Here is a 56,419-nt window from a genome sequence, read left to right as displayed (position 1 = left end):
CGCTGTCGGGTCCGGGTTGCGGATCTGATCCTCCACCGTGGGCATCAGGTGCGGCGCGTCCTCCGCCGGCAGGTCCATCATGCCCAGAAACACCCTGATCGGGAGATGGCGGGCGACATCGGCCTGAAACTCACACTGCCCCTTCGCCCGGAACGCCTCAATCAACTCGATGGCCAAGTCACGCGCAATCTGTTCATACCGGGCAAGCGATTTGGGCATGAAGGCGGGCGCAAGGGCGCGGCGGTACTGGTCCAGTTCCGGCGGATCGACTTCCGCCGGGGCGAAGCGCATGCTTTTGACCACGGGCGGCACCGCCACGATCTCGTTCGAGAAATCCTTGTGGTTGCGGTAGATAGCGTGAATGTCCTCCGCCCGCGTGAATATCCAGTGGCCGCCGTTGCGCGGCGTATAGATAGCGTCCGGCCCGTCATGCAGCGCGTGCCAGCCCAGATGAATGTCGCCATCGACCGGAGCGATTGAAAAGATATCGACATCCCGCACCAATTCCTTGGGAATGTGGGGCGGGATCGTGCCGGACATGGCCGGGGCCGTTTGGGTGGTCATGCTAAATCTCCGTCGAAGTCAGATATGCAAAGGCGCGGATGGGGAGGCGCCGGTTTCGGGGGCGGGCTGATGCGCGTACCGGCCCAGCGTCAGCATCAGGAAGGATGCAAACAGCATCACTGGCGTCAGCATGGACAATATCGGCGCGTACGACCTGGCATGGTCGAACACTGCCCCGGCCAAAAGGGGGGCAAGGCCGGAGCCGAAAGCGAATACGCCGCCAAAAAGCCCATAAATGGCGCCGTAGCTGCGCATCCCGAAATAGCGGCTGGCGATATAGGCGATGAGGTCGACTTCCGCGCCTGCAGTAAAGCCCGCCAGGCCAGCGACCAGAAACCCGTGCCATCCCTCGCCATCAAATCCCAGCAGCAGCCGGCAGGCGGCGGCGGGAGCAAGGAGGAAGGCCGCCGCCACAACCGATCCGGGAAACCTGTCGAGCAGCAAGCCGGAGAGCAACCGGCCGGCGAACATGCTTGGCCCGATCATCGCAGCCATTGCGGCCGCGCGTGCGGGCGTAGCGCCGCGATCGCTCAGCATCGGAACAAGGTGGACGATGAGCGCCGACACGCCACAGGACATGATCGCGACCGAGACGATGATCTGCCAGAATTGCCGGGTCTTGCAGGCCTGAGGAAATGTCAGGCCGGAAAGCTGCGGACGGGACGCGGGCGCGGCATGCGGCCGCCCCTTCTCCAATCGTGGGTCATGAAAATAGCGCCATGCGAGGGGAAAGGCGACAAGGAAGCCGCCAGCCGCGAGCGACCACAGGGCCACGCGCCAACCGAAACCGGCGATGATCGCATGGGCCAGCGGCGGCGCGATCGTGCTTGCCATGGCGGTTCCGCCCATGGTGAGGGCAAGGGCAAGACCGCGGTGCCGGTTGAACGCGCTCGCGACCACCAGCGTCCACACCACAAAGCCTGCGACACCCTGCGCCAGAGCGAGAAAGGCCCATGCGCAATACCAGCTCCACAATGACGAGCCGACGGTCCCCAAAAGGCCGAGCGCGACGCAGTATAACGCAAGCCCGCTCAAGGCGAGCTTGCGTGCGCTCCAGCGATCCGCAAGCGTGCCGAACAGCGGCCCGGCAATCAGCATTCCGAAACTGGTCATCAAAAGGCCGGACGAGATTTCCGCGCGCGACCAGCCAAATTCTTCCTGCAGGGGGAGCATGAACGCCCCAAGAGCGTAATAGTGCAGCGAACACACGCCCACCCCCGCCGCAGCGGCAAGGACGATCCGCCAATGGGCGCGCCACTCGCTCCAGGCGCTATTTTCTGTCGGCTCAGCCTGCGCCATCCCATCCCACTCGCCTACGGCCCGCTTCGGTTGCTGCGTGACGCAGCGCGGGACTCTTGCAGGCAGGATAAGCGGGGAAAGCAGCGGCTCAACCGGATTGCGGCAGGTTCGACAATCTACTGTCAATTCACGCGCGTTTCTCCGTCCTCGGGACCACTGCCAATCCAGCCAAGACTGATGCCGCGCTGCCGACAAAGAGGCTGGCTGCCGCAGCCCTGTCCTCCATCCCGGCCTCTAATGATATTGACTCGCAATATGGGAGAGCCTAGCCCAGCGGCCAAGACGCATGAAGAACCTCAGCCCATACGCCCTCCGCTATCGCCTGTCCGTCGCTTCCCGGGTGGTTGCGGCGGCGTTGGGCGGATACGCCTTGGCTGCCGCGATCTCCATGGCCTTGGCCCGCGCTCTGCCAATGTCGCGGGCGGAGGCAGTGACGACCGCAACAATATTGGGCGTACTGGCCATGCCGGCTGCTGTAATATGGGTGTTCGCGGCCCGCGCCGCCTGGCTGGCGTGGGCGGGAGTCATCGCCGTCACAATGTGTGCTGCGGCCGTCGCCTGGCTGCTTGGCGTTCCGGCCTAGGGAATGACCGCGGCATGAAGCAGGGATTCCGCCAGTCGATGGCATGGCTCCACGGGTGGGCCGGACTGGTCATGGGATGGCTGCTGTTCGCGATTGCCATCACCGGCACCGCGAGCGTTTTCAGACCTGAGATCAGCAACTGGATGCGGCCAGAGATCAGCGCCGCGCCGGACGCGCAAAAGGCGCTGGTAGCGGCCGTTGAATATCTGAAGAAAGCTGCGCCCGACGCACCGGGCTGGTATCTGACGGCTCCAGACGACCGCGCCTATCCGGTCATGGTCGCCTACGCGACCAAGAATGAAAAGGGCGAGGACGATTATGTCCAGAAAGCGCTCGACCCGCTTACCGGCCGGCCGGAGGGTATAAGAGACACGCTGGGCGGGGAATTTTTCTACCGCTTCCACTTTGAATTGCAGATGCCCTATCCATGGGGCCGCTATCTCGCCTCTGCGGCGGCCATGCTGATGCTGGTGGCGCTGATTTCAGGCATCATCACCCATCGCCGCATCTTTGCCGACTTTTTCACGCTGCGGCCCGGCAAGGGCAAGAGGTCCTGGCTGGATGCGCATAATGTCATGGGTGTATTGGCCATGCCATTCCACCTGATGATTACGTTCACAGGGATACTGACGCTGGTCACGCTGACCATGCCCTGGGGGGGAGTGGCGAATTATGGCGACGATATAGCCGCCTTCTACAAGGAGGTCTCGCCCGGCTTCTATTCCCGCCCCCGCGCCGAACGGCCAGCGCCGCTGGGCGATATAGAGGCCATGCTGAACGATGCGCGGCGGCGGATGCACGGCGGCCGGATCGGATATGCCAATATCGATAATCCCGGCGATGCAAACGCGGTGCTGGAAGTGACGCGGAATGACGGAGACCAGATCGCCTATGCGGCGGGTATCCTCGCGTATGACGGGGTGACTGGCCAACTGCTCTCCCAATATGAGGAGACCCGGCCGGCGAGAAAGACATATGATGTGCTTTATGGCCTTCACATCGGCCGTTTTGCGCCGGAGTTCAGCCGCTGGCTCTACTTCCTCTGCGGCCTTGCGCTGGCGGCGACCATCGGCACGGGCATGGTGCTCTGGTCGATCAGCCGCACCCGGAACAAGGGCGCTGGGCATGTCGTCGTCGAGCGGCTGACGACTGGCGCAATCGGCGGAATGCCCCTTGCCGTCGCTGCTACATTCTGGGCGAACCGGCTGCTGCCGGGCGGCATGCCCGGACGGCAGGGACTGGAAGTCGATACATTCTTTGCCGTCTGGGGAAGCGCGATCCTGTTCGGGCTGCTGCGCACCGGCAGAAGGGGTTGGATAGAATTGATGGCGGTCACGGCGGCCGCCTGGCTGCTCCTCCCCGCCGTTTCGGCGCTTACTGCGGGGCGTGGCCTTCTGTCTTTCCCCTGGCGCGGAAACGGACTGTTCGTTGGCTTCGACCTTGTGGCTCTCGCGCTTGGCGCAATCGCCGCCCTCATCTGCATCAAGGTGATGCGCGCGCCGGTCATGAAAGCCGGAAGGGCGTGACAGCCTCCCTCATTTCCCTTTTGCTGGCGCTTGGCGGCTTTGCCGCGCTCAGCCTGTCGATGCAACGGCATGCGCGGCAGGCGGAGGCGCAGGGCTGGCTGCCGCGCAGGCCAGTGCTTCGCTGGATCGGATGGGGCTTTCTCGCATCTTCGTTCATAAGGTGCATCGCCAGACCCGACTGGAGGCCCGCCCTTGTCGAATGGGTGGGCGCTTTGGGTCTTGCGGCGGGCATCGTGGTCCTGATCCTGATCTATCGCCCCCGGATGCTGCCCTTCATACCGAAGGCGGCGATGCTGCTTGCACTGCTGGCGATGGCGGCGGGACGACATTAGGGGCGTCGCGCGCCTTATTCTTCCGGCGCAGACACCTGTTCCCGATCGATCACCCAATGATGATTTTCGACAATGATAGACCGCACCGCGCGGCCCTGCGGGGTCATCGACGGGCGATAGCGGAACCGGTCCTCGACAAGACGGCAGGTCACTGCGTCCAGATCGGCGCTACCGCTGGATTGCGTCACGATGCAGCCGGTCGCCCGCCCGGTCGTTTCCACTGTGTAGCGGACGGATACGGTTCCGCCCACGCCCGCCTCAGCCTCCGCCTTGGGATAGTCGGAATCCTTGATCCGGCCCCTGATCCAGCGCGGCGGGCTATTGCCGCCATCCCCATCGCCAAATCCATCGTCGCCGCTGCCCGTTCCGGTTCCGATCCCGCCGCTGCCCGTTCCCGGACCCCGAATGGCGGCGTTGCCGGCCGATGCATCATTGCCCACTCCGGGGACGGGCGCCGCGATCACGAGCGGCGGGACAAGGACGGGAAGAACCGGCGGAGGCGCTGCTATCTGCGTGGGCCGGGCCTTCAGGTTGGGCGGTGACGCAGCGCCCTCCGGGCGGAGACTTTCATGCTGCGATGCTGGTTTGCGCGGTTCTTTTGGCGGCGGCGCAGGTTCGGGCGGGACGCCGAATATCTTCAATTCCTCACTGATCCGCAGCGGCGCGTCGACCCGAAGGCCAAAAATCAGGGCAAAGCCGAGCGCGGCGTGGAGGATTGCCACGGCAAGGGCAGCGGCAATACGGTCGCGAGTAGCAGGTTGAACATCGATCATTGTCGTCACGCATGGCTGCGCCGCAGCCCGCTCCACGCCTTGTTCAACAAAATGCGGACCGCCTCGTTCCCTTTCGACCGCGAGAAAAGATCGGGAGTGAAACATTCTGCCGCCCCATATGTTTGAACGGCATATCGAAGGAGACCGTCATGAAAAAAGCAGCAATCGCCACACTGATGCTGGCATTGTCCGCACCCGTCGCGCTTCCCAATGCCGCGCTGGCGCAAAGCCACGATGATCGGCGGTGGGACGGCGACAGGGACAGCGACTGGGACCCCGCCCGCCATTATGAGGACGGCCGTTACCGCGAACGCAGACTGCGGGACGACGACCGTGTGTATCGCGGCAGCGACGGCCGCTACTATTGCAAGCGCAACGACGGCACGACCGGCCTTGTCATTGGCGGCGTGGCCGGCGGCGTGCTGGGCAATGTCATCGGCGGCGGCACGCTTGGCACCCTGCTGGGCGCAGGCGGCGGCGCCTTGCTAGGCCGCAGCATCGACCGCGACAAGAAGAAGGTGAAGTGCCGCTGACGCCGCACCTCCCGATGAAAAGCGAACTCCCGCCATGCTCTTTCGAGCAGGCGGGAGCATGACCCGGCCATCGGGGAAAATATCGCGGCTCAGCGCATGCCCAGCGCGGCGAGATATGTGTCGAGGATCGCTTCCTCGACCTGATATTCTTCCTTGTTCTTCTTGCGGATCGAGATGATCTTGCGGATCGCCTTCACGTCGAAACCGCGCGATTTCGCCTCATTCATGACATCCTTGATGTCGTCCGCTATGCCCTTCTTTTCTTCCTCAAGACGCTCCGCGCGTTCGATAAGGAGGCGGAGTTCATCGGCTGCGACTGCGCCGTCGCGGATGCCTTCGGGCGTGCTGGTGTCCATGTCTGTTCCTGTTTCTGCTTCGGTTTGCGGGCGCGACAGTCCCGCAACAATGGTTGCCGGGCGTGAATCGCGTCCGTTGCCGGATATGGTGAATCGGAGGGGGTGCCTCTAATGGTTCGGCGCGTTCTTCGCTACGCTTTCCTTCATCCGGTCGAGCTGTTCCTGGGTCGCCTCGCCCTGATGCTTCGCCTTCCATTCGGCAAAGGGCATGCCGTAGATTATTTGCCGCGCCTCATCCCGGCTCAAACCCCCGTCAGCTTCGACAACCCAGTCGGCCAGACAGTTGCGGCAGAATCCCGCCAGCCCCATCAGGTCGACATTCTGCGCGTCCGTCCGGTGCCGCAAATGTTCCAGCAGCCGGCGGAAGGCGGTTGCGGCGACCGCGTCATTGAGTATTGTGCCCGCCAATTCAAACCTCCATCAAGCAATATCCCTGTCGTGCAGCTCGGATAACGGAAATCAGGCCACCCGGAAATGGGCGGCGAGCAGACTGTCAGGAGTATCCCCAGTGAAGAAATTCCGCCCCCGTTCGCGCAAGGTCCGGATTCTGGCCACGCTCGGCCCGTCCAGCAACAGCGCGGAGATGATCCGCAAGCTCTACCTGGCCGGGGCCGACGCCTTCCGCATCAATATGAGCCATGGCAGCCATGAGGATCATGCCGAGCGGATCGCGATCATCCGCGGGCTGGAAAAGGAATTTGGCCGCCCGACGACGATCCTTGCGGACCTGCAGGGGCCGAAGCTGCGTGTGGGCACCTTTGCGACCGGCATCGCGGTTCTGAAGAATGGGGCGAAATTCATCCTCGACCGGAACGAGGAGCCGGGCGACGAGACGCGCGTCAACCTGCCCCATCCCGAAATCTATCGCGCGCTGGTGCCCGACACCCGCCTGCTCCTTGACGATGGCAAGCTGGTGTTGCGGGTCAAGGCGGTCGACGCCGACCGGATCGAGGCGATTGTCGAGGTCGGCGGCACCCTGTCCAACCGCAAGGGCGTGAACGTCCCCGATGTGGTCGTGCCGATGGCGGCGATGACGGAGAAGGACCGGCGCGACCTGTCCTTCGCTGTCCAGCAGCATTGCGACTGGATCGCGCTGAGCTTCGTCCAGCGGCCGGAGGATCTGGCCGAGGCGCGCAAGCTGATGGGCGGTTATGGCGCGCTGATGGCGAAGATCGAGAAGCCCGCCGCCGTGCAGCGGCTCGACGAGCTGCTGGAGCTGGCCGACGCGGTGATGGTGGCGCGCGGCGACCTGGGCGTCGAATTGCCGCCCTATGCCGTCCCGCCCCTGCAGAAGCAGATCGTCGAAAGCGCGCGGCGGCTGGGCAAGCCCGTGGTCGTCGCCACGCAGATGCTGGAATCGATGATCAAGGCGCCGACGCCTACCCGCGCCGAAGTATCGGACGTCGCCACCGCCATCTATGACGGCGCCGACGCGGTGATGCTGTCGGCGGAAAGCGCGGCGGGCGACTGGCCCGAAGAATCGGTCGCGATGATGAACGCCATCGCCCACAGCGCGGAAAACGACCCCGGCTATTTCCGCCGCCTGCACTTCACAGAGACCAAGCCCGACGCCACCACGTCCGACGCATTGGCGGAGGCGGCGAACAGCATCACGCAGACCGTCACTGCAAGGGCCATCATCTGCTTCACATCGTCGGGCAACAGCATCCGGCGCGTTGCGCGCGAACGGCCCTCCGCGCCGATCATGGCGCTGACCCCCCGGCTGGACACGGCGCGCAAGCTGGGGCTGTTCTGGGGCGTGCACGCCATCCGCACCAAGGACATCGGCAGCTTCGAGGAAATGATCGCCAAGGCCCGCCGCATGGCACTGCGCCATGAGATGGGCAAGGCGGGGGACAAGGTGATCGTGCTGGCGGGCGTCCCGTTCGGCACGCCGGGATCGACCAATGTGATCCATGTGGCGACGATACGCGGCGACGAGTTGAAGGATCGCGATGACTGAGGCGGGATTGGCCGGATTGCCCCTCCTCCCCTGACCGAAGTTGCGGAAGTTGCGGGTTGTGAGCGGTTTTTGCCGGGAAGTCGCATGTAGGTCGCACAAAAGTCGCATGTTGGTCTCAACTGCGTCGCACCTGCGTCTCATGTAGGTCTCACCTACGTCGCACTTGGGTCGCATGTGCGTCTCATCCACGTCGCATCTACGTCTCATGTGCGTCGCATGTAGGTCGCAGATGCGTCGCACCTGAGTCTCACTCGCGTCACACCTCCGTCTCATGTGCGTCCCATATGCGTCGCAGTCGGGGCGCATCTGAAGGGTGTGCGGGGCTATCTCGGCAGTGCAGTGCTCGGCATATGCAGGATGCTGTTCCATGGGCGAAAGCAGAGCATGATTGCCGGGATGTAGGACAGGAATTTGGCTTTGGCCGCTTGTCCCGAAACAACCAGATGCGGCCCCAATCCTCCGTTCGGGCTGAGCCTGTCGAGACGTAGTCGACCGTAGGTCAACCCCTGTGCTTTCTTCGGAAGTGCAGTGCAGCCCTTCGACAAGCTCAGGGCGAACGGGTTGTTACGACCAAAAGTGCAAAGTCCCACTCTGCTATTGGCCGTCATCCAGGGGAAAGCCGGGACCCATATCTCCCCTTTGCCAGCCGTCTGCCGAAGGCGAGATGGGTCCCGGCTTTCGCCGGGATGACGAATAACAGTGCCATTGTTCGACCAATTTTCGCCTTTTAGAGAGCAGTTGCTTGCACCCGGCAGCGGCCATAGAAGACGGGAAAATCCAAAGGATTGGGGATGAAATGTGGACGCTCTGGTTCTTTCCTCTACTAATTGGTCTCGTTGTTGTTGGCATTTTTGGAGGCGCGGCTTGTTATGCGTTAGCCCCTGCCCACCGTAGACCGAGTATCGCCAAGGCTGTTACAGTTCCTTTTGGCTGCATTGGAATTTTGGTCGTTTCGCTAGTTATTCTAGTCAGTATTGCTGGCTGGTTTCGAAAGAATGACACGCAACTTTTCGCGGAACTGTTTGGATTTAAACCCACCACTACCGAAGACCGCATGCTTTTTGATGAATTTGGAAAAGGTTCAGACCGCCAAATCTTCATGCGAGCTGAACCAAGCAGTGAGGATAGAACCAAAATTATGAAGGTTACACGTGCAAGACTCTTTGAGAACGATGCTATGCCATTCGAGGTGGCGGGCGCACAGCATGGTTTTTCTTGGTGGGTATCAAGCAATGAGAACGATTTAAACTATTGTAAAACCACTAGAATTTTGAACGCCGATGGATTTCATGGTTGGAAAGATTTTCGCATTCTTGAATGTTTAGATGCGGGCAACGCTTTTCCTGCGTCCGCAAATGCTGGACTGATTTACGTCGCCGCTTCTGGCCGAAATGAATAAGGCAAACGCGCACCTACGAAAGCTACGCTAAATATGTTGCTATCGCTTGCCAGAACCAGACAGTCCGCTCCCCACCCCTTTTTGTCATCCCCGCGAAGGCGGGGACCCAACGCGCCTTGGGCATGCAAGGCGCAGGAGGGGAGATGGGTTCCCGCTTTCGCGGGAATGACGGGTCATAGGAGAGCTAAAGCAAGTATCCACCTTTCCCGTCATCCCCGCCATCAGCCCCTCCATTCCAGGGAGGGGAGCAGGAATATCGGACAATGATCCAGCTCATCGCCCGATAAACCACGCGCAAACGCATCGAGCGCCCGGTCGGTGCCGACCGGGCGCTCGATGACATAAACCGGCAATCGGTGTTTAGCCCTGGCGGGCCTTGAACCGGCGGTTGGTCTTGTTGATGACGTAGGTGCGGCCGCGGCGACGGATCACGCGGTTATCGCGGTGACGGTCCTTGAGCGACTTCAGCGAGTTGCGGATCTTCATGACGCAGCTTTCAGATGATTCTGTGGTTCGGAAATTTCGAAGTGCCGCCCCTATGGGTGACGGCCGCGAAAGTCAAGGCGGGCATGCGCCTTTCATCCCGCTTTTCGTTCAGGCCCGGTGCAGCAAAATACTGTCTCTAGCGTTTGGAGACGTTATACCTCCGTCAAGGAGCGAGTGGAGACACGCATGATGATGAAGCCAGTATTTGCCACCGTTCCCCTGATGATCGCCCTGTCGGCATGCCAGACCGCGGTCGCGCCGGTCGAGGTGACGCGGTTCCATGCCGCGACCCCGGTTTCCAGCGGCACCGTGGCGATCGAGGAAATGGACGGCAATCCCGATGTCGGGCTGGAATTCGGCACCTATGCGGCGGCGGTCGGCCAGGAACTGCAGCGCATCGGCTTCAACGAGGTGAAAGGCGCGGACAGCCAGTATCGCGCGCTCATTTCCTTCCGCCGCAGCTTCCGTCCCACCGGGCCTGACCAGCGGCGATCCCCGGTCAGCGTCGGCGTGGGCGGCGCGACCGGCAGCTATGGCGGCGGGCTGGGCGTTGGCATCGGCATCAACCTGTCCGGCAAGCCCAAGGATGTGGTGACCACGGAGATGTTCGTGCAGATTCGCAGGCGGTCCGATTCGACGGCCGTATGGGAAGGCCGGGCGATGACACAGGCGCGCGAGGGCACCCCTGCCGCACAGCCGGGCCTGGCCGCCGGTAAGCTCGCAAACGCGCTTTTCAAGGACTATCCGGGCCAGTCGGGGCAGACTATATCGGTCAAATGACCCTATCGATCACAAGCGCCTTCGACAGCGGGAACATCCGCGTTCTTTCCATCACCGACGACCGGGCCGAGCTGGAGATCGTCAAGGATCACCAGAGCGACTTCTATCAATGGTTCCATTTTCGCGTCGCGGGCGCGGCCGGGCGGGAGGTGGAGCTGGTCCTCACCAACTGCGCCGGCTCCGCCTATCCGGACGGCTGGCCGAACTATAAGGCGCGTTACAGCGAGGATCGCGAGAACTGGCTGCAGGCGGACACCAGCTATGCCGACGGCAAACTGACGATCCGCATCGAGCCGGACACCAATGCCGTCTGGGTCGCCTATTTCGCGCCCTATTCGATGGAGCGGCATCATGACCTGATCGCCTGGGCGGCGAGCCAGCCGGGCGTGACGCAGAAGGAACTGGGCAGGACGCTGGACGGCCAGCCGCTCGACCTGCTGACCCTTGGCGAGGGGAAGAAGCAGGTGTGGCTCTACGCGCGCCAGCATCCCGGCGAGAGCATGGCGGAGTGGTGGATGGAAGGCGCGCTGGAGCGGCTGTGCGACCTGGAAGATTCCGTCGCGCGCCTGCTGCGGCAGGAGGCGACTTTCCATGTGGTGCCGAACATGAACCCGGATGGCAGCAGGCGCGGCCACCTGCGCACCAATGCCGCGGGCGTGAATCTGAACCGCGAATGGCATGCGCCGAGCATGGAGAAGAGTCCGGAGGTTTTCCTTGTCCGGGCGGAGATGGACCGCACCGGCGTCGATTTCGCGATGGACGTGCATGGGGACGAAGCGATTCCCGCCGTGTTCGTCGCGGGCTTTGAGGGGATTCCTTCGCTGAAGCAGGATCGGGTCGCGCTCTATAACCGCTATCGTGACACGCTGGCCGCGCGGACGCCGGATTTCCAGACGCGGCTGGGCTATCCGCTGGGCGCGCCGGGCAAGGCGAACCTGTCCATGTCCACGGCCCAGCTTGCCGAGCGCTATGGCGCGGTGTCGATGACGCTGGAAATGCCGTTCAAGGACAATGACGACCTGCCCGATCCCGATTTCGGCTGGTCCCCCGCCCGGTCCATGCAACTGGGCAAGGATTGCATGGCCGTGCTGGCGGAGATCATCGCCGATATCTGAAGGCCCGGTTCCCCGGTCCTGTCAGGCGCAATCTCCGCGCAGCCGGTGGGGCCGCCGCAGTGGCGTAGCCGCAGTGCGGCGCTACGTCACCAGGGGTGGGGATCGCCATCCCACTTGAAGAAGCCGCCGCTGTTTTCCAGTGTCATGGCGTTCACCACGTCGCGAATGCCGGTGGCCGATTCTTCGGCGGTGATCGCTGCATTGGGACCGCCCATGTCCGTCTGAACATGGCCCGGATGCACCACCGCGACGGCGACGCCCCTGTCGCGCAGGTCGACGGCCAGCGACTTCATGACGCGGTTCACGCCCGCCTTCGCCGCGCCGTAGGAATACATGCCGCCCGTCGCCCAGACGGAGGAGCCGATCTGGCTGGTGACGGTCAGTATCTTGCCCTTCGCCTTTTCGATATTGGGCAGCAGCGCCTGCGCGACGCGGAAGGGGCCGATGACCATGACCTCAAAGGATTGACGCCATCCGTCAAAGTCCCGGTCGTCCACACCCTTTTCCATATGAAAAATGCCGGCGACATTCAGCAAGACATCCACCGGCGCGCCGTTCAGCGCCGCCGCCGCGCGATCAACGGACGCGGCGTCGGCGACATCGGCCTCCACAACCTGCACAGTGCCGGCGGACCCAGCGGCCAGATGCTGAAGCTTTTCCGCGCGCGCCGGATCCCGGCACCAGGCCACGACATGGTTTCCCGCGCTGGCGTAGACCTGAACCAGCGCAAGGCCGATGCCCCTGTTCGCTCCGGTAATCACTATAGTCGCCATAATCCTCTCCCCATCAACCGGTCGTCGATAGCTGGTCCTCACGCGCCCGGAATGCAAGGCCCGGCCAGACCGTTGCATTGTTGCACCACTGTCAAACTTCATCGACGGGCTGTTGCGCCGCACCATTGCGGCGGCGGGTTCTTCTGATAAGCATTGCGTCGATCGCGCGGCACAGCGCGGCACAAGCAGGAGGACCTGAGAGAGCCATAATCAGGGGGAACTCATGTCCAGATCATCTTCTCGCGGCGCGCTGCGCCATGCATTGCTCGGCGCGATTTCGCTGGGCGCCGCCATTGCGGGCCTGTCCGGCGCCGCCCACGCCCAGGAAGCCGCCGCAGAGGCCGATGCGGGCGACGCCATCATCGTCACCGCCACCCGGCGCGAGGAACTGGCCAAGGACGTGCCCATCGCGGTCACGGCAATCGGCGGAGAAAAGCTGGACGTCCTCAATTCCAGCGGCCTGGACATCCGGTTCCTGTCCGCCCGCACGCCCAGCCTGCAGATCGAATCCTCATTCGGCCGCACCTTCCCCCGTTTCTACATCCGGGGCCTGGGCAATACCGACTTCGACCCCAACTCGGCGCAGCCGGTATCCGTCGTCTATGACGATGTCGCGCTGGAAAGCCCGATGCTCAAATCCTTCCCGGTGTTCGACCTGGCCAGCGTAGAGGTGCTGCGCGGGCCGCAGGGCACGCTGTTCGGCCGCAACACCCCCGCGGGCGTGGTGAAGCTCAATTCCAAGCGCCCGGATTTCGACAGCTATAGCGGATACGCAAAGGCAAGCTGGGCGACCTATAACAGCGTCAATGCGGAAGCCGCCGTGGGCGGTCCCATCGGCGAGGGTCTTGCATTCCGCCTGTCCGGCCTGTTGCAGCGCCGCGACGACTGGGTGACCAACGACAATGCAGGGAACGGCTTCGCCGACGCGAAGCTGGAGGGCTATCGCGACATGGCGGGCCGGTTCCAGCTCGGCTTCGAATCGGGCGACTTCAAGGCGTTCTTCAATGTGCATGGCCGCGACCTCAACGGGTCGCCCCGCGTGTTCCGCGCGGGCATCTTCCAGGTCGGCAGCAACAAGTTTGTGCCGGGCTTCGACAAGGATCATGTCTCGCTCGACGGCTTCACCAGCCAGTCGCTGACCCAGTGGGGCACCAACCTGCGCATGGAGGTCGCCCTGCCCGGCGTCGGCACCTTCTTCTCCACCACCGGCTATGAGCGGGCGAAGGTGGAGAGCACCGGCGATATCGATGGCGGCGGATGCTATCCCTATACCGGCTGCACCTTCGGCGCGCTGGGCGTCGGCACGTTCGACGTCAATACCGGCGGCATCACCAAGCCTCGCGAGTTCAGCCAGGAGCTGCGCTTCGCGACCGAGGATATGAACGGCGTGCGGCTGCAGGCGGGCGGATATTTCTTCCACCAGGACCTGAGCTACACCGAACTGTCCTATACGCTGGCGGGCACGCTCAACGGCTTCATCATCCACCAGAACAAGAATGACAATTTCGGCCTGTTCGGTTCCGGCGAGATCGATGTCAGCGACGCGCTGACCCTGCGCGGCGGCGTGCGGCTGAGCCGCGACGAGAAGCGCGACCTGATCAGCCTGGACCCGTCCGTCGACAGCGTGAGCGGACAGTTGATCGCCGTCGACCTGCCGATGATCAACAAGGCGACCGCCAGCAACGTGTCCTGGGACGCCAGCGCCACATATAAGCTGACCGATCAGGTGAACGTCTATGCCCGCGTCGCCACCGGCTATCTCGGCCCGGCAATCCAGGACCGCGTGACATTCTTCAGCGTGCCGTCGGTCGCGAAGAAGCAGACCACCATCTCCTATGAGGCGGGCATCAAGGGCGCGTTCACCGACATGCTGAGCTTCGACCTGGCCGGCTATTATTCGCGGACCAAGGACCTGCAGCTCACCGCCGTCGGCGGCGTCGGCAACTCCGCGCGGCTGATCAATGTTGATCATGCGATCGGCTATGGCGTCGAGGCGTCTCTGGAGGCCAAGCCGATCCCGCAACTCGCCCTGACCGCCGGTTTCAGCTATAACTTCACCGAAATCCGCGACCCCAACGCCTTCGTCGCGGTCTGCGGTTCGGGCCTGTGCACGCCGACCGGCAACACCTTCGTCGACAGCGGGACGACCTTCGCCCTGCTCGACGGCAATGACCTGCCGCAAGCGCCGCGCTATGTCGCCAACGTCACCGCCCGCTTCGGCGTGCCGGTGGGCGACAGCGGGGAAGTCTATATCTTCACCGACTGGGCTTATCGCAGCGCGGTGAACTATTTCCTCTACACCGCCGCCGAGTTTCGGGGACGGTCGTTGCTGGAAGGCGGCCTGCGCGCCGGATACCGGATGGACAATGGGCTGGAGGTCGCGGCCTTCGCCCGCAACATCACCAACACGATCCGCGCGGCGAGCGCGATCGACTTCAACAACCTGACCGGCATGATCAACGAACCGCGGATCATTGGCGGGGAAATCAGCGCGAAGTTCTGATTTCGGTTTGGCGGGGCGGCGGATGCTATCTGCCGCCCCCATCACATAACGCTAGGACGGATCGCCATTCAGCCCTGACGGCCTGCAAATGGCGCTTTTCCGTGCTTCCGGTGCTCACGTACGTTTAGTACGCTCCGCGCCGGGTCACGGAAAACCACCATTTTCGGCACGTCATCATCTGAATGTCGATCCATCCTAGTCCTCGCGCAGCAGACTTTCGAAGTCTCTCCCGCCATAGAAGATGCCGATCACAACCACGTCGCTTTCCTCGACCATGAAGGCGATTGTGACCCGGCGGCGCCATGCCAAAGTGCGAAGTCCGGGCCGCACGTCATTGCGTGGCGTCCCGCGCTGGGGAAACTCACCCAATGTGGCGATGTGATCGATGAGGCCGTTCGCAAACCGCGCGGCTATGGCTGAGTCAGCCGCCGCCGCGATATAAGTATATAAGCTATCAAGCTGGTCCCTCGCTTCGGGCGTGAAAACGATGCGATGCGGCATCGGTTCTCTCTGAACTCAAACGTCCCGCTTGCCGATTGACGCGCGAACATCCTCCACGGATATCCCTCGTGAGGGATCAGCGCGATATGCGTCATAAGCAGGGAGCGCCTGCTCCCGCAGCCAATCATCCATAGCCCGCTCACGCGCAGACAGAGCGCGAAGGCCTTCGCGGATGACTTCGCTCTCGCTGGCATATTCGCCCGAAGCAACCTTTGCCCGGACGAGCGAAGCCATCTCATTGGGCAATGTCACGCTGAATTGCTGTGTTGAACGCATGGCTCGATCTCCGGCAATAGGATTTAATCCTACTGGGATGGAAATTCAACGGATGACCGACCGGGAAGCAAAAAGCATCCGGACATAGCAGATGTGAAATGAAACCCTGGTGGAGCCGAGCGGGATCGAACCGCTGACCTCGTCATTGCGAACGACGCGCTCTCCCAACTGAGCTACGGCCCCAGGGGAGGGATGCCTATAGTAGAGGGTTTTGCGCCTTGCAACGGTCTTTTGCGCGGGCGCTTTTCCGGCAAGTTTAACCCATGTAAATCTTTCGGACGCTTCCTCGTTCAAGCGTGGGCGGGGCAAGATATTACCCCTGCGTAACGCCCGGAACAAAGGGTCCCGCCTCTCATTCTTTGGCTGTCGGCGCGACGATCGCGCCGCCCCAATCCAAGCGAGAGAGGACAACATCATGGGATATCAGGATGGACGCCGCTACGGCCGCAACGAACAGGGCGACCGCTACCGTTCGGAGAGCGGCTATCGCTATGACCGGGGGAGATATGGGACAGGCTATGAAGGCCGCCGCCCGCCCAATTATGATTATGAGGAGCGCGGCTTCCTGGATCGCGCAGGCGACGAGGTGCGTAGCTGGTTCGGCGATGAGGAGGCCGAACGCCGCCGGGAATATGATGACTATATGAACCGCCGTTATGGCGACCCGCGCGACCAGAGCAGCCGCACCGGCTTCGCGCCAAGCGCGCGCGGCGGCTATGCGCCGTTCACGGGCCAGGGCAGCGGATTCGCCGACTCCAATTATGGCCGCCGGGAAAGCTATGGCCCGCAGCATGATTTCGGCCAGCATCATGACAGCAATTACCAGGCATGGCGTGAGGAGCGGCTTGCCGAACTGGACCGCGACTATGCCGAATATCAGCAGGAGAACCGCAGCCGGTTCGACAATGAATTCGGCACATGGCGCAGCCGCCGCACCGAGCAGCGGTCCTCGCTGGGCCAGGTGCGCGAGCATATGGAGGTGCTGGGCAGCGACGGATCGCATGTCGGCACGGTCGACAAGATCGCCGGCGACCGCATCATCCTGACCAAGAGCGACAGCGATGCAGGCGGACGGCATCACAGCATTCCGTCGCGCTGGATCGCATCAGTCGACGCCAAGGCGGTGACGCTGGAAAAGACCGCCGATCAGGCGAAGGACCATTGGCGCACCGAGCAGGACAAGCAGGCATTGTTCGGTGACGAGCAGAACCGGCGCGACGCCTATGGCGCGCAAAGTTGGGCAAGCCGCGCCTACACCCGCAATTATTGAGGCGTGACAAGATGAAAGGCCCGGCCGATCGATCGGCCGGGCCTTTTCATGTCAATCCGCCGGCGTGTTGAAACCGAAGGACAGGAAGTCGGGCGTCGGGCCGTTCCATCCCTCATCCGGGCCATCATCGGCTTCCTCGCGGCGATGCTGCCTGCGCGGTTCCGGCGGACGGGAGCGTTCCGGCCGTGGGGCGGGCTTCGGCGCGGCTTCGGCTTTCGGCTCCTCCCGGCGCGCCTTGTCAGGCTTACGGTTGCGTGACGGACGGTCGCGCCGCCGGCCGTCATCTTCGCCTTCGTCCGCGACGGGCGGGGCCGAGGCAGGAGCGCTCTCCACCCTGTTGATCTTGGTGCCGATCAGCTTCTGGATATTGTCGATCGCCTCGGCATCCTCCGCCGTGACGAAGGTGAAGGCCACGCCCTTCGCGCCCGCGCGGCCGGTGCGGCCGATGCGGTGGACATAATCGTCGGGGTGCCAGGGCGCGTCGAAGTTGAACACATGGCTGACGCCCTTGATATCCAGCCCGCGCGCCGCGACGTCGGACGCGACCAGGATATTGACCGCGCCGGTCTTGAAGCGATCCAGTTCGGCAAGCCGGGTGGACTGGTCAATGTCACCGTGGATTTCGCCGGACTTGAACCCCTGCCGCTGCAGGCTCTTGTTCAGTTCCCGCACGGTCGTCTTGCGGTTGCAGAAGATGATCGCCGTCTGCACATCCTCCGCCTCCAGCAGATCGCGCAGCGTGTCGCGCTTCTTGCGGGAATCGACAGGCACCAGCCATTGGGTGATGTTGGTGGAGGCGGTCGCCGGGCGGGCCACCTCGATCGACTTGGGGTTGGACAGGAAGCGGTCCGCCAGCTTCTTGATCGGCGGCGGCATCGTCGCGGAGAAAAGCAGGGTCTGGCGATTGGCGGGCAGCTTCGTGCAGATATTCTCGATATCGGGGATGAAGCCCATGTCGAGCATCCGGTCGGCTTCATCGATGACCAGCAGGTTGCAGCCGTTGAGCATGATGTTGCCACGCTCGAACAGGTCCATCAGGCGGCCGGGGGTGGCGATGAGGACGTCGACGCCCTTTTCCAGCGCCTTCACCTGATCACCCATCGACACGCCGCCGATCAGCAGGGCCATAGAGAGTTTGTGATATTTGCCGTATTTCTCAAAATTCTCGGCGACCTGCGCAGCGAGTTCGCGGGTCGGCTCCAGAATGAGGGAGCGGGGCATGCGCGCGCGGCTGCGGCCGTGGGCGAGGATGTCGATCATCGGCAGGACAAAGCTGGCGGTCTTGCCCGTGCCGGTCTGGGCGATGCCGATAATGTCCTTCATCATCAGCACCGGCGGGATGGCCTGCGCCTGAATGGGAGTCGGCGTGTCGTAGCCGGCCTCTGTGACCGCCCTTAACAATTCATCGGATAGGCCGAGATCGGCAAAGCTCATTCAAATGTCCGGAACAGGAGGCCGTCGCACAGCGCATGGCCACGTAAAGTCGCGCGCCCATTGCGAAACTCTCGCAGGATTGTCAAGCAAATCCGGGAGAAATGTGTGTTTCAGTCCGCCTTTTGCGGAGGCGCATCGCGCCGGATTTTGACGGCGCTCATCACAGAGCCGAAAACCAGCCCCAGCGCGACCCCCATAGCGACGTTACCGGTCGCCGCGCCGATGCCCGCGCCCAGCGCCAGACCAAGACCGACAAAGCTCGTCGATTTTTTCATGCCATCCGCCAGCGCCGCGCGTCACATATAGCATGGACGCTCTGACAGCGCCCGGTCAAGCGACCCCGTGCAGCCACTTCCTGTCGTCGGCGACATTGCCGCGCTGAATGCCGACGAGTTGATCGCGCAGCGCCGTCGTCACCGGGCCGTCGCCGCTGTTGCCGATCGCGAAGCTGCCGCCTGCGTGCCGGACCTCGCCAATGCCGGCGACGACGGCGGCGGTGCCGCACGCGAACGCCTCGCGCAGCTTTCCGCTGCGGGCGTCGGCTTGCCACTGGTCGAAGGAATAGGGTTCCTCGCGCACGTCATGTCCGGCGGCGCGCGCCAGTTCCATGATCGAATTGCGGGTGATGCCCGACAGGATGGTGCCCAGCGGCGGGGTGATGAGGCTGCCGTCATCCATCACGAAGAAGATGTTCATGCCGCCCAGTTCTTCAACCCAGCGATGCTCGGCGGCATCGAGGAACACGACCTGATCGCAGCCATTCTTGATCGCTTCGGCCTGCGCGACCAGGCTGCCCGCATAATTGCCGCCGCATTTCGCGGCGCCCGTGCCGCCAGCGGCCGCGCGCGAATAATGTTCCGACACCCACAGGGTGATCGCCTTGCTGCCGCCCTTGAAATAAGCGCCGACCGGCGACGCGATGACGCAGAAGATATATTCCGATGCGGGCTTCACACCCAGGAACACTTCGGATGCGAACATGAAGGGACGGATGTAAAGACTGCCGCCCTCCCCCGCCGGAATCCAGTCGGCATCGATGCGGACCAGTTCCTCGATCGCCGCGAGGAACAGTTCCTCCGGGATCACCGGCATGGCCATACGCTCTGCGGACTCATTGAACCGCCGGGCATTCTCCTCCGGCCGGAACAGGGTGATCGCGCCGTCCGCCGTGCGATACGCCTTCATCCCTTCAAAGATTTCCTGGGCATAGTGCAGGACCGCGCAGGCCGGATCGAGCTGAAACGGGCCGCGGGCCAGCACCGTCGCGTCATGCCACCCCTTGTCCACCGACCATTTGATCGTGACCATATGATCGGTCGGCACGCGCCCGAAGTCAGGCTTCTCGATCAGCGCAGCCCGTGTTCCGGCAGGCGTGGGAGAGGCGTGCGGGATGGCCGCAAAGGTAAGCGATTCTGTCATAATGATGCTTCTCTTTCAGAGAAATGCGGATATTTCAATTCCGGCATATGCAGAAATTTTTTGCATTCCTCCAGAATCAGTTTGCTGCGCCGGATGCTGCGGGAGGTTCGGAAAATCTAGTAGGCGTTGCGCTGCCAGATCAGGGTGATGGCGGTCCGGAAAAGAATGGCCAGGTCCAGCGAAAGCGACCAGCGATCCATATACTCCAGGTCGCTGGCGACGCGGTTGCGGATGTCGCTTTCATTTTCCGTATTGCCCCGGAACCCCCGCACCTGCGCGAGACCGGTAAGGCCGGGGCGCATGCGGTGCCGCGCGGCATAGCGGTCCACCACCTCCTCATACAGACGGTCGGCGGCCTTTGCGCCATAGGCGTGAGGGCGCGGGCCGACCAGCGACATGGTGCCGTTGAGGACGTTCAGCAATTGCGGCAGTTCGTCGATGCTGAGCTTGCGGATGACCGCGCCGACCTTCGTCACCCGGCTGTCGCCGCGCACGACCAGCCTGTCGGCGTTCCGGTCCTCCGCCGCCTGCCGCATGCTGCGGAACTTCCACATGGTGAAGGGGGTGTTGTTGAGACCGCAGCGAAGCTGACGGAAGAAGATCGGGCCGGGCGATTCCAGCCGGATCAGGAGCGCCACAACCAGCATCAGCGGCGAGAGCAGGATCAGCGCGATCAGCGCGAAGGCGCGATCCATGCAGGTCTTGATGAGCGCGGCGATGCCGTCCGACGGGCGGGTGTAGAGCGCGAGAGCGTTGAGCTGGCCAAGGCGCGCGGACCGGAATGCGCCATGTTCGGCCAGAGCCTCCGGCGGGACCAGAAGCACGTCGACATTCACCGCCTCAAGCTGTTCGACGATCTTCTTGATCTGCCCCTCGGCGCTCCACGGAAGGTTTATCACCACCGCATCGATCCGCCCTTCCCGCGCCTTGACGAGAAGCTGGTCGAGGCCCGAAGCGGCGGTCCGCCCGCGCCCGGCGCGGCTGTCATCATACAGCCCCTCTATGCTGCCCAGCGGATTGGCGATCAAACGGGCGCGCAGTTCCTGAAGATTATCCCCGGCACCGTAAATGGCGATGTGGGTCCGCGCAGCGCCGAAGCGATTGGAGGAGAGCAGCGCCCAGGATATGGTGCGCGACACGCCGATAGCGGCCAGCCCCAGACCGGCCGAGGTCGCGAACCACAGGCGCGACAGATCCTCGCTGGTTTTGGTGGTGAAGGCCAGGATCACCAGCAGCAGCGCGGATTTGATCCAGTTCCCCATGCGGTCGGCGAGCAGGTCGCGCGCAAGCAGCGAATCCGACGCCTGATTAAAGCGGTAGGTGAGCAGCACATAAAGGCCGAGCCAGAAGATGCTGAACATGACGAGCGTCGGCAGGGTGCTGGGATGCCACCGGTCGATCGTGAGCGTCGCCGCCGCCAATGTGGCGGCAAGGGCGAGCATCTCCACAAGCGCGGCGATTTCCCGCGCTGCGCGCGCGCCCATGCGCCGTCCCCGCGGCGCCGTCCGCCGCTCCGGCCCGTCATAGATCATACCGACGCCAGCGGGCAGCGGCTCCGGACCTTCACCCTGGCCCCGCACTTTCATTTCACTCTGCAGCGGCATTGACGGATTACACCATAACGAGTCCGGCGCGCCTGTTCCGCCCGGCCTTCCATAACAAGGCGTTCGCCTTACAGGAAAGGCGAACGGCGGTCGAGAAGGGTCCGCATCGCGGCGTCGCGGGCTTTGCTGTTCAATTTGATACAGGACATACACAATATCCCGCTGGCCAGCGTTCGTCAGTTAAGCTACCCGCGTTGCCGATGATTTCGCGCCTGTACCAATGGACACTCGCCAAGGCGGCGCATCGCCATGCGGAACGCTGGCTGGCGGTCATTTCCTTCATGGAATCCAGCTTCTTCCCGATCCCCCCGCATCCGCTGCTGGGGCTGATGTGCCTCGCCCGGCCGGAAAAGGCGCTGCGGTTCGGCTTCATCTGCACGCTGGCCTCCGTGCTGGGCGGTCTGCTGGGCTATGCGATCGGTCATTTCTTCTTCGCGGCGTTCGGGGAATCGCTGCTGCATGCGCTGGGCCTGTCCAAAAGCTTTCCGGCGGCGCAATGCTATCTGCGCGAATATGGCGCGGAGATCATCCTGATCAAAGGCGCGACGCCGATCCCGTTCAAGCTGATCACCATTACGGCGGGCTTCATCGGCCTGTCGCTGTTCACCTTCATCTGGGCGAGCATCCTGTCCCGCGCGTTCCAGTTCATGCTGGTCGGTTTTCTGTTCTGGAAGTTCGGACGGCCGATCAAGGCGTTCATCGAGAAATATCTGGGCCTGCTGTCGGCGCTGTTCCTGGTGCTGGTCGTCGGCGGCTTCATCGCCGCATCGATGCTGACCAGCGGCCCGGCCAAGACCGACAAGTGCAGCCAAGTGACCGTCAGCACGCCCGCCTGAGAGCGCCCCGCTGGCGTTGATCCTGTTTCCGTTCGTGTTGAGCGAAGGTGATTTGTTCTGCCCAGAGACAGCGTGCTCCTGCGAAAGCAGGAGTCCAGTTCAAACGGTGGGACTGGGCTCCTGCTTTCGCAGGAGCACGCTGTGGCTATGGCTATTCGGGACAATCTCCAGCTCGGCCGATCCCGTTTCTTCATGCGGTGTCCCCAAAGCATAGGTTGAAACTGTAACCGTCTGCGGCGATAGCGGCATCCGTGCTCGCCAGACATCCCCGAACCATCGCTCTGGCCGCAGGGCTTGCCTCCGCCACCGGTTTCGCGCCGCTGCAACTGTGGCCCGTGACGCTGGCCTGCATCGCCCTGCTGATGGCGTTGCTGGCGAGGGCGGCGACGCGCAAAGACGCCTTTCTGCTCGGCTGGTTCTTTGGCCTTGGGCATTTCACCGTCGGCCTCAACTGGATCGCCCACGCCTTCAGCTTCCAGGACGCGATGCCGCACTGGTTCGGCTATGGCGCGGTCGTGCTGCTCTCGCTGTATCTGGCGGTCTATCCCGCGCTGGCGGCGCTCATCACCCATTGGACGGTAAAATCATCCCACAAAGGCGATGAGGAATGCGAGGGTGTCAGCGCTTTTTTCATTCTGATTTTCGCGGCCGCCTGGGTGGCGACGGAATGGCTGCGCGCCACGCTTTTCACGGGGTTTGCGTGGAATCCGATGGGGGTCATCTGGCTGCCCGCAGGCGTCGCCGTCGCCGCGCAATGGATCGGCACCTATGGCCTTTCGGCGCTGGTCATACTGGCGGCCGGAGGCGTGGCGCTGGCAGCGCGGCGGCAGGTGCGTAGCGCGCTGGCCTTCATCCTGCCGGTCGTGGCGATGGGCGTGGCCGGGCTTCTCAACCCCGTCGATGCGCCGCCGCCGTCCGCGCCGCATATCCGCATCGTCCAGCCCAATATCGCGCAGCAGGACAAATATGACGCCGCGTTCGAGGCGGAGAATTTCAGCAAGCTGTCCACCCTGTCGGGCAAGCCCGGTCCGCATGCGCGCCTGCTGTTCTGGCCGGAGGCGGCAATCCCCGCCTATCTGGATATGGAGCCGGAGTGGCGGCAGAAACTCGCCCTGCTGATGGGACCCGACGACCTGCTGATGACGGGCGGCGACAAGATATATTTCAAGGAGGAGGAGAAGGACGGCATCTATGTCGGCCGCACCCTGACCGGCGCGAACAACAGCCTGTGGGTGATGACGGCGAACGGACGCCTGATCGGCCGGTACGACAAGGCGCATCTGGTTCCCTATGGCGAGTATCTGCCGATGCGGACGATCCTGTCGGCGATCGGCCTGTCGCGGCTGGTGCCGGGCGATGTCGATTTCTGGCCCGGCCCCGGTCCGCGCACCCTGCCCCTGCCCGCCGCGCCGGACCGCCCAGCGCTGAAGATGGGCGTGCAGATTTGCTATGAAATCATCTTTTCCGGGCAGGTGGTGGACGGGAAGGACCGTCCCCATTTCCTGTTCAATCCATCCAACGACGCCTGGTTCGGAAGCTGGGGACCGCCGCAGCATCTGGCGCAGGCGCGGCTGCGCGCGATCGAGGAAGGCATTCCGGTGATTCGATCCACGCCGACGGGCATCTCGGCCGTGGTGGACGCCCATGGGCATATCCTGCGCAGCCTGCCCTTCCAGCGGGCGGGGTTCATCGACGCCTTTCTGCCGCCGCCCGCCGCCCGCACCCTCTTTTCCCGCACCGGCAACTGGGCGCCGATGCTGCTGGCGCTGCTGCTCGTCGGCTTGGCCATTGCAACGCGCCGGTCCAGAAGCTAAAGCGCGCACATAAACTTTTCTTTATGTCGGTTCCGCGCGCGCGGCCCGGCGACCCTAAGCCAAGCGGGAGTTCCATGCGCAACCAGTTCCTCTTCACCTCTGAGAGCGTTTCCGAGGGTCATCCCGACAAGGTCGCGGACCAGATTTCCGATTCCATCGTCGACCTGTTCCTGTCGAAAGACCCCGAAGCGCGCATCGCCTGCGAGACGCTGACGACGACACAACTCGTTGTTCTTGCTGGAGAAATTCGCTGCAAGGGCGTGTATGAGAATGGCGCCTGGGCGCCGGGCGCGAAGGAAGAGATCGAAAAGACCGTCCGCGAAACGGTGAAGCGCATCGGTTATGAGCAGGACGGTTTCCACTGGGAGACCTTCCGCTTCGAGAATAATCTGCACGGCCAGTCCGCGCACATCGCGCAGGGCGTCGACGAGAGCGGCAACAAGGACGAAGGCGCAGGCGACCAGGGCATCATGTTCGGTTACGCCAGCGACGAGACGCCGGACCTGATGCCCGCGACCCTCTATTATTCGCACAAGATCCTGGAGCGCATGGCGGCCGACCGCCACGGCAAGGTCGTCGACTTCCTGGAGCCGGACGCCAAGAGCCAGGTCACGCTGGAATATGTCGACGAGAAGCCGGTCCGCGCGACCGCGCTGGTCGTGTCGACCCAGCACGCCAAGGACATGGACAATGACGAAAGCCGCGCGAAGCTGCGCGATTATGTCAAGGGCGTGATGGCCGACGTCCTGCCCGAAGGCTGGCTGCCGGGCGACGAGAGCATCTATGTCAACCCGACCGGCCTGTTCGAGATCGGCGGGCCGGACGGCGACGCGGGCCTGACCGGCCGCAAGATCATCGTCGACACCTATGGCGGCGCATCGCCCCATGGCGGCGGCGCGTTCAGCGGCAAGGACCCGACCAAGGTGGACCGGTCGGCCGCCTACATCACCCGCTATCTGGCGAAGAATATCGTTGCCGCGGGCCTCGCCCGCCGCTGCACGATCCAGTTGTCCTACGCGATCGGCGTGGCCGAGCCGCTGTCGCTCTATGTCGACACGCATGGCACCGGCACCGTCGAGGCGTCGGCGATCGAGGCCGTGCTGCCGACGCTGGTGCGCCTGACGCCGAAGGGCATCCGCACTCATCTGGGCCTCAACAAGCCGATCTATCAAAAGACCGCAGCCTATGGCCATTTCGGCCGCCAGCCGGACGGCGACTTCTTCCCCTGGGAAAAGACCGACCTGGTGGAGAAGCTGAAGGCGGCGCTTTAAGAATCACCGAGTCCGTTCGGGCTGAGCGTGTCGAAGCCATGTCCTTTCTGAAGTGAAGGACAGCCCTTCGACACGCTCAGGGCGAACGGATTGGTGTGGTCACGATAAAGCCGGATAACATTACAAAGAGTTCACTAGGGTCCGGCGGCGGGGCGGCGTAGAGACCTGCTTGTCGGTGTCGGGCCCGGACCCCTGACCTCCCGCACCGACACCCTCCGCCTTCACAACAGGAGAGGCTTCCCATGAAAAAATCGCTTACCGCCCTTCTGGGCGCATTGTCGCTCGCGACGCTTGCCGCAGCGCCCGTACAGGCCGCGCCGTGCAAGGACGCCAAGGGCAAGTTCACAAAGTGCCCGGACAAGAAGCCGGTGAAGAAAGCCCCCTGCAAGGATGCGAAGGGCAAATTCATCAAGTGCCCGAAATAGGTCGTTAGACGCAGTGTGCTCCTGCGAAGGCAGGAGTTCAGTTCTAACGGCGGGACCGGGCTGAAGCGAGGCGCGTGACTCGCATTCAGTGCTTTCGCAGGAGCACGCTGCTCGTGGCTCGTGGCGCACGGCTGGATAGACGGGCGTCGATTTTGCAGGATGTGCGATCCCGCGCCCCCTGATGATCCCCTCTGCCTCGAAATTGCAGCGCATTTGTTCGTTTTCGCAATTTCCGCGCCGCCAGATGATTTCATCTGGCTCGAAATTGCTCTAGGCGCACCGGGTGAAAGACCCAACGACACTCAATCGCCTCTATGGCCGCCAGTCCGGCCACAAGCTGCGCGCCGGGCAGCAGGACCTGGTCGAGCGCCTGCTCCCGCAGATTTCCGTGCCGGAAGATGGCCCGATCACCGCCGCGCGACTGTTTGGCGAGGACCGCCCGCTGCATTTCGAAATCGGCTTCGGCGGCGGCGAGCATATGGCCTATCGCGCCGACATGCTGCCCGACCATGGCTTTATCGGTTGCGAGCCGTTCCTGAACGGCGTGGTGACGGCGCTCACCCATATTCGCGACCAGCACCTGCCCAATGTCCGCCTGCATATGGGCAATGCGCTGGACGTGCTTTCGCGGGTGCCGGACGGGGCGCTGAGCTTCGTCTATCTGCTGCACCCCGACCCCTGGCCCAAGGCGCGGCACGCCAAGCGGCGGATGATGAACAAGGGGCCGGTGGACATGATCGCCGCCAAGCTGAAACCCGGCGGCGAGTTCCGCTTCGGCACCGACCACCCCGTCTACCTGCGGTGGGCGATGATGGTGATGAACGGCCGCCCCGATTTCGAATGGCTGGCGGCGACGCCGCAGGATTTCCTGAAGCGGCCGGGCGGCTGGCCGGAAACGCGCTATGAGGCGAAGGCCCGGCGGCAGGGGCATGAGGTGTGGTATTTCCGCTACCGGCGGCGGGACGCTTCGGTCGCATGAAACGCTGGACGGCCCGCCGCGTTCGCGCGCTTGTCCGTCATGCCGGTCCCACCTCGCTGATCTTCCGCCGCAGGCTGGCGCTGATCGGCGGCGCGACGATTGTGGGGCTGGTCGCACTCGCTTTCGCATGGGCGGCGGATGAGGCCAGCGAAGCCTTTGCCCGCGTCGCGACCGCCAACCGCTATCTGCCGCTGCTGCTGACGCCAGCCGCCTTTGCGGCGATTGTGTGGTTCACGCGGCTGCACGCGCCGCTGGCGGCGGGATCAGGCATCCCGCAGGTGATCGCCGCGATCAAGAAGCCGGAAACCGCCGATCGCGCGCTGGTGAATTTCCGCACCGCGCTGCTGAAGCTGATATTGACCATTGCCGCCCTGCTTGCCGGCGCATCGGTGGGACGCGAAGGCCCCACCGTGCAGATCAGCGCCGCCATACTGGCGCGCGTCCACCGGCTGCTGGCTGTTCCCATGCGCGCATCGGTATTGATCGCCGGCGGAGCTGCGGGCGTCGCCGCCGCCTTCAACACGCCGCTTGCGGGCATCGCCTTCGCCATCGAGGAGCTGGCGGCCGCCTACGAGCAGCGCATGACCCTGCTGGTCATCACCGCCGTCATCGTGTCCGGCATGGTCAGCCTGGGACTCGCCGGCGACTATGTCTATTTCGGTTCCGTCGCGGCGCATCTGACATTTGGCGGCGCGGTCATGATCGCGCTGGTTGCAGGCATATTGGGCGGATTGTCCGGCGGGCTTTTCGCCCGTCTCGCGCTTGGGGCGGCACGGTCCACCAATCGCATAACGGCCTTCGCGCGCCGCCGCCCGGTCTCTTTCGCCGCGCTTTGCGGCCTTGTGGTCGCAGCCATCGGCACCGCGACCCAATTGACATGGGGCACCAGCTATGGCGCGGCGCGGGCGATGATCGGCGGGGGGCATGATACGCCGCTATGGTTCGGACCGGCGAAGTTCGTGTCCACGCTGGCCACATCGGTTTCCGGTTTGCCAGGGGGCATATTCGCCCCGTCGCTGGCGACCGGCGCGGGGTTCGGCAATATTCTGGGCTGGTTCTTTCCGGGCAGTCAGGCGAGCGCCGTCGTCCTGCTGGGCATGGCGGCCTATTTTACCGGGGTGGTGCGCGCGCCGCTGACGGCGGTCATCATCATATCGGAAACCACCGGAAGCCGGGGCTTCATGCTGCCGCTGCTCGGCGCGGCGCTGGTGGCCGACGCCAGCGCGCAACTCATCTGCAAGGAACGGCTATATCATGGCCTTGCCCGCAACTTTGCGGACAAAGCATGATATCCCCTCAGTTCGGCGCCTTGCTCGTATCCACCTTCTCTACCCATTCGGGGTAGAAGCTGGGTTCGCGGTTGGACCAGCCGACGGCGGTGGCGGCCGCTTCGCTGATCGATTGCAGCAGGGCGCGGCGCTTTTCGGGGTGAAGGTGCGGCAGGCTGGCGGCGGCGCAGAAAGCGCCGGGAAGCCAGGGCCGCGCGCCCGCGCCGATCAGCCGCTCATAGAGGAAGCGGTATGCCGAGAAGCTGTTCAGACGATCCTGCCCCAGATCGAAAGCCGATACAGTGACCAGCGGGGCCATGAACGGCTCCACCTGTTCCAGCCCGCTGTCATCGGGGACCATCGTCTTGATTTCGTCGAGCCGGCCGTAAATCCGCGCCTGCGCCCGGATGCTGGCTTCCTCGACAAGATCGCGGGACCAGAGCTTCATCGCGTCGCGGCGATGAAGGCCGATATCGAGGGAGCGGCGGATATACCGCTGCGTGGAAGCGGGGAAGCTGGCAAACTCTCGCATTTCTGCGAGCGTGATCGCTCCGTCCGCTGGTTTGGCGCTGATACCCATCCAATTGCCCTCCCGACTGAAAGTCCAGACAACCGAACATGCGCCCTGTTTGGTTAGCGAAAGCTTAAGCACATGTTCGCCCGACATTCACATCGGACCAGATTTCAACGGACTAGGCAATATAAAAATTTGTGCGGCGCAACATGCCTGTCTGCGCCGCGACAATTTTGTCTCAATGTGGGACTGAAGCGACTCAGAGCCGGGTCATTGCCCGTGGCGCGCCTTCCGGTCCTTCTTGTCCGGATCCTCCTCCGGAAAGCCCGATGACGGCACTGGATCGCCATGATCGCCCGGCTGCGTGGCGCAGGGCGGATCGGAAGCGTCCATGGAATCGGACAGCGCTTCCTCCAGGCTTTCCTCCTGGGTCAGAGGATGATCCTGATCGTCGCTGGGCTTCGCCACTTCGCCGTCGCGCGCCACTTCGCGCGCCGCATCCGGTGGATGTTTTTGCGTTTCCATGATCCGTCTCCTTAAATCCGTCTCTATCAACGGTGGATCGCAGCCGCTGTTCCAACCCGCGCGCCGCAATATCGCGTTAACCCTGCGGATCGACCAACATCGGCGGATTTTCGACCGGCGGGGACGACAGTCCGCGCCTTTCAGGCTATGACAGGAGCATGACGATACCCCTTGAGGAGGGCGAACGCGGCGTTTCCCCGACCGTGGCCCTCTATACCATTCTCGGCTTCTGGCTGTTCTACGCCGTCATCGTCACCCTGCGCGCTTCGGTCATGGGATTTGAATCCCAGGGCGAGATGGCCATCCGCCGCGGCATCGTGACGATCCTGGGCATCATCCTGACATGGGTGCTATACCTGATCATCCGGCAGTTCGACGGCAGCACATTTTCCCGCCGCATCGCCATCGCCTTCATCGCGGCCATACCCTGCGCCATCTCCATCGCGGCGGCGAACTATTATATCTTCAACGTCTATGAGCCGGACGGCTTCATGCCCGCCGCCGAACATTATGCGAAGTCCAAGGGCAATTATGTGCTCCAGGAAATCGCCGAAGACACGATGGGGCGCTATTTCTTCCTTGCCGCCTGGGCCGCGATCTATCTGGCCGTCACCTATGCGGCGGAGGTGAGCCGGGTCGAGCGCCGGGCCGCGCGGCTGGAGCAGGCGGCGCGGCAGGCGGAACTGCGGTCGCTGCGCTATCAGGTCAATCCGCACTTCCTGTTCAACACGCTCAATTCCCTGTCCAGCCTGGTCATGAAGGATCAGAAGGACGAGGCAGAGCAGATGATCATGTCCCTTTCCAACTTCTACCGCACCAGCCTGACCGGTGATCCGCTGGAGGATGTGCCGCTGTCGGAGGAAGTGCATCTGCAGAAGCTGTATCTGGATATCGAGGCGGTGCGCTTCCCGAAACGGTTGCGGACGAACATCTCCATCCCCGACCGGCTGATGAGTTGCTGCGTGCCGGGCCTGATCCTGCAGCCAGTGATTGAAAACGCCATCAAATACGGGGTATCCCGAACCACCCGGCCAGTGACGATCGATATCCTCGCCTGGGAGGAGGAAGGGCTGCTGCACGTGAGCATAGCGGATGATGGCGACACCATACCCCATGAAAGCGCCTATGAAGGCAATGGCATCGGCCTGGTCAATGTGCGCGAACGCCTCGCCGCCCGTTTCGGGGACAAGGGACGGCTGATGTCCGGCCCGATGGAGGGCGGCGGTTTCCTGGTCGAACTGTCCCTGCCAATCATAAGGCGCGGCTGCTGACCGCATGACGACGATCCGCACAATGATCGTCGATGACGAACCGCTCGCGGTGGAACGGTTGCAGATGCTGTGCGCCCGCGAGCCGCGCATCTCGCTGGTCGGCACCGCGACCGATGGCGAGGCGGCGCTGCGCCTTGTCGAAGGGCTGGAGCCGGAACTGCTGCTGCTGGACATCGCCATGCCCCTGCTGGACGGGATCGGCGTGGCGCGGGCGGTGGGCCGCATGGGCATTCGCCCGGCGGTGATCTTCGTGACGGCGTTCGAAGGCTTTGCGGTCGAGGCGTTCGACCTTGCCGCCGTCGATTATCTGTTGAAGCCGGTGGCGCACGACCGGCTGACCCGCGCGGTCGACCGGGTGGAGCAGGCGCTGCGCATCCGGGTGGAAAGCGCGCCCGCCATATCGGACGCTCCATCATCGGAATGGGCGGAGGAATTCTGGGTGCCGCACCGGTCGGAGCTGATCCGTATCGGCACCGACCAGATCGACCGGATAGAGGCGGAGCGCGACTATATGCGGCTCTATGTCGCCGGTCACAGCTATCTGCTGCACCAGACGATCAGTTCGCTGGAGCAGCGGCTCGATCCGACCGAGTTCATCCGGCTGCACCGGTCCCATATCGTGCGGCGGGACCATATCCAGCGGCTGCGCCATGACGGCAGCGGCGTGTGGTTCGCCTGTCTGGAAAAGGGCGACGACATCCGCATCGGCCGCACCTTCCTAGCCAATGTGAAGGCGCTGACCGGACGATAGCCGCAGGCATAGAGTGATTTCGAGTGAAATGGAACATTTCGCGGCTCGGAAATCACGAGATAACAAAAGACTAGACCGAGATTTTGATTCAATCAAAATCGAACAAGGTCTAGGAAAACCCCCGGCGCAGCGCGTCGGGGGTTTTCACAATGCGATCGCCACGGTCAGTTTCCGACGACGATCCGGGTTCCCGCGTCAGCATAACGCGCATTATTTTCCGCCTTTGCGATGGCGATGCCGACCGGCTCCTTCGCGCTGCGAAGCGCGGCGTTGCGGCAGGATACGAACTGATGCAGATCGCGGGTTTCGCAGACCTTGGCGGCGGCGTAGCTGATACGCCGGTTCAGCGTCTCTTTCCCCGACTGGGTGGTCAGGTCCAGATCCGAATAGAGCACGGCCCGCTGGCGGGCGCCGGTCTCTGTCGTGCTGGTCTGGGCAGCGCCGGCGAAGGCGGGGGTCGCCGCCGCGAAGCACAGGGTTGCGGCCAGGGTCGCAGTAAAGCGGGTGGTGAACTTGGGGGCAAACATCACAGGGTCTCCTCTAAATACCGATATGCTATGCTTTGCCCGGCGCGCCCTTGGAGCGGCCGGGGCTGGCGGATGGCGGGGGCTGCCGATCCGTCCTGCCCATCCTGTTTAGGATCATGCCCGCCGCCACGCATTCCGGGATCGACCAGCGCCCGTCATCTTCGGCGGACGACCGCCGGCGTCGACGAACGGCGCAAGAGAGGCGACCAGCGGCGGCAGGACGGAAAATGCCAGCATGCCGTAGCGTCAAAATCGATCGGGAGGCGGGAGGCGTGTGCGAAGAATAAAAAACGCCCCCGGTGCAAGGGATGACCGGGGGCGTATCCTGCGCATGCTGTCGGGCACTTCAGGATCTGGTGCTATGGGCCACAAACCGGGGGCTGGTCCGGGGCGTATTCAGTAACGTCACAGTGCCATTGCCGACCTGTCGTCCTGATGAACGGATCATAATAATGGCGGCCTGAAAGGCGGAACATCTCTCGATCGCCGACACGCACCGTCGTTCAACGACATGTCCATCGACAAACAGCCGACGAGAAACGATCAATGTTGGGGGTATGGCGCGGGGACCAGCGGCACTGCAAGTGGATTAACCATGCAAGGTCCTGACCGTCCTTAGCCAAAATGGCGCGTTGTCCTTAACGCGCCGGATTTTTCGGGGTAGGAATCCCATGTCGTTCGGGTCAGGCGCGCGACTGGGTAAGAGGGCGCATAATGGGCAATTTTTTCAATGGCTTCCTGCAGGCACTGCCTCCACATGGCTATTGCCTTCTCTGGTGGCCGCAGCTCGTCTGGACCCATGTCATCTCCGACGCGCTGATCGCGCTCGCCTATTTTTCCATTCCCCTCGCCCTCATCCAGTTCGTGCGGCGGCGCAAGGATATGGAGTTTGGCGGCATATTCTGGCTGTTCGCGCTGTTCATCACCGCATGCGGCGCGACTCACGTCATGAGCATCTGGAACCTGTGGCATGGCGATTATGGCATAGAGGCGCTGATCAAGGTGGTGACGGCGATCGCGTCGATATTCACCGCGATTCTGCTCTGGCCGCTGCTGCCCAAGCTGCTGGCGATGCCCTCCCCCGGCGAACTGACCCTGGCCAACCGGGAATTGGGCGCGCGCATCGCGGAGCGCGACGATGCACTGGCCGCGCTGAAGCATGAGGTGGCCGAACGGCGGAAGGCCGAAGCCGCTCTGCTGCAGGCGCAGAAGATCGAAGCCATCGGCCAGTTGACCGGCGGCATCGCGCACGACTTCAACAATTTGCTGCAGACCGTGTCGGGCAATATGGAGTTGATCCTGAACAATGTGCAGGACAATCCCCGCGTCTCCCGCTGGGCCGTCAACGCCGCCTCCGCCCTGGATCGCGGCAAGAAGCTGACCGCGCAATTGCTCGCCTTCTCCCGCACGCAGGCGCTGGAGCTGAAGCCGATCGCCCTGCGCCCGGCCATCACCGATACTATCGACATGCTGCACCGGACGCTGGGACCGCAGGTGACGCTGGAGCCGGACCTGGGCGCGGGATATTGGCACGTCATCGCCGACCCGACGCAGCTTGAGCTGTCCATCCTCAATCTGGCGATCAACGCCCGCGACGCCATGCCCGGCGGCGGCATATTGCGCATCATGACCAAGCCGGTGCTGATCATGGGGGATGATGGCGACCTGCCCCCCGGACAATATATCGACATCATCGTCAGCGACAGCGGCACGGGCATGCCCGCGGAAGTGCGCGACCGGGCCTTCGAGCCGTTCTTCACCACCAAGGATCAGGGGCGCGGAACCGGGCTGGGCCTGTCCATGGTGTTCGGCATAGCCCGCCAGTCGGGCGGCACGGTGATCCTGGATTCAGAGGTTGGCCGGGGCACGACGGTCACGATCCGCCTGCGCCGGGCCGAAGTGGCGGACGCCATCGATGCGCCGGGCAGCGGCGGCCAGGAGTTTGAGGATCAGGTCGAGCGGCTGGACGGCATACACGCCCTGCTGGTGGATGACGATGACGAGGTCAGGACGACTTTGCTGGATGTGCTGACGTCCTTAGGAGCGCAAGTGACGGAAGCCAGCAGCGGCGCGCAGGCCATAGACCTTCTGCAAACCGTCGAACCGGATGTGGCGATATTGGACTTCGCCATGCCCGGCATGACCGGGGCGGAAACGGCGGCGCGGATCAGCCTGATCCAGCCGGACCTGCCCATCGTTATCGCCAGCGGCTATGCCGACACGCAGGCGCTGCGGATCGCGCTGGGCGAACGGATCGCGATGCTGCACAAGCCGTTCCGGCACCATGAGCTGACATCCGTGATCCGCGCAGTGTTGATGCCGGAGAGCCGGTAGTACCGAACGCGCAAGTTGCGCCTGATTTCCGTTCGGGCTGAGCCTGTCGAAGCCCTGTCCTTCTTAAAAGTGCAGGGCTTCGACAAGCTCAGCCCGACGGGAGGTGGGCTTAACGTGATCCGCTCTAAACGAGCCTCACTGAACGAGCAGCCACGTCGAACGGTTCGATGCCCTCGACCGTGAAGCGTATCGCCGCCCCGCTGCGGTTTATGCAGATTGCCGGTCCGTCCCGGTAACGCATGACCAGCGCGTCGCCGTCCGGGCGGTTCCAGTCGGCGTCCGTCATCTCGCCGCCGTCCGGGCGCAGCCATTGGACGTCATCGGGGGTCAGGAGGCGCGTCGCCATCAATGTAGGGGTGGCGGCGCGTTGGGCGGCGCATGCGAAGCTGTGCGCTTCGAGCGTCAGGTCGCGCCCCTTCCAGTCGAGCCAGGTGATCGCATTGTCCTGCGCATAGGCGTTGTTATTGCCCTGCTGCGTGCGGCCGAACTCGTCGCCCGCCGTCAGCATGATCGCGCCGCGCGAGGCGAACAGGGTGGAGAGCAGCGCCTTCACATCGCGCTGGCGGGCGGCGATGATGTCCGGCTCGCCGGTCTCGCCCTCGACGCCATTGTTCCAGCTCAGATTCTCGCCATGGCCGTCGCGGTTATTCTCGCCATTGGCCTCATTGTGGCGATGTTCATAGGCAGTGACGTCGGCCAGGCTGAAGCCGTCATGGGCGGCGAGGAAATTGACGGAGCGGGTGTGTGCGCCCTTACCGAATATGTCCGACGATCCGGCCAGGCGGGTCGCCAGCGCGCCAAGCCTGTGCGCATCGCCCCGCCAGAAGCTGCGCAGGTCGTCGCGGTAGCGGTCATTCCATTCGAGGAAGGTGTCGGCAAAGTTGCCGAGCTGATAGCCGCCGGGGCCGATGTCCCAGGGTTCCGCGATCATGATGCGGTCGGCGAGGATCGGGTCGGCGGCCATTTCCGACAGGAGCGGCGCCGCCGGATCGAAACCGCCCGGCAGGCGGCCAAGCGCCGGGGCGAGATCGAAGCGGAAGCCGTCTATCCCGGCATGGCGGACGAAGTGCCGTAATGAGTCGAGGATCAGGCGGCGGGCGACCGGATTATTGCAATCCACGCTGTTGCCGGTGCCGGTATCGTTGATGAGCGCGCCATTGGCCTCGTGCCGGAAATAGCGGCGCGCATCCAGGCCGCGCAGCGACAGGGTGGGACCCAGCGCGTCGCTTTCGCCGTCATGATTATAGACGACGTCCATGATGACGCCGATGCCAGCGTCGTGCAGCGCATCCACCGTCGCCCGCAGTTCGGCAAGGCCGCCGGGCGCGAGGCGCGGATCGAGCGCGAAATAGCTGACCGGATTATAGCCCCAGGCGTTGGTCAGGCCGAGCGGTCCCAGATGGCGCTCGTCGATCCAGGCGTTGATGGGCATCAGTTCGACGGCGCTGACATGCAGCTTTTTCAGATGATCGATGACGACCGGATGGGCGAGCGCCGCTATCGTTCCGCGCTTCTTTGGCGGCACGGCCGGGTGCAGCTTGCTGAAGGCGCGGACCTGAAGCTCGTAGATCAGGCCGCCCGGCGTGAATTTGGGCGGCTGTTGCGGGCGGGCGGGCAGCGCGCGCTTAATGACGCCCTTCGGCATAAGCGAGGCGGTGTCATGGCCATATTCCGCAAGGCGCGGATCATAGATCAACGGCCGGTCTATCGCGGTGGCATAGGGATCGAGCAGCAGCTTCGCCGGGTCGAACCACAGGCCGCTGGCGGGATCATAGGTCCCTTCGGCGCGCAGGCCGTAGCTTGCCCCCGCGCCAATGCCAGCAACGAAGCGGGTGAACAGCCCCTGCCCGTTCCCCTCCATCGGCAGGCGCTCCTCCCGCTCCCCTTCGAACAGGCAGAGCGAGAGCGCATCGGCGGCGGACCAGACGGTGAAGCGGGTGCCGCCTTTTTCGAGCCTAGGTCCAAGGGGCGGCAGGTCGCCGGGGTTCATGCGGCGAGCGACCGGTAGAGCGCGGCATAGCGGGCGGCGCTGCGGTCCCAGGAGAAATTGGCGCGCATGCCCGTCCGCTGCATGATCGTCCATGCGGCGCGGTCGGCATGAAGCTCGATCGTGCGGGTGATGGCGCGGCGAAGCTGATAGGGATTGGGCGGGCCGAACTGGACCCCGGTCGCCGCACCGGACGCAATCGCCGCTTCATTGGCGTCGATCACTGTGTCGGCAAGGCCGCCGACCCGCGCCACCACCGGCACGCAGCCATAGCGCAGGCCATAAAGCTGGGTCAGGCCGCAGGGTTCGAAGCGCGAGGGGATGAGGATAGCGTCGCCGCCCGCCTGCATCAGATGGGCGAGCGTCTCGTCATAGCTGATCTGGACGCCGACCCGCCCCCGGTGCCGATCCGCAGCGGCAAGGAACGCGCCCTCTAGCGGATGATCGCCCGACCCCAGCACGGCAAGCTTGCCGCCCATGCCGACCAGATGGTCGACGGCATCGGCCAGCATATCCATGCCCTTCTGCCAGGTCAGGCGGCTGACGACGACGAACAGCGGCGCGCCGTCCCGCTTCAACCCGAAGCGCTTTTCCACCGCGCGGCGGTTCGCCTTGCGCGCGGCAAGGGAGCGGTGGGAGAAGGCGCGCACAAGGTCCGGGTCCGTCGCCGGGTCCCACAGCGCGGCGTCTATGCCGTTCAATATGCCGTGCAGCCTATCCGCCCGGCCAGTGACGAGCCCGTCGAGGCCCATGCCGTTTTCCGGCTGGCGGATTTCCTCGGCATAGGTCGGGCTGACGGTGGTGATCGCATCGGCGGAGACGAGGCCCGCCTTCAGGAATCCGGTGCCGCCATAATATTCGACGCCATCGACGCCCCATGCCTCTGGCGGCAGGCCGAGCTGTGGGAAGATGTCCTGCCCATAACGGCCCTGAAAGGCGAGATTGTGGATCGTCACGACCTTCGGGATGTTCGCCGCCATGCCGAAGCGCATGTAAGCGGGGGTCATCGCCGCCTGCCAGTCATGGGCGTGGACCAGGTCGGGCCGCCAGGTCTTAAGCGCGCCCGATGCTATGTCGGCGCCGACGCAGGACAAGGCGGCAAAGCGCCGCCAATTGTCGTTCCACTCATTGCCGCGCCAGTCGGCATAGGGGCCACCCTCCCGCGAGAAAAAGGCGGGGCAGTCCAGCACATAGAGGTCGAGATCGCCGACCTTGGCCGACAGGATCGTCGCAGACGCGCCGAACAGCGCATCATAGGCGTGAACCTTCTTCGGCTTCACCAGCCGCGAGAGGACGGACGGGTAACCGGGGACCAGCGTGCGGACCTGCATGCCGTGGGACGTAAGCGCCAGCGGCAGCGCGCCGACGACATCCCCAAGCCCGCCGGTCTTGATGAGCGGATAGATTTCAGACGCGACCGAGAGAATCTTCATGGGCGGATCAGAGGGCCAGGCGGTCGATCATCGGCTGGGTTACGAGGCAGACGCCCCCTTCCGATACGCGAAAACGCTGCGCGTCGAGCAACGGGTCCTCGCCAATGACAAGATCGGGCGGGATATTGACGCCCGCGTCCAGCACGCAGCGATGCACGCGCGCACCGCGCCCAATCTCGCAGCCCGGCATGATCACGCTTTCCGTCACGGACGAGAAGCTGTGGGTGCGCACGTTGGAGAAGAGAAGGCTGCGGTGCAGGGACGAGCCGGACACAATGCATCCGCCCGCGATCAGCGAGGAGGTGGCGGAGCCACGGCGACCATCCTCATTATGCACGAACTTCGCGGGCGAGGTGACCTGCTGATAGGACCAGAGCGGCCAGCTATTGTCATAGATGTCGAGCGGCGGGATCACGTCGGTCAGATCGATATTCGCCTGCCAATAGGCGTCGATCGTGCCGACATCGCGCCAATAGGCTTCGCGCTCGCTTTCGGCGCGCACGCAACTGCTGGTGAAGCGGTGGGCGACCGCCTTGCCGTTCTTGACCAGATAGGGGACGATATCGCCGCCGAAATCGCGATTGCTGCCGATCAGCGCGGCGTCGCGCCGCAACTCGCGCGCCAGCAATTTCGTGTTGAAGACATAGATGCCCATCGACGCCAGCGCCATGTCCGGCTGGCCGGGAATGCCCGGCGGGTCGGCGGGCTTTTCGACGAAGGCGGTGATGGTGTCATTGGCATCGACATGCATGACGCCGAAGCCGGTCGCCTCCATGCGGGGCACCTCAAGGCAACCGACGGTCACGTCCGCGCCGCTGTCCACATGCTGCTGGAGCATGAGTTCATAGTCCATCTTGTAGATATGGTCCCCGGCCAGGATCACCATATATTCGGGCGCATAGGATTCGATGATGTCGAGATTCTGGTAAACCGCGTCCGCCGTCCCCTCATACCACTGGTTTTCGGAGATGCGCTGGCTGGCGGGCAGGATGTCGAAGCTCTCATTGCGTTCGGAACGGAAGAAGTTCCAGCCGCGCTGCAGATGCCGGATCAGCGAATGCGCCTTATATTGCGTCGCGACGCCGATGCGGCGGATGCCGCTGTTGAGCGCATTGGACAAAGCGAAATCAATGATCCGCGCCTTACCGCCGAAATGGACGGCGGGTTTCGCGCGCCGGTCGGTCAGGTCGCTGAGGCGGCTGCCCCGCCCCCCGGCGAGGACATAGGCCATGGCGTCGCGGGCCAGAGGTTGATGTCGCCTGTGTGTATTACTCATGTTTCTCCAGCCCCCGGCCCTGCACGGCCGCCTGCGCTAAACGTCCGGTGTTAACATTATGGTTCCGAGCGGCGGAATGGTGAGCGTCGCCCATCCATCCGGCCCGGCGATGACCCGCCCCGCATTGCCAACGCCGCTGCCGCCATAGTCGGATGCGTCGCTATTCATGATCTCCCGCCATGCGCCCTCCATCGGCAGGCGCAGACCATAGCCATGCCGTGTGACAGGCGTGAAATGGCTGATGACGACCACCGGCGGCGCATCGGGCGCCTTGCGGACCCAGGCGAATACGGAATCGGCGGCGGCGTCGGCCAGCAGCCATTCGAACCCGTCCCCCTCGCAATCGCGGGCGTGGAGCGCGGGCATGCTGCGATAGAGGCGATTGAGGTCGCGTACGACCGCCTGCATGCCGCTGTGCGGGCCATGATCGAGCAGATGCCAGTCGAGCGCCCGCTCCTCGCTCCATTCGGCGCGCTGCGCGAACTCTTGTCCCATGAACAGCAGCTTCTTGCCCGGATAGCCCCACATCATGGCATAATAAGCGCGCAAGGTAGCGAATTTCTGCCAGTCGTCGCCCGCCATCTTGTGCAGCAACGACGCCTTGCCGTGGACAACCTCGTCATGGCTCAAGGGCAGAATGAAATTCTCGCTGAAGGCGTAGAGCAGGCCGAAGGTGATGTCGTTGTGGTGATGCTGGCGGTGGATCGGCTCCCGCTTCAGATATTCCAGCGTGTCGTGCATGAAGCCCATGTTCCACTTGAAGCCGAAGCCAAGGCCGCCCTCATGCGCGGGAAGCGACACGCCGGGCCAGCTCGTCGATTCCTCAGCCATGGTCATCGTGCCGGGGTGGCTTCCGTAGAAAGCCTTGTTCATGGATTGGAGAAATGAGACCGCCTCCAGATTCTCGCGCCCGCCATGTTCGTTGGGCAGCCATTCCCCTTCCTTGCGGGAATAATCGAGGTAGAGCATCGAGGCGACGGCATCGACGCGCAGCGCGTCGACATGATAGCGCTCCGCCCAGAACAGCGCGTTGTTGACCAGGAAGGACGAGACCTCCCGCCGCCCGAAATTGTAGATCGCCGTGTTCCAGTCCGGGTGGAAGCCCTTGCGCGGGTCGGCATGTTCGTAGAGCGCCGTGCCGTCAAACTGGGCGAGGCCATGATCGTCGACCGGGAAATGCGCAGGCACCCAGTCGAGGATGATGCCGATGCCGGCTCGGTGCGCACCCTCCACGAAACGGGCGAAACCCTCCGGCTCGCCGAAGCGCGCAGTGGGAGCGTAGAGGCCGGTCGTCTGATAGCCCCATGACGGATCATAGGGATATTCGCTGATCGGCATGAACTCGATATGGGTGAAGCCCATCTCCACCACATAGGGAATCAGCCGTTCCGCCAGCGCATCCCAGTGCAGGAAATTGCCATCCGGGTCGCGCTGCCACGATCCGGCATGCACTTCGTAAATGGAGATGGGCTGGCGGCGCGGATCGGCCTTCGCCCAATGGTCGCGATGGGCCTGGTCAGTCCATGCATGCGACGGCACGGGCGCAACCACGGATGCGGTCGCAGGGCGCAGCTCCGACCGGAAGGCGAAGGGATCGGCCTTCAGCGGCAGGGTGACGCCATCCGGCCCGATAATCTCATATTTATAGGCCGCACCCGCCCCGACCTGAGGCACGAAGATTTCCCAGATGCCGGTGTCGCGGCGGCAACGCATGACATGGCGGCGGCCGTCCCAGCGATTGAAGTCGCCGACCACCGACACCCGTTTCGCATTGGGCGCCCAGACGGCGAAATGCGTTCCTTCCGCGCCTTCATGCTCCATGACATGTGCGCCCATCTTGTCGAACAGGCGAACATGCGATCCTTCGGCGATATAATAATCGTCCATCGGGCCAAGGACCGGCCCGAAGCTGTAGGGATCAATGAACCAATAGTCGCCGCCGCCGGGATAGACGGCATGATAGCGCAAGGGCTGGCGCTTGCGGATCGAAAGCTTGCCCGCGAACAGGCCGCCGGGGTGAAGCCGTTCCAGCTCCGCCGCCTTCTTCCCTGCGAGCGTATAGGCAGTGACCGCCTCCGCCTCCGGCAGCATGACGCGCGCGACCAGTCCCTTGCCGTCCGGGTGCACACCCAGCAGCGCGAACGGATCATCGTCGAAACCCTGGACCAGCCTTTCGATCCGGTCCGGACTCAGCACCCTCTGCTCATATGCGTCTTATCGACAGCAGTCGTCACACCGGAACCTTCCAGATGTCGGTCGCATATTCGCGAATGGTGCGATCCGACGAGAACCAGCCCATGCGGGCCACATTATAGATTGCCTTCGACGCCCAGGCGTCATGATCGTTCCAGATGGTGTCCACCGAGCGCTGGGCCGAGGCATAGCTGTCAAAGTCCGCAGCAACCATGAACCAGTCATGGTCATAGATGCCGTCGATCAGGCCGCGATAGCGATCCGGGTCGCCGGGCGAGAATACGCCGGAGCGGATCGCGGTCAGCGCCTGGGACAGTTCAGCGGACGCCTCGATCACCTTGCGCGGTTCATAACCCTGCGCACGGCGCATGTTCACCTCGTCCGCGGTGAGGCCGAAGATCACGATATTCTCCGCGCCGACATGATCGCGCATTTCGACATTCGCGCCGTCGAGCGTGCCGATGGTGAGCGCGCCGTTGACCGCGAACTTCATATTGCCGGTGCCCGACGCCTCCATGCCCGCCGTCGAAATCTGTTCCGACAGGTTGGCGGCGGGGATCATGATCTCCGCCATCGAGACATTGTAGTTGGGCACGAACTGCAGCTTCAGCAGACCCTGCACGGCGGGGTCGTGGTTGACCACACGCGCCACATCGTTGGCCAGTTTGATGATGAGTTTGGCATTGTGATAGCTGGGCGCAGCCTTGCCGCCGAACAGCTTGACGCGCGGCACCCAGTCGCGTTCGGGATGCGAACGGATCTGGTCGTAGAGCGACACCGCCTCAATGATGTTGAGGAGCTGGCGCTTATATTCGTGGATGCGCTTGATCTGGATATCGAACAGCGCGAGCGGATCGATGCGGGCGTTCATCCGCTGACGCAGCAGGTTGGAAAGCGCCTCCTTGTTCGCGCGCTTGATGGCGGTGAACTTGTCCTGAAACGCGCTGTCATGGGCGAAGGCGTCCAGCTCCCGCAGCGCTTCGGGATCGTCCATGAACTTGTCGCCAATGGCTTCGCGGATCAGGCCGAACAGCCCCGGATTGCACTGCATCAGCCAGCGGCGGAAAGTGACGCCGTTGGTCTTGTTATTGATCCGGTCGGGGTAGAGCCGGTGGAAATCGGCGAACACCGTCTGCTTCATGAGGTCGGTGTGGAGCGCGGACACGCCGTTGACGCTGTGCGATCCGGCGAAAGCCAGGTTGCCCATGCGCACGCGCCGCTCGCCGCCCTCGTCGATGATCGAGATAGTGCCGATGGCCTGATCGTCGAAACCGCCCTTGCGCCGCGCCTCCGCCAGCAGGCGGCTGTTGATCGCATAGACGATCTGCATATGGCGGGGCAGCAGCCGCTCGAACAGCGGCACCGGCCAGCTCTCCAGCGCTTCGGGAAGGAGCGTGTGGTTGGTGTAGCTGAACGTGCGGCGGGTGATGCTCCACGCCTCGTCGAAATCGAGGCCATGATCGTCGAGCAGCAGACGCATCAACTCCGTCACCGCGACGGCGGGATGGGTATCATTGAGCTGGATCGCTGCCTTGTCCGGCAGAGTGCGGACATCATCGAAATACTGGATGTGCCGGCGGACAATGTCCTGCAGCGAGGCGGAGGAGAAGAAGAATTCCTGCCGCAGACGAAGCTCCTGCCCGGCGGGCGAACTGTCGGCGGGATAGAGAACGCGGGTCAGCGCCTCGGCCCGGTTGCTTTCGCGCAGCGCGCCGAGATGGTCGCCGGCGTTGAAGGCGTCGAGCAGGATCGGGTCGATCGGCTGCGCAGTCCACAGGCGCAGCGTGTTGACGCGCTTGCCCCGCCATCCGGCGATCGGCATGTCATAAGGCGTGGCGATGACCCGCTCCGACGCCTTCCACACCATCTGGTTGGGGCTGGCGTCGGCATCGGCGGCGGGATCGACGAGGCCGCCGAAGCCGACCTCATAGCTCGCCTCGCGCCGCTCAAACTCCCAGGGGTTGCCGTGCGCCAGCCAGGTTTCGGGCAGCTCCACCTGCCAGCCGTCCGAAATCTCCTGCCGGAACATGCCGTTCACATAACGGATGCCGTAACCATAGGCGGGGACGTCCACCGTCGCCATCGATTCCATGAAGCAGGCGGCGAGACGGCCGAGACCGCCATTGCCCAGCGCCGCATCCGGCTCCAGCTCCGCAATCACATCGATGTCGACGCCCAGCGAGGAAAGCGCCTGCGTCATCTCATCCAGCAATTCCATGTTGGATACGGCGTCGCGCATCAGGCGGCCGATCAGAAATTCCAGGCTGAGATAATAGACCCGGCGGCCTTCTTCCTCATAGGTCTTGTGGGTCGATGCGATCCAGGCGTCGATCACGCGGTCGCGGATCGAGAGGATGACGGCGTGCAGCCAGTCATGCGGCTTGGCGGCCTTCGCATCCTTGCCGATGCGATAGGTCAGGCGCTCGACGATTTCGTTGGCGAGGATGCCGGGATCGGACTGACGGGGCGCCGGTTTCGGCAACGGGGTCTGGCTGGTGACGTTCATGGGTAGAGCGATCCCCTTTCGCGCTTGGTTAACGGCAGGATGACACCGGCAGCGGCCGCTGCCAAGGGACATTTTGCGCTGCAGCAATATGACCCTGGACGTTAAAGATATGTTTCGCTGAGCGCCGAATAGATGAGCGCCTTCAACTCCCGGCGGATGGAGAAGGCGAAGGAGGGCATGACCTGCGTCATGAATATGCAGATCAGGTGTTCAACCGGGTCGACAAAGAAGGATGTCGAGAACAGCCCGTCCCAGTAAAATTCCCCCGGCGTGCCGGGCAATCCCGCCTTTGCAGGGTCCATGGTGACGGCGAATCCCAGGCCGAAACCGATGCCCGCATTCTGAGGCTCGCCAAATACGGAATGCGGAAATTGCGACAGATCGCCGCCGCCGGAAAGATGGTTGGCCGTCATCAGCGCAACGGTTTCGGACGAAAGGAGGCGCACGCCGTCCAGCGCGCCGCCGCAAAGCAGCATCCGGCAGAAACGATGATAGTCCGCCGCGCTGGACAACAGGCCCGCGCCGCCGGAATAGAAACGATCCGGCATCCGCCAGCGGGATTTTCCTCCGCGATCGAAAAGGACGGGCGGCTTCCCTGGCTCGGCGGACCAGGCATCGGTGAGCCGGTCCGTGCGGTCATCGGGCAGTTGGAAGAAGCTGTCCGCCATCCCCAGCGGTCCGAATATCCGTTCTGCAAAAAACGCCTCAAGGCTCATGCCCGACAGGCGTTCGACGACGACGCCCAGAACGTCGGTCGCCATCGAATAATTCCATGATGCGCCGGGCGAGAATAGCAGGGGCGGCTCCGCCATCACGGCCATGAACTGGTCCGATGTCCATTGCGGCCGGAAGCTGTCGAGGCCGAGCGTCCGGTATGCCTGGTCCACCGCGCCCCGATGCTGCAGGCCATAGGTCAGGCCCGATGTATGGCGCAGCAGATCGATCATGCGCATCGGCCCGGCGGCGGGCGTCGTCACAAACGGTTCGTCTCCGCCGCCGTCCGCATAGACGCCGGTATCTCTCAGTTCGGGGATCACGTCCTGCACCGGCTGGTCAAGCGTGGTCAGCCCCTGCTCCACCAGCATCATGAAGGCGACGGAAGTCACCGGCTTGGTCATAGAGGCGAGGCGGAACAGCGCGTCGCCGGCAAGCGGCGTCCCATCCTCCCGCGCCGCGCCGATCGATTCCGACAGTACCGTCCGGCCATGGCGCGACACCAGAATCTGCGCGTGGGGAAACAGGCCCGGATCGACGTAGCGGTCGCGCAGGAAAGGCGTGATCTGCGCCAGCCTTGCGGGGTCAAAGCCCATTTCCTTGGCAAGCAAAGTGTCCACGCCGGTCATCGGCAAAGCGTTTAGGCGCACGGCCATGCATTGCCAAGCATGCCTCCCGCCCGCTATGGGGCATGTCCTGCAGCTTTCTGACGAATGACCTCGCACTATGGCATCGGGCCTCGAAGCCGTCTTTCTTGAAAACCGGGCCGCCCTGCTCCGCTTTCTCCGCGCGCGCGGCGCGGGCGACCGGGCGGAGGATGTGTTGCAGGACATGTGGGTGAAGCTGCGCGCCAGGGATGTCGGGCCGGTCGCCGATCCGCTGCCCTACCTTTATCGCGTCGCCAATAATCTGATGCTTGACCAGTACCGGTCGTCGACCCGGCGGGAAAAGCGGGAACAGGATTGGGTGGATGGCGGCACCGGCCAGATCGTCGAGCAGTCCATGGATGCGCCCGCCGACGAACAGATGATCTCCGCACAGCGGCTGGGCGAAGCGGAAGCCGTCCTCCGGGACCTTGGCCCGCGCGTGGAAACGGTGTTCCGCCGGTTCCGGCTGGATGGCGTCGGGCAGAAGCAGATCGCGATCGACCTGGGCGTCAGCTTGACCACGGTGGAGAAGGACCTGCAGAAAGCCTATCGCGCGCTGATCGCCCTCAAGCAGAGGTTCGACGCGGAATGAGCGCCCGGCAGATCATCCTCCGCAAATGCCCGCCGTACGGCTTTTGCCTTGGTGCGGCGTCTCCCTTTGTGGGGACGCAATTTTCATGACCGGGCACAACGCCATGATAGACGAGCAGGCGCTCGACTGGGTTATCCGAACCCGCGATTCGGACTTTGCCGATTGGGGCGGATTCACCGCGTGGCTGGAGGCTGCGCCAGAGCATGTCGCCGCCTATGACAAGCTGGCGAGCGCCGATGCGGACCTGCCCGAAATCCTGCCGCCGGAGCGCAGCCTGCCCGTACCGGCCAATGATCCCGGCGCGCCGCTGTGGAAGCGCTGGCGCTGGGCCGGGGCGGGCGTCATCGCCGCGGCGCTGGTGGGCATCGTCTCGCTCGGCACGCTGGAGCGCGCCGACCCCTATTCGGTCAGCACCGGCGCGGGCGAACGCCGCGAGATTGCGCTGCAGGACGGCACGAAGATCGCGCTGAACGGCAATTCCACCCTGCGCCTCGACCATGCCAATCCCCGTTTCGCCGCGCTGGACAAGGGCGAGGCGATCTTCACCGTCACCCATGACGAGAAGGACCCGTTCCGCGTCACTGTGGGCGGCGTCGTGCTGGAAGATGCGGGCACGATATTCAACGTCACCCGCGACGGCGGCGTGATGCGTGTCGGCGTCGCCGAAGGGGCAGTGATCTACAACCCCGAAAATGAGGCCATCGCCCTGCCCGCTGGCGCATCCCTGCGCATGACGGAGGGCCGGAAAGCGGTGGTCGTCGGCCAGATCGCGCCCGAAGCCGTCACCGGCTGGCAGGCGGGCCGCCTGACATACAGCAATGTGTCGTTGACCGAGGTTGCGGGCGATCTCAGCCGCAATCTGGGCGTTGCGGTGCGCACGGATACAAAGGCGGCCGCATCGCGTTTCACCGGCACCATCCTGCTGGATCGCGATGCGGAACATCTGCTGGCCGGCACAGCGCCGTTGATGGGGGTTGAGGCCGTGCGCCAGGATGGCGGCTGGCTGTTGAAGGGAACCGATGCCACGCGGGATTAAGGGTCTCTGCATCGCCGCGCTGATCGCTGCGGCACCTGCGGAGGCTGCTGAACGGCAGGAGATCAGCATCGCTCCCGGAAGGCTGGGCGACGCGATCATCGCGCTCGGCAAGGCGACGGACAGCAGCATCGGCACATCGGACCCGTGGCTCGCCGACCTGTCCGTGCGCGGGGTCAAGGGTCGCCTGTCGGTCGGCCAGGCCCTTTCCCGCCTGCTTTCCGGCACGGGCGCAAAGGCGGAACGCATCGACGACACGAATTGGCGCATCGTCCGCGCACCCCGCGCGCGCGCCATCGCCAGAGCGCCGGCGGCGCAGAACGCCCCCGCTTTGCCCGCCGAGGAAGGGCCGGGCGAGGACATCATCGTCACAGCCTCCAAGCGCGAAGTGCCCATCGGCCAGTTCGCGGGCACGGTCGAGATCGTCGACACCAGCGCGTTCGGCGGGGCCGATGCGGCGGGCGGGACCAGCGCGCTGATCGCCCGCGTCGCCAGCCTCAGCTCCACCTATGCGGGCGCGGGCCGCAACAAGCTGTTCATTCGCGCCATCGCCGATTCCGGTTTCGCCGGGCCGACCCAGGCGACGACCGGGCAATATCTGGGCGACATGCGCCTGAACTATGCCGCGCCCGACCCCGACCTGCGCCTGTACGACATGGCGGCGGTCGAGGTGCTGGAGGGACCGCAGGGCACGCTGTACGGAGCGGGTTCGCTGGGCGGGATCATCCGCCTGGTCCCCAATGCGCCCAACCTTACCGACTTCGGCGGTCAGGTGGGCGCGGGCCTGTCCCTCACCCAGCATGGAGCGGCGGGCGGCGACGTCAGCGGCACGCTGAACATTCCGCTGGTTGCGGGCAAGCTCGGCCTGCGCGCCGTTGGCTATGCGAACACCGACGGCGGCTATATCGACGATGTTCTGCGCAACAAGAATGACGTCAACCGGACGAATGTGGAAGGCGGCCGGGTGGCGCTGCGCTTCGCGCCGGACGACGACTGGACGATCGACCTCAGCGGCCTTTACCAGCGGATCGAGGGCGACGATGCGCAATATGCCAGCAAGAGCATCGGCCGGCTGAAACGGGAAAGCCCGTTCGCGCAGAATTACGCCTCAAACTATTCGCTCGCCAATGCGCGCATCGAAAAGCGCTGGGACGATATCAGCTTCGTATCGACCACCGGCATCGTCCGGCACCGCCTGGCCGAGCGTTATGACGCGACGCAGGATAACCGGCCGCCCGAATTATATTTCCAGCGCAACCGGACCGAGCTTTTCTCGACCGAGAACCGCCTGTCGCGCGACCTGCATGACGGGCTGGGCTGGCTGATCGGCGTCAGCTATCTCAACAACCGCTCCTCCATCACCCGCACGCTAGGGCCGCCCGGACTGCCGACCCCGTCGACCGGCGTGCGCAACCGGCTGTCGGAATGGACGGGCTTCGCGGAGGCGTCGGTCCAGCCCGTAGAGGCGCTGGTCATGACATTGGGCGGGCGCGTGACGAGCAGCCGGTTGAGCGGGTCCGCGACCGACCTGGCGCCGGAACCTCTATTCTCCTTCGCCGATGTCGCAATGGCGGAGGCGCAGGCGAACCGGCGCGAAACCATCTTCCTGCCCTCCGCATCGCTGCTGACCAACGCGATTCCGGGCATGACCCTGTTCATCCGCTATCAGCAAGGCTTCCGTCCCGGCGGCCTGGCGGTGGATGATTATCATGTCACCCGGTTCCGCAACGACCGCATCGCCACGCTGGAGGCGGGATTGCGGCACGGGACGCCGGGCTATGACCGCATCGCGCTCGCCGCCAGCGTCGCCTATACCGACTGGAACAATATCCAGGCGGACCTGACCGACCGGCGCGGCCTGCCGACGACCACCAATATCGGCGACGGACGCATCTATACGGTGGAGGGCCGGGTCGTGCTGACCCCCGCCACCGGATTCAGCATCGACGCCAGCATGATCTATAATGGCAGCCTGCTCAGCCAGCCCGCCTCCTATCTGCGCACCCTGTCCTATGAGGGGCGGTCGCTTTCCCTGCCCAACGTCGCCAATCTGGGCGGCCGGTTGAGCGCCAATTATCGCGCAATGCTCAACAATGGCGATGTGCTGAGCCTTTCGGGATCGGCCCGCTATGTCGGCAAGTCGCGCCTGGGCGTCGGCCCTATCTTCGGCAGGGAGCAGGGCGATTATGTCGACACGTCGCTGTCGGGCAACTGGACGCGCGGGCCGGTGCGCTTCTCCATCGACGTGACCAACCTGCTGGACCTGTCCGGCAACCGCTTCGCACTTGGCACGCCCTTCGATCTGGAGAGTGACGAATATACGCCGATGCGGCCCCGCACCGTCCGGGCCGGGGTGGAATTTCGGTTCTGACCTGAAATTTTTCCGCGCCGGGATACGGTTCGGAATCCGGTGCGCCGTCTAAGGAAGGAACGGCGGGTCCACGACCCCCAGACCCTCCCCCGGGCCTGCCGATTCAGCCACGGGCGGGACACATATTTCAGTCCCTGAATCCCCGTCCCGCTCGTGGCTCCCCACCTTGCCTTATCCGCCGAGCGCTTCGTCCAGCATCCTTGCGAGGCGCAGGCCGCCCCGCTGCACCTGCAGCCGCACGACCGGCACCAGCGCCGCGATCTGCGCCTCGCTCAGCTTGCCGCGTGCATCCCTGGGCGCTGTGCAGGGATCGCCGCCCCGCGCGGTGGCATAGGCCATGTCGCGGCTGATCTCCCAATTTTCGCGGCTCCAGTCATCGGTCGCGCCGCCCCCCATCGCCGCGCGTTCCTCCGCCGAATAGACGCGGATCAACGACGGCGGCGCGGAGATCGCCCGTTCCGATAGGTAGCCGTCCCAGATGGTGTGCAGGTTCAGCCGGTCATTGGCGACGATGCCATAATCCGCCTTCTGCCGGTTGCCGCCCAGATCGCCATCGTCGGCGGCGTGCAGCGGCTGATGAATATCGCCGACAAAGTGCACGAGGAATGCGAGGGCCATCACCCGCTCCCGCACCGGCAGGGTCCGATCCTTGAGCAAGCGGGCGTTGCGGTCGATCTGCGCCGAGACGCAGTTGCCATCCGGGCAGGCGGCCTTCACGTCGAAGGGCTTGCAGATGCCGACATTCTGATAGTGCCAGCTATAGGCGTAGCTGAACCGGTCCTTCAGCGCCTTGATGCAGTCGGCCCAGACGCTGGCCTGTTCGATGGTCCTGGCGGGGCATGACGGCGTATCCAGCTCGCCAGAATGGCGCAGCAGCGCGGCGATGGCGCGCCGGGTCTGCGGCTTTACATTATCGGCGGCGATAGTCGCGATGGTCTCATGCCCATATTCCCACCAGGCGAGGGCGGGCGTGGGCAAAAAGGCGATAAGGAAAGCGAGGGTGGCGACGATGCGCAAACGCATCATTCGTCCCCGTAGATCGCGACGCGCCGTTCCCCGGAACCGCTGGCTTTTCCCCGGTACATGGCGGGCGTGTTGAATATCCAGGCGCTCTCGCCGGACGGGCCGGTGATGATGACGCCGCCGACCCCGCCCATCGCCTTGATCTCCGCAAACACCGCCTGCCCCGCCTGCTCCAACGTCTCGCCCAGCATGCGGACGCGCGCGCAGATTTCATGCGCCGCGCCCGCCCGGATGAAGAACTCGCCCGCACCAGTGGACGACACCGCGCAGGACCGGTCGTCGGCATAGGTGCCCGCGCCGATGATCGGGGAATCGCCGATGCGCCCCCAACGCTTGCCGGTCAGACCGCCGGTCGAGGTGGCGGCGGCGACATGGCCATGCACGTCCAGCGCCACCGCGCCGACCGTGCCATATTTCATATCGATGTCGAACGCGCCGGACTTGCGCGCCTTCATCTCCTCAAGCTGTCGGCGGCGTTCCGGAATTGCGAACCATTCGGGATCGACCTGCTCCAGTTGCTGCTCGACGGAAAAGCCGTCTGCGCCTTCGCGGCTCAGCAACACATGCGGGCTTTTCTCCATGACCGCCCGCGCCAGACTGACCGGGTTGCGGGTGCGCGTTACGCCGGTCACAGCGCCCGCATCGCGCGTTGCGCCATCCATGACGGCGGCATCCAGTTCGATCGCGCCTTCGAAGGTAAAGACCGATCCGCGCCCCGCATTGAACGCCGGATCATCCTCCAGCACGCGCACCGCCGCCTCTACCGCATCGAGCGCGCTGCCGCCCGCGGCCAAAATGGCTTCGCCCGCGTCGAGAGCGTTCGACAGCCCGGCGCGGGCGGCCGCATCATCCTGCGCGCTCAGGTTGGTGCGGCTCATGGAGCCCGCGCCGCCGTGAATCACAAGCGTCCAGTTTGGGGTGGTCATCGATGGGAACTCCGGCGAAGCATGACGCGAGCGGCTCCCCAATCCGACTCCGGCATCCCATTAAGGGGATAGCGTCCCCCTCGCAACCGGAGCCGTGACTCGCTATAGGGGCGGCAATACCCCAGGAGTACGCTTTCCATGTCCGAACATAATCCCGGCCTTCGCCCCTGGCGCGACATCGCCCGCCGGGAATGCCGCCAGATCATGGTCGGCAACGTCCCGGTCGGCGGCGGCGCGCCCGTCACCGTGCAGACGATGACCAACACGCTGACATCCGACCCGAAGGCGACCATCGACCAGATCCGCCGGTGCGAGGAAGCGGGCGTCGACATCATCCGCGTCTCCTGCCCCGACGAGGAGTCGACGGCGGCGCTGAAGCAGATCGTCCGCGCCGCGCGCGTGCCGATCGTCGCGGACATCCATTTCCACTATAAGCGCGCGCTGGAGGCGGCGGACGCGGGCGCGGCGTGCCTGCGCATAAACCCCGGCAACATCGGCAGCGAGGCCCGCGTCAAGGAAGTAGTGGATGCGGCCAAGTCCAACGGCTGTGCGATCCGCATAGGCGTCAACGCCGGGTCGCTGGAGCGCGACCTTCTGGAGAAATATGGCGAGCCCTGCCCGGAGGCGCTGGTCGAAAGCGCCCTCGACCATATCAAGCTGCTGCAGGACCAGGATTTCCACGAATATAAGGTCGCGGTGAAGGCCAGCGACGTGTTCCTCGCGGTTGCCGCCTATATGCAGTTGGCCGAGGCGGTCGATTGCCCGCTGCATCTGGGCATTACCGAGGCTGGCGGATTGATCGGCGGCACGGTGAAAAGCGCCATCGGCATCGGCAACCTGCTGTGGGCCGGTATCGGCGACACGATCCGCGTATCCCTCTCCGCAGAGCCGGAGGAGGAAGTGCGGGTCGGCTATGAAATCCTCAAATCGCTCGGCATCCGCACGCGCGGCGTGAAGGTCATTTCCTGCCCGTCCTGCGCGCGGCAGGGTTTCGACGTGATCCGCACCGTACAGGCGCTGGAGGAGAGGCTCCAGCATATCAATACGCCGCTTTCGCTTTCCGTGCTCGGTTGCGTCGTCAACGGCCCCGGCGAAGCGCGGGAGACCGACATTGGCCTTACCGGCGGCGGCAATGGCAAGCATATGGTCTACCTGTCCGGGGTCACCGACCATACGGTGCAGGACGCCGGGCTGGTCGACCATATCGTGAAACTGGTCGAGGCGAAGGCGGCGGAAATCGAGGCGGCCACCACCGATGCGGGACAGGCCGAGGCGGCGGAGTGAAGGGCAAGACCACAGCCCCGACCAGGGAAAAGGCGCTGCGGAAGAAGGCGGTTGGCGCTTCGGCCGTCGGGGCGTCGGCTCTGGGTTCTGGCGCGATAGGCGCGATCGCTATTGGCGCATTCGCGCTTGGCGCCATCGCGATCGGGGCGCTGGCCATCGGCCGCCTGCGGATCGGGAAAGCGCGGATAGGCCGGCTGGAGATTGGCGAGCTGGTGATCGGAAACGTGGCACCGGTCAAGCGCGACCAACAGCCTCAATAAGCTTCACCGCCCAGCGCAGCGCATAAGAAAGCAGCACAATGGACAGCGCCGCCAGCCACACCAAAGCCGTGGCGCTCCCTGTCGCCTTTGCCGTCTGTTGCGGCGGCGTGGCGCTGTTTTCCGTCATGGATGCGGCGATGAAGGGGCTGAGCCTGGCCATCGGCGTATACAACGCCCTGCTATGGCGCGCCGTTGCCGGAACCCTGATCGGCGTGATCGGCATGGCGGCGCTGCGCAATCCCTGGCCATCCGCGTCGACGCTGCGCATCCACATGATACGCGGGGCCGTGGTGGCGGTTATGGCCTTCCTGTTCTTCTTCGGCCTGACCCATCTGCCGATGGCGGAGGCCATCGGGCTGTCCTTTCTTGCGCCGATCATCGCGCTCTACCTCGCCGCCTTGCTGTTGAAGGAAACCATCGGGCGCAGCGCCATCATCGCATCGATCCTGGGTCTTGCCGGCGTCGCGGTCATCCTGTCGGGCCGGTTGCGCGGCGATTATGACCCAAAGGCGCTGCTGGGTGCGGCGGCGGTGCTGCTGTCCGCCACGCTTTTCGCCTGGAACCTGATATTGCAGAAGCAGCAGGCGGCGGTCGCGTCCCCCGTGGAGGTCGCCTTTTTCCAGCATCTGGTGATGCTTGGCGTGTTCGCGGGCGGCGCGCCGTTCCTGGCCGTGGCGCCGGACATGGGGCATGTGCCGCTGATCTTCCTTGCCGCAGCGCTGGCCTTCACGTCGCTGATGGCGCTGTCCTGGGCCTATGCGCGGGCGGAGGCGCAATATCTGATCCCGGTGGAATATACCGCCTTCATCTGGGCCGCGATCATGGGCTGGCTGACGTTCGGCGAGCGGCTGACGCTCAGCACGCTGGCGGGCACGGCACTGATCGTGGCCGGATGCCTTATCGCCGCGCGCCGCCAGCCGGAAATCGCCGCGCATGTCGAGACAGGCGCGGTCTGATCCGCTATCGGACATCCCATGACGATCCATATCCGCGAGGCGGCCGCCGCCGACATCCACCTGATCCACGGCTTCATCCTGGCGCTGGCCGAATATGAGCGCCTTGCGCATGAAGTCCGCGCGGACATCAAAGTGCTGGAGCGGCATTTGTTCGGTCCGCGCCCGATGGCCGAAGTGCTGATCGCCGAACATGACGGAGAGGCGGTCGGCTTCGCCCTGTTCTTCCACAATTTCTCGACCTTTGAGGGCAAGCCCGGCATCTATCTGGAGGATCTGTTCGTGAACCCGGAGGCGCGCGGACTGGGCGCGGGCAAGGCGCTGCTGGTCCGGCTGGCGCAGCTTGCGGTGGAGCGCGAATGCGCGCGGCTGGAATGGTGGGTGCTCGACTGGAACGAACCGTCGATCACCTTTTACAAGTCGCTGGGCGCAAAGCCGATGGATGAGTGGACAGTGATGCGGGTGGACGGCGACGCGCTGACGGGCCTTGCCGGGACAGCATGATGAGCATCGCCGCATGAGCATTGATGAGGGCCTGATCGACTGGATCAGCGAGGCGCTGGAGCCGATGGGGACCGTCACCATGCGCCGGATGATGGGCGGGGCGACGCTCTACCTGAACGGCACCATCTTCGCGATCATGGATTCGGGGACGTTCGGCGGCGCGCTCTGGATGAAGGCCGACAAGGAAAGCGAGGCGATCTGGGAAGCTGCCGGGTGCCGCGCATTCACCTATGAGCGCAAGGACGGGAAGATGTCCTCCATGCCTTACCGTCTCGCGCCCGACGAGGTGTATGACGATGCGGACGAAATGCGCCGCTGGGCCGCGCTGGCGGTGGAGGCGGGTTTGCGGGCTCCGGCGAAGAAGGCGAAGGCCGGGAAAAAAGCCCAAACTAGAACTCCGACTACCCGTTCAGGCTGAGCGAAGTCGAAGCCCTCCACTGAACGAAGTGAAGTGCCTTCGCTACGCTCTGGTAGCCCCTTCGACTTCGCTCAGGGTGAACGGAGGTAAAGTAATCACAATTGCCCTAAACCGCCGAAAGCGCGGCATCCCGCAGGCCACGCCATACCCGGACCGCCTGCACCGTTTCGGGCGCGTCATGCACGCGGAGCATCTGCGCGCCCAGCTCCATGCCCCGGAAGGCGAGCGCAATCGATCCGCCAAGGCGCGCGTCCGGCGCCGCCTCGTTCGACAGCGCGCCGATCATCCGCTTGCGGCTGGCGCCCAGCAGCAGCGGTGCGCCCAGCCCCTGATAAAGCGCGAGATTGTTGATGATCGCCAGATTGTCCTGCACCGACTTGCCAAAGCCCAGGCCCGGATCGACGATGATCCTGTCCAGCCCGATGCCGGCCGCGAGGCAGGCGGCGATCCGCGCCTCCAGCCAGTCAAACACCTCCGTCACCACATCGGCATAGCCGTCCCGCTTCTCATGCGGATCATCGCCCGTGGATGGCGCGTGCATCAGCACGACCGGGCATCCCGCCCGCGCCACGACATCCATGCTGCGCGGGTCATGCAGCAGCGCGCTGACATCATTGACGACCGACGCCCCGGCCGCCAGCGCCGCCTCCATCACGGCCGCCTTGCGGGTGTCGATGGACACGGGCACGCCGGACGCCGCCAGCCGCTCGATCACTGGCTCGACGCGGGCGATCTCATCGCCTTCCCACACCTTGTCCGCGCCGGGCCGGGTGGATTCGCCGCCCACATCGACGAGGGCGACGCCCGCCACGCTCATCGCAAAGCCCGCATCGGCAATCGCCTGCGGGTCCCCCATATGCTTGCCGCCATCGGAGAAACTGTCCGGCGTGACGTTAAGGATGCCCATCACCTGCGGCGCGTCGAAACGGATCGTGCGTTCGCCCAGGGTGAGCGGCGGCCGGGTCGCGGCGATATTCGCGGCGAGCATGTTGGCGCGCGCCTGCAGCGGTTCGGGGAGTGACGCGATTGTATCGGCAAACGCCTCGACAGGGATGGCCGAGCGGTGGACGCGCGTGCCGCCCTGCATCGCCGTCAGTTCATAGCCCTGGAACCAGAGCAGGCTGTTGCCGATGCGCGCGGTGGTTCCATCGAGGCCGACGGGGGAATTGGCGAACCATATCGGGCGAAGGTAGAGGCGGGCTTGAGGGGGGAGGTCAGCGATACTGTTCATACACTCCCCCTAATCATATTCGTCATCCCGGCGAAAGCCGGGACCCATTTCGCCTTCGGCGCGCCGATGAAATGGGGAGAGTTGGGTTCCGGCTTACGCCGGAATGACGAGCGTTTGAGTAAAGTTAAGGCTGCGTCGCGAGCAGGTAGGTCTGGCGCAGCGCGTCGATGGGCTTCAGGTCGCCGTCCGCCTCATAGTGCCAGAAGGTCCAGCCGTTGCAGGACGGCGCGCCCTGCAGCGTCGCGCCGACCTTGTGGATCGAGGCGTTCAGCCCCTCGCAGGCCAGCGACCCGTCGGCGCGCACATGCGCTTTCCAGCGGCGCTTTACGTCGGTCAGGATTGCGCCCGGCTCCAGATAGCCGGTCTCGACCAGCGTGCCGAAGGCGACCTTGGGCGCCTGACGCGGCGACTGCATGATGCCGATCGCGGATTCATCGAGCGGCAGGGACGCGGCGATCCGCTCCAGCGCGACCTCGCAATAGGTGTCGTCGCGCTCAATGCCGATCCACTTGCGGCCTAGGCGGCGCGCCACAGCGCCGGTCGTGCCCGTGCCGAAGAAGGGATCGAGCACCACGTCGCCCGGCTTGGTGCAGGCCAGCAGCACGCGGTAGAGCAGCGCTTCGGGCTTCTGCGTCGGATGCGCCTTGGTGCCGTTGCGCTTCAGCCGCTCCTGTCCGCCGCAGATCGGCAGCACCCAGTCGGATCGCATCTGCAGTTCGTCATTCAGCGTCTTCATCGCGCGATAGTTGAAGGTATATTTGCTGTCCTCGGACTGGCTGGCCCAGATCAGCGTCTCATGCGCGTTGGTGAAGCGCGTGCCCCGGAAATTCGGCATCGGGTTCGCCTTGCGCCAGACAATGTCGTTGAGGATCCAGAAGCCCTGATCCTGCAGCACGACGCCGCAGCGGAAGATATTATGATAGCTGCCAATGACCCAGATGGTGCCGTTGGGTTTCAGGATGCGGCGCGCTTCCTTCATCCAGGCGTGGGTGAAGGCGTCATAGGCGGCGAGCGTGTCGAACTTGTCCCAGTCGTCATCGACGGCATCGACCATGCCGCCTTCG

General features: G+C 64.1%; 53 protein-coding genes and 1 tRNA gene (2 of these 54 running past the window's edge). 27 read left to right on the top strand and 27 right to left on the bottom strand.

The features are described 5' to 3' along the window. A protein-coding gene (locus tag KFK14_RS04435; RefSeq protein ID WP_212610010.1) for a cytochrome P450 crosses the window boundary here: on the bottom strand, nt 1-564 show its beginning. 678 nt of this gene lie to the left of the window's left edge; only the first 564 of its 1,242 coding nucleotides appear in the window; its start codon is at nt 562-564; its stop codon lies beyond the left edge, outside the window. An 18-nt stretch (nt 565-582) separates the two neighbouring features. Continuing rightward, a complete protein-coding gene (locus KFK14_RS04430) occupies nt 583-1,863 on the bottom strand; it encodes an MFS transporter (protein ID WP_212610009.1) in 1,281 nt (426 codons plus the stop codon). Between the two features lie 286 nt (nt 1,864-2,149). Here KFK14_RS04430 and KFK14_RS04425 point away from each other — a divergent pair, with 286 nt between their 5' ends. The 3 genes from KFK14_RS04425 to KFK14_RS04415 are packed head-to-tail and all read left to right on the top strand — an operon-like array spanning nt 2,150 to nt 4,304. Then, nucleotides 2,150-2,446 (top strand): DUF3649 domain-containing protein, encoded by a 297-nt coding sequence (locus KFK14_RS04425; protein WP_212610008.1) that lies wholly within the window; start codon nt 2,150-2,152, stop codon nt 2,444-2,446. Between the two features lie 14 nt (nt 2,447-2,460). Then, nucleotides 2,461-3,972 carry a PepSY-associated TM helix domain-containing protein gene (locus KFK14_RS04420; protein ID WP_212610007.1) on the top strand — a complete coding sequence of 504 codons (1,512 nt, stop codon included), beginning with the start codon at nt 2,461-2,463 and terminating at the stop codon, nt 3,970-3,972. Further along, nucleotides 3,969-4,304, top strand: a complete 336-nt coding sequence (locus tag KFK14_RS04415) for a DUF3325 domain-containing protein (RefSeq protein ID WP_212610006.1) — start codon at nt 3,969-3,971, stop codon at nt 4,302-4,304. Before KFK14_RS04420 ends, KFK14_RS04415 begins: the two co-directional genes overlap by 4 nt. A gap of 14 nt (nt 4,305-4,318) precedes the next feature. On the opposite strand, the gene KFK14_RS04410 is transcribed toward KFK14_RS04415, so the two are convergent. Further along, on the bottom strand, nt 4,319-5,077 hold the full coding sequence (locus KFK14_RS04410) for an energy transducer TonB (RefSeq protein WP_212611042.1): 759 nt from the start codon (nt 5,075-5,077) through the stop codon (nt 4,319-4,321). A 149-nt stretch (nt 5,078-5,226) separates the two neighbouring features. On the opposite strand from KFK14_RS04410, the gene KFK14_RS04405 reads away from it, so the two are divergent. Further along, on the top strand, nt 5,227-5,610 hold the full coding sequence (locus tag KFK14_RS04405; RefSeq protein ID WP_212610005.1) for a glycine zipper 2TM domain-containing protein: 384 nt from the start codon (nt 5,227-5,229) through the stop codon (nt 5,608-5,610). Between the two features lie 89 nt (nt 5,611-5,699). Here KFK14_RS04405 and KFK14_RS04400 read toward each other — a convergent pair whose 3' ends face one another. Continuing rightward, nucleotides 5,700-5,966 carry a DUF2312 domain-containing protein gene (locus KFK14_RS04400; RefSeq protein ID WP_070153852.1) on the bottom strand — a complete coding sequence of 89 codons (267 nt, stop codon included), beginning with the start codon at nt 5,964-5,966 and terminating at the stop codon, nt 5,700-5,702. A gap of 108 nt (nt 5,967-6,074) precedes the next feature. Continuing rightward, complete coding sequence (locus KFK14_RS04395; protein ID WP_212610004.1) at nt 6,075-6,374, bottom strand: DUF1244 domain-containing protein; 300 nt, start codon at nt 6,372-6,374, stop codon at nt 6,075-6,077. Between the two features lie 100 nt (nt 6,375-6,474). On the opposite strand from KFK14_RS04395, the gene pyk reads away from it, so the two are divergent. Further along, nucleotides 6,475-7,929, top strand: a complete 1,455-nt coding sequence (gene pyk / locus KFK14_RS04390; RefSeq protein ID WP_212610003.1) for a pyruvate kinase — start codon at nt 6,475-6,477, stop codon at nt 7,927-7,929. Between the two features lie 742 nt (nt 7,930-8,671). Then, complete coding sequence (locus KFK14_RS04385) at nt 8,672-9,328, top strand: hypothetical protein (RefSeq protein ID WP_212610002.1); 657 nt, start codon at nt 8,672-8,674, stop codon at nt 9,326-9,328. Between the two features lie 360 nt (nt 9,329-9,688). Here the strand turns inward: KFK14_RS04385 and ykgO are convergent, their stop codons facing one another. Further along, the gene (ykgO, locus tag KFK14_RS04380) at nt 9,689-9,814 is read right to left on the bottom strand and encodes a type B 50S ribosomal protein L36 (RefSeq protein ID WP_003046794.1); all 126 of its coding nucleotides are present in this window, start codon (nt 9,812-9,814) and stop codon (nt 9,689-9,691) included. A 189-nt stretch (nt 9,815-10,003) separates the two neighbouring features. Between ykgO and KFK14_RS04375 the strand changes: the two genes are divergently transcribed. Next, entirely contained in the window at nt 10,004-10,594 is a 591-nt protein-coding gene (locus KFK14_RS04375; RefSeq protein WP_212611041.1) for a DUF4136 domain-containing protein, read from the top strand. Continuing rightward, complete coding sequence (locus KFK14_RS04370; protein ID WP_212610001.1) at nt 10,591-11,709, top strand: M14 family metallopeptidase; 1,119 nt, start codon at nt 10,591-10,593, stop codon at nt 11,707-11,709. The genes KFK14_RS04375 and KFK14_RS04370 overlap by 4 nt, the downstream gene beginning before the upstream one ends. Before the next feature lie 86 nt (nt 11,710-11,795). Here KFK14_RS04370 and KFK14_RS04365 read toward each other — a convergent pair whose 3' ends face one another. Then, nucleotides 11,796-12,482, bottom strand: a complete 687-nt coding sequence (locus tag KFK14_RS04365) for an SDR family oxidoreductase (RefSeq protein WP_070153859.1) — start codon at nt 12,480-12,482, stop codon at nt 11,796-11,798. Nucleotides 12,483-12,705: 223 nt separating this feature from the next. Here KFK14_RS04365 and KFK14_RS04360 point away from each other — a divergent pair, with 223 nt between their 5' ends. Next, on the top strand, nt 12,706-14,985 hold the full coding sequence (locus KFK14_RS04360; RefSeq protein WP_212610000.1) for a TonB-dependent receptor: 2,280 nt from the start codon (nt 12,706-12,708) through the stop codon (nt 14,983-14,985). Between the two features lie 195 nt (nt 14,986-15,180). Here KFK14_RS04360 and KFK14_RS04355 read toward each other — a convergent pair whose 3' ends face one another. The 3 genes from KFK14_RS04355 to KFK14_RS04345 all read right to left on the bottom strand — a co-directional run bounded on the left by KFK14_RS04355 (nt 15,181) and on the right by KFK14_RS04345 (nt 15,945). Continuing rightward, nucleotides 15,181-15,486, bottom strand: a complete 306-nt coding sequence (locus KFK14_RS04355; protein WP_212609999.1) for a type II toxin-antitoxin system RelE/ParE family toxin — start codon at nt 15,484-15,486, stop codon at nt 15,181-15,183. 15 nt (nt 15,487-15,501) lie between these two features. Then, entirely contained in the window at nt 15,502-15,762 is a 261-nt protein-coding gene (locus KFK14_RS04350) for a type II toxin-antitoxin system ParD family antitoxin (protein WP_212609998.1), read from the bottom strand. Nucleotides 15,763-15,869: 107 nt separating this feature from the next. Next, nucleotides 15,870-15,945, bottom strand: a tRNA-Ala gene (locus KFK14_RS04345). Nucleotides 15,946-16,177: 232 nt separating this feature from the next. On the opposite strand from KFK14_RS04345, the gene KFK14_RS04340 reads away from it, so the two are divergent. Further along, complete coding sequence (locus KFK14_RS04340; RefSeq protein ID WP_212609997.1) at nt 16,178-17,032, top strand: DUF2171 domain-containing protein; 855 nt, start codon at nt 16,178-16,180, stop codon at nt 17,030-17,032. A 51-nt stretch (nt 17,033-17,083) separates the two neighbouring features. On the opposite strand, the gene KFK14_RS04335 is transcribed toward KFK14_RS04340, so the two are convergent. From KFK14_RS04335 to KFK14_RS04320, 4 genes are all read right to left on the bottom strand, one after another. Continuing rightward, nucleotides 17,084-18,466 (bottom strand): DEAD/DEAH box helicase, encoded by a 1,383-nt coding sequence (locus KFK14_RS04335; protein WP_212609996.1) that lies wholly within the window; start codon nt 18,464-18,466, stop codon nt 17,084-17,086. Nucleotides 18,467-18,576: 110 nt separating this feature from the next. Beyond that, nucleotides 18,577-18,741 (bottom strand): hypothetical protein, encoded by a 165-nt coding sequence (locus tag KFK14_RS04330; protein ID WP_212609995.1) that lies wholly within the window; start codon nt 18,739-18,741, stop codon nt 18,577-18,579. A gap of 55 nt (nt 18,742-18,796) precedes the next feature. Then, complete coding sequence (locus tag KFK14_RS04325) at nt 18,797-19,885, bottom strand: branched-chain amino acid aminotransferase (RefSeq protein ID WP_212609994.1); 1,089 nt, start codon at nt 19,883-19,885, stop codon at nt 18,797-18,799. Between the two features lie 116 nt (nt 19,886-20,001). Then, the gene (locus tag KFK14_RS04320; RefSeq protein WP_212609993.1) at nt 20,002-21,471 is read right to left on the bottom strand and encodes an exopolysaccharide biosynthesis polyprenyl glycosylphosphotransferase; all 1,470 of its coding nucleotides are present in this window, start codon (nt 21,469-21,471) and stop codon (nt 20,002-20,004) included. A gap of 218 nt (nt 21,472-21,689) precedes the next feature. Between KFK14_RS04320 and KFK14_RS04315 the strand changes: the two genes are divergently transcribed. The 6 genes from KFK14_RS04315 to KFK14_RS04290 all read left to right on the top strand — a co-directional run bounded on the left by KFK14_RS04315 (nt 21,690) and on the right by KFK14_RS04290 (nt 28,103). After that, nucleotides 21,690-22,325: a YqaA family protein gene (locus KFK14_RS04315; RefSeq protein ID WP_212611040.1), complete on the top strand. Its 636-nt coding sequence runs from the start codon at nt 21,690-21,692 to the stop codon at nt 22,323-22,325. 251 nt (nt 22,326-22,576) lie between these two features. Beyond that, a complete protein-coding gene (gene lnt, locus KFK14_RS04310) occupies nt 22,577-24,139 on the top strand; it encodes an apolipoprotein N-acyltransferase (protein WP_246524876.1) in 1,563 nt (520 codons plus the stop codon). Between the two features lie 74 nt (nt 24,140-24,213). Next, nucleotides 24,214-25,410, top strand: coding sequence for a methionine adenosyltransferase (gene metK, locus KFK14_RS04305; RefSeq protein ID WP_070153883.1), 1,197 nt, complete (start codon nt 24,214-24,216; stop codon nt 25,408-25,410). 242 nt (nt 25,411-25,652) lie between these two features. Beyond that, entirely contained in the window at nt 25,653-25,835 is a 183-nt protein-coding gene (locus tag KFK14_RS04300) for a hypothetical protein (RefSeq protein ID WP_070153884.1), read from the top strand. Nucleotides 25,836-26,118: 283 nt separating this feature from the next. Next, nucleotides 26,119-26,814: a tRNA (guanine(46)-N(7))-methyltransferase TrmB gene (gene trmB, locus KFK14_RS04295; RefSeq protein ID WP_246524875.1), complete on the top strand. Its 696-nt coding sequence runs from the start codon at nt 26,119-26,121 to the stop codon at nt 26,812-26,814. Then, entirely contained in the window at nt 26,811-28,103 is a 1,293-nt protein-coding gene (locus KFK14_RS04290; protein ID WP_212609992.1) for a chloride channel protein, read from the top strand. The genes trmB and KFK14_RS04290 overlap by 4 nt, the downstream gene beginning before the upstream one ends. A 7-nt stretch (nt 28,104-28,110) precedes the next feature. Here KFK14_RS04290 and KFK14_RS04285 read toward each other — a convergent pair whose 3' ends face one another. Together KFK14_RS04285 and KFK14_RS04280 are read right to left on the bottom strand one after the other, a co-directional pair. Further along, nucleotides 28,111-28,662: a hypothetical protein gene (locus tag KFK14_RS04285; RefSeq protein ID WP_070153889.1), complete on the bottom strand. Its 552-nt coding sequence runs from the start codon at nt 28,660-28,662 to the stop codon at nt 28,111-28,113. 204 nt (nt 28,663-28,866) lie between these two features. Next, nucleotides 28,867-29,121 carry a hypothetical protein gene (locus KFK14_RS04280; RefSeq protein ID WP_246524873.1) on the bottom strand — a complete coding sequence of 85 codons (255 nt, stop codon included), beginning with the start codon at nt 29,119-29,121 and terminating at the stop codon, nt 28,867-28,869. A gap of 158 nt (nt 29,122-29,279) precedes the next feature. Between KFK14_RS04280 and KFK14_RS04275 the strand changes: the two genes are divergently transcribed. After that, a complete protein-coding gene (locus KFK14_RS04275; RefSeq protein WP_212609991.1) occupies nt 29,280-30,392 on the top strand; it encodes a sensor histidine kinase in 1,113 nt (370 codons plus the stop codon). Between the two features lie 4 nt (nt 30,393-30,396). Further along, a complete protein-coding gene (locus tag KFK14_RS04270) occupies nt 30,397-31,143 on the top strand; it encodes a LytR/AlgR family response regulator transcription factor (protein WP_070153895.1) in 747 nt (248 codons plus the stop codon). A gap of 164 nt (nt 31,144-31,307) precedes the next feature. On the opposite strand, the gene KFK14_RS04265 is transcribed toward KFK14_RS04270, so the two are convergent. Then, nucleotides 31,308-31,670 (bottom strand): UrcA family protein, encoded by a 363-nt coding sequence (locus KFK14_RS04265; RefSeq protein ID WP_212609990.1) that lies wholly within the window; start codon nt 31,668-31,670, stop codon nt 31,308-31,310. Nucleotides 31,671-32,384: 714 nt separating this feature from the next. Between KFK14_RS04265 and KFK14_RS04260 the strand changes: the two genes are divergently transcribed. Next, the gene (locus tag KFK14_RS04260) at nt 32,385-34,004 is read left to right on the top strand and encodes a response regulator (RefSeq protein WP_212609989.1); all 1,620 of its coding nucleotides are present in this window, start codon (nt 32,385-32,387) and stop codon (nt 34,002-34,004) included. A 124-nt stretch (nt 34,005-34,128) separates the two neighbouring features. On the opposite strand, the gene glgX is transcribed toward KFK14_RS04260, so the two are convergent. The 6 genes from glgX to KFK14_RS04230 all read right to left on the bottom strand — a co-directional run bounded on the left by glgX (nt 34,129) and on the right by KFK14_RS04230 (nt 44,769). Next, on the bottom strand, nt 34,129-35,994 hold the full coding sequence (gene glgX / locus KFK14_RS04255; protein ID WP_212611037.1) for a glycogen debranching protein GlgX: 1,866 nt from the start codon (nt 35,992-35,994) through the stop codon (nt 34,129-34,131). Next, nucleotides 35,991-37,424: a glycogen synthase GlgA gene (gene glgA, locus KFK14_RS04250; protein ID WP_212609988.1), complete on the bottom strand. Its 1,434-nt coding sequence runs from the start codon at nt 37,422-37,424 to the stop codon at nt 35,991-35,993. Before glgA ends, glgX begins: the two co-directional genes overlap by 4 nt. Before the next feature lie 7 nt (nt 37,425-37,431). Continuing rightward, complete coding sequence (gene glgC / locus KFK14_RS04245; RefSeq protein ID WP_070153907.1) at nt 37,432-38,700, bottom strand: glucose-1-phosphate adenylyltransferase; 1,269 nt, start codon at nt 38,698-38,700, stop codon at nt 37,432-37,434. A 36-nt stretch (nt 38,701-38,736) separates the two neighbouring features. Then, the gene (gene glgB, locus KFK14_RS04240; protein WP_212609987.1) at nt 38,737-40,896 is read right to left on the bottom strand and encodes a 1,4-alpha-glucan branching protein GlgB; all 2,160 of its coding nucleotides are present in this window, start codon (nt 40,894-40,896) and stop codon (nt 38,737-38,739) included. A 34-nt stretch (nt 40,897-40,930) separates the two neighbouring features. Then, on the bottom strand, nt 40,931-43,399 hold the full coding sequence (locus KFK14_RS04235) for a glycogen/starch/alpha-glucan phosphorylase (RefSeq protein WP_212609986.1): 2,469 nt from the start codon (nt 43,397-43,399) through the stop codon (nt 40,931-40,933). A 101-nt stretch (nt 43,400-43,500) separates the two neighbouring features. Beyond that, nucleotides 43,501-44,769 carry a serine hydrolase domain-containing protein gene (locus tag KFK14_RS04230; protein ID WP_212609985.1) on the bottom strand — a complete coding sequence of 423 codons (1,269 nt, stop codon included), beginning with the start codon at nt 44,767-44,769 and terminating at the stop codon, nt 43,501-43,503. A gap of 70 nt (nt 44,770-44,839) precedes the next feature. Here KFK14_RS04230 and KFK14_RS04225 point away from each other — a divergent pair, with 70 nt between their 5' ends. From KFK14_RS04225 to KFK14_RS04215, 3 genes are all read left to right on the top strand, one after another. Further along, complete coding sequence (locus KFK14_RS04225; RefSeq protein WP_212609984.1) at nt 44,840-45,352, top strand: RNA polymerase sigma factor; 513 nt, start codon at nt 44,840-44,842, stop codon at nt 45,350-45,352. An 85-nt stretch (nt 45,353-45,437) separates the two neighbouring features. After that, on the top strand, nt 45,438-46,388 hold the full coding sequence (locus KFK14_RS04220; RefSeq protein ID WP_343227787.1) for a FecR family protein: 951 nt from the start codon (nt 45,438-45,440) through the stop codon (nt 46,386-46,388). Continuing rightward, nucleotides 46,372-48,756: a TonB-dependent receptor gene (locus KFK14_RS04215; protein WP_212609983.1), complete on the top strand. Its 2,385-nt coding sequence runs from the start codon at nt 46,372-46,374 to the stop codon at nt 48,754-48,756. The genes KFK14_RS04220 and KFK14_RS04215 overlap by 17 nt, the downstream gene beginning before the upstream one ends. A gap of 171 nt (nt 48,757-48,927) precedes the next feature. Here the strand turns inward: KFK14_RS04215 and KFK14_RS04210 are convergent, their stop codons facing one another. Next, nucleotides 48,928-49,779: a S1/P1 nuclease gene (locus tag KFK14_RS04210; RefSeq protein WP_212611035.1), complete on the bottom strand. Its 852-nt coding sequence runs from the start codon at nt 49,777-49,779 to the stop codon at nt 48,928-48,930. Further along, nucleotides 49,779-50,705: an isoaspartyl peptidase/L-asparaginase family protein gene (locus KFK14_RS04205; RefSeq protein WP_212609982.1), complete on the bottom strand. Its 927-nt coding sequence runs from the start codon at nt 50,703-50,705 to the stop codon at nt 49,779-49,781. Before KFK14_RS04205 ends, KFK14_RS04210 begins: the two co-directional genes overlap by 1 nt. 138 nt (nt 50,706-50,843) lie before the next feature. Here KFK14_RS04205 and ispG point away from each other — a divergent pair, with 138 nt between their 5' ends. The 5 genes from ispG to KFK14_RS04180 are packed head-to-tail and all read left to right on the top strand — an operon-like array spanning nt 50,844 to nt 54,124. After that, nucleotides 50,844-51,989, top strand: a complete 1,146-nt coding sequence (gene ispG / locus KFK14_RS04200; protein ID WP_212609981.1) for a flavodoxin-dependent (E)-4-hydroxy-3-methylbut-2-enyl-diphosphate synthase — start codon at nt 50,844-50,846, stop codon at nt 51,987-51,989. After that, nucleotides 51,986-52,249 (top strand): hypothetical protein, encoded by a 264-nt coding sequence (locus KFK14_RS04195; RefSeq protein WP_246524871.1) that lies wholly within the window; start codon nt 51,986-51,988, stop codon nt 52,247-52,249. The genes ispG and KFK14_RS04195 overlap by 4 nt, the downstream gene beginning before the upstream one ends. Nucleotides 52,250-52,287: 38 nt before the next feature. After that, a complete protein-coding gene (locus KFK14_RS04190; RefSeq protein ID WP_212609980.1) occupies nt 52,288-53,205 on the top strand; it encodes a DMT family transporter in 918 nt (305 codons plus the stop codon). Between the two features lie 18 nt (nt 53,206-53,223). After that, a complete protein-coding gene (locus KFK14_RS04185; protein WP_070154019.1) occupies nt 53,224-53,706 on the top strand; it encodes a GNAT family N-acetyltransferase in 483 nt (160 codons plus the stop codon). Between the two features lie 13 nt (nt 53,707-53,719). Then, nucleotides 53,720-54,124, top strand: a complete 405-nt coding sequence (locus KFK14_RS04180) for a TfoX/Sxy family protein (protein WP_212609979.1) — start codon at nt 53,720-53,722, stop codon at nt 54,122-54,124. A gap of 106 nt (nt 54,125-54,230) precedes the next feature. On the opposite strand, the gene folP is transcribed toward KFK14_RS04180, so the two are convergent. Together folP and KFK14_RS04170 are read right to left on the bottom strand one after the other, a co-directional pair. Next, the gene (gene folP / locus KFK14_RS04175; protein WP_212609978.1) at nt 54,231-55,355 is read right to left on the bottom strand and encodes a dihydropteroate synthase; all 1,125 of its coding nucleotides are present in this window, start codon (nt 55,353-55,355) and stop codon (nt 54,231-54,233) included. 124 nt (nt 55,356-55,479) lie between these two features. Beyond that, nucleotides 55,480-56,419: the 3' portion of a site-specific DNA-methyltransferase gene (locus KFK14_RS04170; RefSeq protein WP_212609977.1), read on the bottom strand. The gene runs 194 nt beyond the window's last position; only the last 940 of its 1,134 coding nucleotides appear in the window; its start codon lies off the right edge, out of view; its stop codon occupies nt 55,480-55,482.

It is taken from the genome of Sphingobium phenoxybenzoativorans (genome assembly GCF_018286635.1).
GTDB classification, from domain to species: domain Bacteria; phylum Pseudomonadota; class Alphaproteobacteria; order Sphingomonadales; family Sphingomonadaceae; genus Sphingobium; species Sphingobium phenoxybenzoativorans.
This window is presented reverse-complemented; position numbering and strand designations above follow the sequence as displayed.

Excerpts from the sequence above, each read along its gene's own strand:
- KFK14_RS04430 (WP_212610009.1), bottom strand. The coding sequence starts at position 1,863 with ATGGCGCAGGCTGAGCCGACAGAAAATAGCGCCTGGAGCGAGTGGCGC.
- KFK14_RS04425 (WP_212610008.1), top strand. The coding sequence starts at position 2,150 with ATGAAGAACCTCAGCCCATACGCCCTCCGCTATCGCCTGTCCGTCGCT.
- KFK14_RS04420 (WP_212610007.1), top strand. The coding sequence starts at position 2,461 with ATGAAGCAGGGATTCCGCCAGTCGATGGCATGGCTCCACGGGTGGGCC.
- KFK14_RS04410 (WP_212611042.1), bottom strand. The coding sequence starts at position 5,077 with ATGATCGATGTTCAACCTGCTACTCGCGACCGTATTGCCGCTGCCCTT.
- KFK14_RS04405 (WP_212610005.1), top strand. The coding sequence starts at position 5,227 with ATGAAAAAAGCAGCAATCGCCACACTGATGCTGGCATTGTCCGCACCC.
- KFK14_RS04400 (WP_070153852.1), bottom strand. The coding sequence starts at position 5,966 with ATGGACACCAGCACGCCCGAAGGCATCCGCGACGGCGCAGTCGCAGCC.
- ykgO (WP_003046794.1), bottom strand. The coding sequence starts at position 9,814 with ATGAAGATCCGCAACTCGCTGAAGTCGCTCAAGGACCGTCACCGCGAT.
- KFK14_RS04375 (WP_212611041.1), top strand. The coding sequence starts at position 10,004 with ATGATGAAGCCAGTATTTGCCACCGTTCCCCTGATGATCGCCCTGTCG.
- KFK14_RS04370 (WP_212610001.1), top strand. The coding sequence starts at position 10,591 with ATGACCCTATCGATCACAAGCGCCTTCGACAGCGGGAACATCCGCGTT.
- KFK14_RS04365 (WP_070153859.1), bottom strand. The coding sequence starts at position 12,482 with ATGGCGACTATAGTGATTACCGGAGCGAACAGGGGCATCGGCCTTGCG.
- KFK14_RS04360 (WP_212610000.1), top strand. The coding sequence starts at position 12,706 with ATGTCCAGATCATCTTCTCGCGGCGCGCTGCGCCATGCATTGCTCGGC.
- KFK14_RS04355 (WP_212609999.1), bottom strand. The coding sequence starts at position 15,486 with ATGCCGCATCGCATCGTTTTCACGCCCGAAGCGAGGGACCAGCTTGAT.
- KFK14_RS04350 (WP_212609998.1), bottom strand. The coding sequence starts at position 15,762 with ATGCGTTCAACACAGCAATTCAGCGTGACATTGCCCAATGAGATGGCT.
- KFK14_RS04340 (WP_212609997.1), top strand. The coding sequence starts at position 16,178 with ATGGGATATCAGGATGGACGCCGCTACGGCCGCAACGAACAGGGCGAC.
- KFK14_RS04335 (WP_212609996.1), bottom strand. The coding sequence starts at position 18,466 with ATGAGCTTTGCCGATCTCGGCCTATCCGATGAATTGTTAAGGGCGGTC.
- KFK14_RS04330 (WP_212609995.1), bottom strand. The coding sequence starts at position 18,741 with ATGAAAAAATCGACGAGCTTTGTCGGTCTTGGTCTGGCGCTGGGCGCG.
- KFK14_RS04325 (WP_212609994.1), bottom strand. The coding sequence starts at position 19,885 with ATGACAGAATCGCTTACCTTTGCGGCCATCCCGCACGCCTCTCCCACG.
- KFK14_RS04320 (WP_212609993.1), bottom strand. The coding sequence starts at position 21,471 with ATGAAAGTGCGGGGCCAGGGTGAAGGTCCGGAGCCGCTGCCCGCTGGC.
- KFK14_RS04315 (WP_212611040.1), top strand. The coding sequence starts at position 21,690 with ATGATTTCGCGCCTGTACCAATGGACACTCGCCAAGGCGGCGCATCGC.
- metK (WP_070153883.1), top strand. The coding sequence starts at position 24,214 with ATGCGCAACCAGTTCCTCTTCACCTCTGAGAGCGTTTCCGAGGGTCAT.
- KFK14_RS04300 (WP_070153884.1), top strand. The coding sequence starts at position 25,653 with ATGAAAAAATCGCTTACCGCCCTTCTGGGCGCATTGTCGCTCGCGACG.
- KFK14_RS04290 (WP_212609992.1), top strand. The coding sequence starts at position 26,811 with ATGAAACGCTGGACGGCCCGCCGCGTTCGCGCGCTTGTCCGTCATGCC.
- KFK14_RS04285 (WP_070153889.1), bottom strand. The coding sequence starts at position 28,662 with ATGGGTATCAGCGCCAAACCAGCGGACGGAGCGATCACGCTCGCAGAA.
- KFK14_RS04280 (WP_246524873.1), bottom strand. The coding sequence starts at position 29,121 with ATGGAAACGCAAAAACATCCACCGGATGCGGCGCGCGAAGTGGCGCGC.
- KFK14_RS04275 (WP_212609991.1), top strand. The coding sequence starts at position 29,280 with ATGACGATACCCCTTGAGGAGGGCGAACGCGGCGTTTCCCCGACCGTG.
- KFK14_RS04270 (WP_070153895.1), top strand. The coding sequence starts at position 30,397 with ATGACGACGATCCGCACAATGATCGTCGATGACGAACCGCTCGCGGTG.
- KFK14_RS04265 (WP_212609990.1), bottom strand. The coding sequence starts at position 31,670 with ATGTTTGCCCCCAAGTTCACCACCCGCTTTACTGCGACCCTGGCCGCA.
- KFK14_RS04260 (WP_212609989.1), top strand. The coding sequence starts at position 32,385 with ATGGGCAATTTTTTCAATGGCTTCCTGCAGGCACTGCCTCCACATGGC.
- glgX (WP_212611037.1), bottom strand. The coding sequence starts at position 35,994 with ATGAACCCCGGCGACCTGCCGCCCCTTGGACCTAGGCTCGAAAAAGGC.
- glgA (WP_212609988.1), bottom strand. The coding sequence starts at position 37,424 with ATGAAGATTCTCTCGGTCGCGTCTGAAATCTATCCGCTCATCAAGACC.
- glgC (WP_070153907.1), bottom strand. The coding sequence starts at position 38,700 with ATGAGTAATACACACAGGCGACATCAACCTCTGGCCCGCGACGCCATG.
- KFK14_RS04235 (WP_212609986.1), bottom strand. The coding sequence starts at position 43,399 with ATGAACGTCACCAGCCAGACCCCGTTGCCGAAACCGGCGCCCCGTCAG.
- KFK14_RS04230 (WP_212609985.1), bottom strand. The coding sequence starts at position 44,769 with ATGGCCGTGCGCCTAAACGCTTTGCCGATGACCGGCGTGGACACTTTG.
- KFK14_RS04225 (WP_212609984.1), top strand. The coding sequence starts at position 44,840 with ATGGCATCGGGCCTCGAAGCCGTCTTTCTTGAAAACCGGGCCGCCCTG.
- KFK14_RS04220 (WP_343227787.1), top strand. The coding sequence starts at position 45,438 with ATGACCGGGCACAACGCCATGATAGACGAGCAGGCGCTCGACTGGGTT.
- KFK14_RS04215 (WP_212609983.1), top strand. The coding sequence starts at position 46,372 with ATGCCACGCGGGATTAAGGGTCTCTGCATCGCCGCGCTGATCGCTGCG.
- KFK14_RS04210 (WP_212611035.1), bottom strand. The coding sequence starts at position 49,779 with ATGCGTTTGCGCATCGTCGCCACCCTCGCTTTCCTTATCGCCTTTTTG.
- KFK14_RS04205 (WP_212609982.1), bottom strand. The coding sequence starts at position 50,705 with ATGACCACCCCAAACTGGACGCTTGTGATTCACGGCGGCGCGGGCTCC.
- ispG (WP_212609981.1), top strand. The coding sequence starts at position 50,844 with ATGTCCGAACATAATCCCGGCCTTCGCCCCTGGCGCGACATCGCCCGC.
- KFK14_RS04190 (WP_212609980.1), top strand. The coding sequence starts at position 52,288 with ATGGACAGCGCCGCCAGCCACACCAAAGCCGTGGCGCTCCCTGTCGCC.
- KFK14_RS04185 (WP_070154019.1), top strand. The coding sequence starts at position 53,224 with ATGACGATCCATATCCGCGAGGCGGCCGCCGCCGACATCCACCTGATC.
- KFK14_RS04180 (WP_212609979.1), top strand. The coding sequence starts at position 53,720 with ATGAGCATTGATGAGGGCCTGATCGACTGGATCAGCGAGGCGCTGGAG.
- folP (WP_212609978.1), bottom strand. The coding sequence starts at position 55,355 with ATGAACAGTATCGCTGACCTCCCCCCTCAAGCCCGCCTCTACCTTCGC.